A 54,752-nucleotide genomic window follows, 5' to 3' on the forward strand; every position below is an offset into this window, starting at 1 on the left:
TCCTGGCCGACGCGGTCGCCGACCGCCCCGAGCTGGCTGCGATCACCAAGCTGATCGACGACGCCGCCGAGCGCGGCGCGCAGCTGACCAAGCATCTGCTGGCCTTCGCCCGCAAGCAGCCGCTCCAGCCCCGCGAAATCGACGTCAACGCGCTGGCGCTCGAAGCCGCCAAGCTGTTGCACCCCACCCTGGGCGAGCAGATCACCATCGTGCCGCAGCTCACCGAGGATGCCTGGCCGACGCTGGTCGATCCCGGCCAGTTGTCCACCGCGATCCTCAATCTCGCGCTGAACGCCCGTGACGCCATGCCCGAGGGCGGCACGCTGGTGCTGGAGACCCGCAACATCTTCCTCGACGATGGCTATGCCAGCATGAACCCCGACGTCGTCGCCGGCAATTACGTGATGATCGCGGTCAGCGACACCGGCTCCGGAATCCCGCCGGAGCTGATCGACCGCGTGTTCGACCCGTTCTTCACCACCAAGGAGGTCGGCAAGGGCACCGGGCTGGGCTTGAGCATGGTGTTCGGCTTCGTCAAGCAATCCGGCGGCCACATCAAGATCTACAGCGAGCAGGGCCACGGCACGAGCGTGAAGATCTACCTGCCGCGCTCGAGCGGCGTGCAGGAGAGCGAGTTCGAGGCGCTGCAGAATGTGCCCGTCACCGGCGGCAACGAGAAGATCCTGATCGTCGAGGACGATGCGCTGGTGCGGCAATATGTGGTGACCCAGGTCAAGAGCCTCGGTTACACCGCGCTCGAGGCCGCCAACGGCGCCGAGGCCCTGACCATCCTCGACAAAGACAAGACCATCGACCTGCTCTTCACCGACATCATCATGCCGGGCAACATGAACGGCCGTCAGCTGGCCGACGAAGCCGTCCGCCGCCGCCCCGACCTGAAGACCCTGTTCACCTCGGGCTATACCGAGAATGCCATCGTCCATCACGGCCGGCTCGATTCCGGCGTGCTGCTGCTGGCAAAGCCCTACCGCAAGACCGAACTCGCCAAGATGCTCAGGACTGCACTAGCGAGTTGAGCCTGCGGCATCCCTGCGCTATCGCAAGGCGAGCTCCTTTCAGCGCGCGAGGCCATCTTGAAGAACCTGCTCACCGACATTGCCGGGGTCCGCGTCGGCCATGCCGAGGACGCCAAACTCGCCAGCGGCACCACCGCGATCATCTTCGATTCCCCCGCGGTCGCCGCGATCGACGTGCGCGGCGGCGGTCCCGGCACGCGCGAGGACGCCCTGCTCGATCTCGCCAACACCGTCGAGCGGGTCGATGCGATCGCGCTGTCCGGCGGCTCCGCTTTCGGCCTCGATGCCGGTGGCGGCGTCCAGGCCTGGCTCGCCGAGCAAAGGCGCGGCTTCAAGGTTCGCGAAGCCCTGATCCCGATCGTGCCGGGCGCGATCCTGTTCGATCTGCTCAACGGCGGCGACAAGGCCTGGGGCCGCTTCTCGCCCTATCGCGACCTCGGCTACGCCGCGGCCGCTGCCGCCGGCACCGACTTCGCGCTCGGCAGCGTCGGCGCGGGCTTAGGAGCCACCACCGCGACGTTCAAGGGCGGGCTCGGCTCGGCTTCGGCGGCGACTCCTGATGGCGTGAAGGTCGCGGCGATCGTCGCCGTCAACGCGGTGGGCACCGTTACCGTCGGCGACGGGCCGTGGTTCTGGGCGGCGCCGTTCGAGCTCGGCGGCGAATTCGGCGGCCGCGGCCTGCCTGACACGTTCACCGTCGACATGCTTCGCATGCGCATCAAGGGCGGTCCCGCGGCAAGCGCGCGCGAGAACACCACCATCGGTGCCGTCGTCACCGACGCGGTGCTGACCAAACCCCAGGCCAAGCGCCTGGCGATGATCGCGCACACCGGCTTTGCCCGCGCCATCTATCCGGTGCACGCACCGACCGATGGCGACGTGCTGTTTGCGGCGGCGACCGGCGAGAAGCCAATCGAGCCGCTGGTCGGCCTCACCGAGCTCGGCACCGTCGCCGCCAACGTGGTCGCGCGCGCGATCGGCCGCGCCGTGTACAGCGCGACCGCGCTGCCGTTCCCGGGGGCGCAGCCGGCGTGGAAGGACAGATTCGGCTGAAGCATGATCTGGAAAAGTGCGCAGCGGTTTTCCGGAAAGATCATGCGCAAACAACAACCTGAAGCGCGATGACGTTCATCCAAAGCTCATCGCGCTTTGGAAACGAAACGGCGGATACGGCGTTACCCTGGCGGCCTCAGGTGTGCTGCCATGCCGTCATCCGTGATCAGGTTGTTCCGCTATGCGCCCGACACGCGGGAGCTGAAGGTGACTTTCGTCAGCGGACGTCTCTATGTCTATGAGGACGTTCCGCCAGAGGTTGCCGCTGCGTTCCGGCAAGCGCGCTCAAAGGGCGCGTTCTTCAACCACGAAATCCGTGACCGCTACGTCTATCGTGACATCACGCACGAATATGCCGGCTGACCCCGGATACCGCTCAGACGCTCATCGACATCGACGAACCGGCCACCGCCGAAGAACCCTGGCCCTGGCCGCCTTGCTGCTGCATCAACTGCGCGAACAGATCATAGGCCGAATTGCGGGGGCTTGCGGCCCCCGGCACCGTCGTCGACATCTTGAAGCCGTCGGCATAGGTGACGGTGGTGGTGGTCGAGCCGTCGGCAGCAATCGTCGTCGTCGAGGTCGATCCGCCGACGGACTTCGATGAATCCGATCCATCGCCCGCGCCGCCGGCACTCTCCGCGTGATGGTGACCGTGGTGACCGCTCTTCAGGGCCTTCGACATCTCGTCGAGACTGACGTTGCCGTCGGAGTTCGCATCGAGCTTGGAGAACACCTTATCGGCCTGCGCGAGGTTGGTCCCGCCAGCCCCCAGTGCGTCCTCGAACTCGGACTTGGTGATGTTGCCGTCGCCATCCACATCGATCTGCGAGAACAGATCCTTGAGTGCAGCGTCCCGGCCTTTCGACGTCGCGTTCGTCGAGGTCGCCACGCCGCTGCCGTCGGACGATTGGCTTTGTGCCGCGATCAGCGCGCTCATCGTTTCCGGCGAAATCTGCGCGCAATTGCCCGAATTGACCGACGAAGTCGCGCCGCTGGTCGTATTGCTGCTGCCGCTGTCGATCGCGAATGGGTTGGTCGCGCCCTGCGCCGATCCCGTCTTGTGCGTCGAGGAGGACGATTTCGAGTTCGTCAGCGACTGAATCGCGTCGAGTGCGCTCGATACGGCCCCGACGGCCCCAAGGGCAAACAACATTGCACAACTCCAACCGATGCGGCATGCCGCGGCCAATGTTCTGCAGGTGTCGGCAGCAAGCGTCGTGCCAGCGCAAAAAGTTCAATGAAATCCAGCTACGCCGCGCCTGGGACGGCCGGGGAACACCGGCAATTCGTGCCGGCCGCGGCAGAATTTTCCGCCCACAGCAAGCACGCCTGCCCTGCATTGCCCGCCGCGGAGGCGCATGTTAGGCGAGGCCATCTTTCACGGCCGCACCGGGAAACCGCGCCATGACCCAAGCCTTTACCCCCCGCCCGCTGGCCATCGCGCCCTCGATTCTGGCCTCGGATTTCTCCAGGCTCGGCGAGGAGGTGCGCGCCGTCGACGCCGCCGGCGCCGACTGGATCCATCTCGACGTGATGGACGGTCACTTCGTTCCCAACATTTCCTACGGCCCCGACATCATCAAGGCGATGCGCCCGCACACCAAGAAGGTGTTCGACGCGCATCTGATGATCTCGCCATGTGACCCCTATCTCGAAGCCTTTGCGAAAGCAGGCTGCGACCACATCACCGTGCATGCGGAGGCCGGCCCCCATCTGCATCGCTCGCTGCAGGCGATCCGCGCGCTCGGCAAGAAGGCCGGCGTCTCGCTCAATCCAGGCACGCCGGTCAGCGCGCTCGAATATGTGCTCGATCTCGTCGACCTCGTGCTGGTGATGTCGGTCAATCCCGGCTTCGGCGGCCAGGCCTTCATTCCCTCGGCGATCGGAAAGATCCGCGATATCCGCGCGATGACGGCGGGGCGCCCGATCGACATCGAGGTCGATGGCGGGGTCGGCCCCGACGTCGCCGGCGCGCTCGCTGCGGCCGGTGCCAACGCCTTCGTCGCCGGCACATCCGTATTCCGGGGCGGCACGCAGGATGCCTACAAGGCCAACATCGCCGCGATCCGCAATGCGGCGCTGGGGGCCCGCGGCGAAGCCATCTGAGAACCATTCCCGGGACCCGAACCGGCGGCTCCGCCGCCGCGACCAAAGGCAATGAATGGAATTCGCGCCACCCCGTTTTCCGCAGGCTTGGAACGCCTGCGCGCCGAATCCCTGCAGGACGGAGAGCGGGTGATCTGGCAGGGCCAGCCCGACGGCGTCGCTCACATGATGATGTGGCGGTATCTTTGGTGGATCGGATTTCCCTGGCTGTTGCTGACCGCCATCGGCTTCGATTGGATCGGCGGCGCGGCCCAGCCTCTCGCGATGCTCGGCATTGCGATGGTTGCGGCCCCGCTGGTGATGCTGCTTCAGGACCTGCAGACGCTCTATCTCATCACCGATCGTCGCGCGCTCATCTTGCGAACGGCCTGGGGCAGACGGACGGTGAGCCAAACGCCATTCCAGGCGATGGACCCGGATTGCGAAATCCTCGACATCGGCCGCGGCGCCGGTCATCTCAATTTCGCGTCGGGAAGGTCGACCCGCTCGCCCGATACCGACTATACTGGACGCTACGGATTTCGCTGCCTTCGAGAAGCGCCGCGCATACGGGAGATCCTCGAAGGTGCACGCACGGGCGCGATGCGACAGCACGGAAAAAAAGTCGCGGCTTCTACGGGTGCTGCAATGCGCAATGCCTAAAATTGCAGTCTTGATCCGTACTCATCCGGACTTCACTGATTCGCGCAAATCACCGCAAGTGATTCCTGCCTGCTTTTGACGGGAGGACATCATGACGGCGATCCTGCTCTGGACTGGTGTAGCGTTGTGGTTGGCGTTCAATGCGGCGATTGCGGCTCGCAGCCTGTACGTGGCGCGACCGCTGAAGGCCGAGGCGTCTGCCCGCGTCCTCCACCTTCATCGTCGCCGGGGCTGAGCCCATGCAGATCACGCTCGTGAAGCGCCAGCCGAAGCGCAGGTGCCGGATCCCGCGCCGCCCGCATCCGGGCCTTGATTATTTCTTCGGCCGCCTCGATCGCACCGACGGCGCGATCGACGACGATGCCAGGCTCGACACGACCGACCTCGATCATTCGTTGGCGTCACAGCACTGATCCTTCCCTCTTTCGGACCACCCCATGAAACCGCACTGCCCGAACTGCCTGAAGGAAATGACCAAGGCATCCGCGTCGCGTAACCTGTTCAATTGCGAGCCCTGCCGCGAGATCATCCAGTTTTTCGGCGGCAGCGCGGATCACGGCGAGCCCGGCCCGCAATTCTCCTGGCCGATCCGCCGCAAGCGGGGCGCTCACGCCGTTCACGCGGCCTGATCCGCCCGTTCAAATCGGCAGCCAGCCTATCCAGGTGCTTCGCCAGCGTCGCCGGCCATCCGCGGCGGCCGTACCACGGTGACGGTGCAGGCCGCTTCCGCGGCCACCTTGGCCGAGACGCTGCCGAGCAGCGTGCGCCTGAACGAGTCCTGCCGCGCTCCGATGATGACGTGGTCGATCTGGTTGACCTCAGCGAATTCCAGGATCGCGGCGGCGGGATCAACCGCCTCCAGCACATGAGCCGTCAGCCGGCTCTCATCCAGTTTGAGCGGCGTCGCCCAGTGCCGGAGTGCGACAAGGCGGTCGATATGCTTGTTGGACCCCTGCTCGTCCAAGGTGCGGTCGACCGCGATCCGGCTCAGCTTGAGCACGTTGAGGCAGGCGAGCCGCGCTGACGGCAGGGTGGCGAGGATGCGCTCGGTGGTCACGCGCAGCGCTTCGTTGAGCTCCGGTGCGCCTTCCACCGTGTCGAGCGCGACCGCGAGGATCGGGCTCGATGCGATTTGGGCGGCGACATCCGATTTCGCGCGCGGCGCCATGACACCCAGATTGAACCGGCGCCGCCAGGCGACGCTGAGCGGGTCGCGTTTGACCCGCTCCGAGCGCGTGGTGAGCTTGACCTGGTCCGGATGGGCGAGATCGAAAGCAAGCTGGGACGCGGTCGGATAGCGCCACACCGGCTCGATCTCGAGACACCGCAGCACCACCTCCTGGAGCCAGGGCGGATAGTCGGCGCGCAAGCTTCGCGGCGGATGCGGATCGCGCCACAGCCGGCGCCGCATCGCGCGCAGCGTCTCGCCCTCGCCGAACGGCCGCTCGCCGGTGGTGAAGAAATACAGCAGCACGCCGAGCGAAAACAGATCGCTGCGCGGATCGTCGCGCACCCCCGACAGCCGCTCGGGCGCCATGTAGGGCGCAGTGCCGTAAGGTAGGCGGAACTCCTCCTGCAACAGATCCGGCAGGTGGTTGTGATGCGACAGGCCGAAGTCAATCAGCACTGCCTCGCCGCTCTCGCGGAACATGATGCTGCTCGGCTTGATGTCGTGATGGATCACGTTCTGCCGATGTAGGTCGGCCAGCGCGCTCGCGATCCTGGCGACGAGCTGCCGGGCTTCGTCATAAGGCAGTGGCAGGTCGGGCAGCCGCTTGTAGAGCGTGGCGCCACCAATGCGCTCGATCACGACATAGGCCTGGTGCGCGAAATCGCCGGTGCCGAAACAGGTCGGGACGTGCGGCCCCGCAAGCCGCGGCAGGATCATCATCTCCATCTCGAAGGAGACGATCGCGGCGGGATCCTCGCCCTCCGAGACCCGCGGTATCTTCATCAGCAGGGGCACGTCGATGCCGGGATGGGTGACGGTCCACAGCGTCGCCATGCCGCCGGCGTGAACGCATTCGCCGATGGTGTAGCCATCGATCACCGCGCCGGATTTGACCAGAGGCTTCGGCATTGCCTTCAGCGCCCCTGCGACAGCCGATCGGCGAGCCAATGCGGCAGACCATTGTCGCGAATTCTGCCCGCTGCGGTCGCGACGTCATAGGGCGCGCGGCAATAGGTGATCTGGCACGATTCGGTGTCGAACAAGACGAAGGCTGCCGACGGATCGCCGTCGCGGGGCTGGCCGACCGAGCCGAGCACGGCGAGCCATTGCCGTCCGCGCAGGAGCTGCACCGGGACGTCGGTCTTCGGCACGAAGCTCGTCATCTTCGCCGTCACCGACATCGAATAGAGCGCGGGACGATGGACATGGCCGCAGAAAGTGACATGGGCCGGTGTCGCGATCAGGCTCTTGGCGGCCTCCACCGTCGAGCGGACATAGTGCCAGCGCTGGGGGTGGGAGGCTTCCGAATGCACGAAGAGGCGATCGCCGTCCTCGACCAGCATCGGCAATTCGGTCAGGAACCGCCGCTGCGCCCCGTCAAGCCGGCCACGGGTCCATTCGATCGCGACCTGCGCCTCGGCGTTCATGGTCTCTGCGGAGGAATTGACCGCCTGGTCGTGATTGCCGCGCACGGCGACAGCACCTTGGGCAACGAGCTCCATCGCGGTATCCACCACCCATTCGGGATCGGCGCCATAGCCGACGAAATCGCCGAGCAGCACGAATTGCTCCGCGCCCTTCGCACGGGCGATCTTCAGGCAGGCCTCGAAGGCCTGCCGGTTGCCGTGGATATCCGAAAAGACAGCGAGAAGCACGCACCCTCCACCCTCGAATTCTTATTGAAAGCCGATAAGGCCAATTTGAGGGAGGTCAAGACCATGCGCCAGCGCGGCGGCCTTTGCCGGCGCCCGCCGACGATGGCGGAGAGCCTATTGCTCGTCTTTCGGGGGCATTCGGGGCGGCGGCAGCGGGGTGAACACGGCGCCTTGCGCGCCGGCCGGCGGGGCGATGAACTCGCCGGTCGAGGAGTCGCCGCCGGTCGTCTCCAAGATGGTCTTGGGCGTCACATATTCGCGGACCATGTCGATGATGCTGCCATCGCCGCCGCCGAAGTCGGCGGCGCGGCCGCCTTGCGGATTTCCGAGCGCGATCTCGTTCTCCGCGGCATGGGTCTTGTCGGCAAGCCTGTCGTTGTAGGGCACGCGGAAGGCACGCGGAATGCCGCTCGGGCGATTGTCCTCGTCGAGCTGCTCGACCCACAGATAGATCGAGCCGGGATCGCCCTGAAGCGAGTGCGGCTCGACGATGCGGGCCTTCAACAGCTTGAAGGACGCCGGCAGCCGGTCGGAACTGGCCCAGCCGAGCAGCCCGCGCATCTCGGTGAAGCTGACGACATAGAAGGCGCTGGTCACGATCACCGCGACCGCCTTCAGCGACCAGTGCAGCCGCGCATAGACCAGCACCACCAGCAGCAGCGCACCGATCACGGCATAGGCAACCGACAGCGTCAGGATGACCGTCTGCAGATCAGTCACGGCGTATCCTCGTGGGGTTCCTGCTCACGCCTGTCCTCGGGTCGAGATCGGCGCCATTGCGCCAGCCGCTGCGGAACGTCTCCAGCAGCGATTTCGGCCGCTGGTCGACGTTGACGACCTTGCCCTCGTCATCGATCCGGAACCGGACCGCGGTTTTCTCGTCGCCGGTATGGTCGAGCGTGAACTTGTTGTCGAACACCACCTGCGCCGTCGGATTGAGCTTCTGCACCTTCACGTTGGCCGTGACGGGCTCGCCGGTCGTCGCCACGAAATGCGAGATGTTGACGGTGTATTCGCCGGCCAGGATGCCGCGCACCGTGACGATCTCCTCGCGGATCGGCGAGGCGATCTTCTTGCCGGCGACGATGATGAAGTCGTTGGCCCCGCCGCGGTCGTCGCGGTCGAGGGTGAGGAATCCGGCCTCGCGGTGGCGATACCAGGCGATGTTGCCGGCGGGATCCTGCACGAACAGGTCGAGATCGTCGGGGTGATTGTCCGGCCAGTCCAAGGTGATCATGAACTCGGCCTTGGAGTCGATTTTGCCCTCCTTGGCGTCCGGAGAGACCGCTAGCAGCGCCAGAAAGAACAGGAACGCGATTACCTGGAGCGCCTTGAACAGCATCACGCCCAGGGGGTCGAACGCCTCCTCGCGCGGATAGAGACCGAAATCATCCATCATGACGAGGTGGCGCCCTTGACTGCGCCTTTGCGCTCGAGCACCGGCGTCACATGGGTCTCGGTCAGCACCACCGCATCCGAGAACACCCGCTGGGTCGCGGCATCCAGCATGTAATACTGGATGCGGACCAGGATGGAGCCGACAAGGCCGGCAAGCGTCGTGTACATGGCGACCGCCATGCCGTCGCTCATCAGGCCCATCGAGGAACGCATCGCGACCTTGTCGGCGGCATCCAGCCCCGCGATCGGCGCCAGCATGATGATGAAGCCGATGATGGTGCCGAGCAGGCCGAGCTTCATCAGCGTGTCCGAGACGAAAGCACCAAACCCGTTGGAGCCGCGCAGGCGATCGGCGAGCGTTCGCAGCAGCAGGGTCTGGTCGACCGGCCTATAATCCTGCGCCGCGGCCTTGGTCACCAGGCTTTCGATGTGGTCCCGTACCAGCCCGCGCGGCAACGCCGCCGCCCGCGCATCGAGAGCCTTGCCGCCGTCGGGGGCCGCGAGCACCGCGCGGCAGCGCCGCGCCGCCGCGCCCTCCCGCGCGATCGCCCGCGTGCGCAGGAAGCAATGGCCGCAGGTGAGGACATAGAGTACCGCGATCACGCTCGAAATGTAGGTGCGGTCAGAGGTCAGCATCAGATGGATCAGACCGAACCGCCACAGCAGCACGACGGCGAAGATCGAGAGTCCGGTGAAGATCATCCAGAACAGGAGCGCGCTGCGCTCGGACGGGTCGGTCGCTACAGGCGCGATCGGTCCAATCGTCATCGAACTCATGCTGCACCGCTCCTCGGGCCGCAACGATTGGCCCCATAAATTTCCACCCGATTAGATCAAAGCCGCCGTATCAGGTCCAAAGACCCATGCCCAATCCGGCTTGGGAAATTTGCCCGAGCTGCGATCCTGCCGAACCCCGCAATTGGCAAGGCGCGGCCGCGTTGTTAGGCTGACCTTATCAAACGTCGAGGGTGATCGCATGCGCCTCGTGCTTCAGCTTGTCGCCCGTCTGCTGCTCATCGTGACCCTGTGCCTGGGCGCGGCAACCATATGGGCCACGTTCGACGCCTATCGCAGTGTCGATCGGGCAACCGCAGCCTCGGCGCAGCGTGTCGCGCAGGCACTTCAGGGGCTGTATTGGCGCGAGCTTTTGTTGCGCAGCAGCAGGGCCCGCGAGCATATCCTGCCGGTTCCGGACTGGCGCACCCTGGAGACCATGAAGCTGATCGCGCCGGGCGTCTGCGTCGAGTTCCAGCCGGCCACCGCCTTCGAGAAGCCGCTGTGCGGCCAGAGCGAAGGGCTGGGCAAGACGCCGCCGCGCTGGTTCGCCGCCATCGTGCCGATGATCCTCGGCAGCCATGCCGAGGTGATACGGCCGGTCAGTCCCCGGGCCGCTTCCGCCGGCACGGTGGTCGCGACGCCGGATGCGGCCGCCGCGATCTCACTCGCCTGGGAGTACATCCTCAACGTGATCGACGTCGCACTGTTGATGGCGGCGGCGATCGCACTGCTGGCATCGCTCGCGATCGCGCATGCGCTGGCCCCGGCGCGCGCGATCGTGACGGCGCTGCAGCGCATGGCGCGCGGACAATATCGCACGCAATTGCCGCGTTTCCGCTCGATGGAGCTGGCGATGATCGGCCGCGCCGTCGAGGAGCTCGGCGGCCGCCTGGAGGAAGCCACCGAGCAGCGCGCCGCGCTGACGCGGCGCCTGATCGAGATCCGCGACGACGAGCGCCGCGCCCTCGCCCGCGAGCTGCACGACGAGTTCGGGCAGAACCTGTCCGCCATTCTCGCTTTCGCCAACACGATCGAGACGGCGAGCAAGAAGGGAAACCCCGACATCGGCATCGCGCAGGATGCGCGCATGATCTCGCAGGCCACCCACCATCTGATGTCTTCGCTGCGCGATGCGCTGAAGCGTCTGCGCAATCCGCTGCCCGAGGAGCTCGGGCTCGAGGCGAGCCTCGTCAATCTCGTCGACAGCTGGCGCTCGCAGAGCGCGGCGCGGCCGACCATCCGGCTCGACCTCAGGGGCGACCTGACGGACGTGCGGGGAGCGGCCGCCACCACCGCCTATCGCGTGGCGCAGGAATGCCTGACCAACGCGCTACGCCACAGCGCGGCGCGCGAGATTTCCCTGCGCATCGAACGCCGGACCGGCGACGACAACGCGCTGCTGATCCGCGTCGAGGACGACGGCGGCGGCGATGCCGCGCGTGTTGCACAGTCGGCCGGCTTCGGCCTGACCGGCATCCGCGAGCGCGTCAATGCGGCCGGCGGATCGCTCTCGATCCTGCCTGCCCGCGGCGGCCTCAGCGTCGCCGCCACCATCCCGCTTGCCGCGTGAGGCCGCCATGAGCGAGGTGGCAGCAACAGGCATCTCCGTGCTGCTGGTCGACGACCATCCGATCGTCCGGCAAGGCTACCGGCGTGTGCTGGAAAGCCAGGGCGATCTGCATGTCGTGGCGGAAGCGGACAACGCCGCGGATGCCTATGGCGCCTTCAAGGCGCACGACCCCGATGTCGTGGTGCTCGACATCTCGATGCCGGGCGCAAGCGGGCTGGAGGCGATCCGCAACATCCGCGCCCGCAGCCCGCGGGCGCGGATCCTGGTTTTCACCATGCACAACGAGGCCGTGCTGGTGAAAGCCGCTTTCGGCGCCGGCGCCAGCGGCTTCGTCACCAAGAGCAGCGAGCCGTCCTCGGTGGTCGGCGCCATCCGTGCCGTCGCCCGCGGCGAGCGCGCCATGAGCGACGACGTCGCGCATATCCTGGCCGAGGACAGCCTGTCGTCGGGTTCGGTGCTGGATCAGTTGGGGGAGCGCGAGATCGAGATTCTGCGCCAGTTCGCCGGCGGCGCCACTACCGAGCAGATCGCGGCGCATCTCAATCTCAGTGTGAAGACGGTGCAGAACTATCACTACCTGATCAAGACCAAGACCGGCGCACGCACGGATGCGCAGCTGGTACGGCTGGCCGCAACCTGCGGTCTGACGAGGATCTAGCAGCAGAGCTGCCGCACCACCGCGGTCCCTTGAGGCTCGTCAATCTGCCGGGCAGATTGGAACGGAGAGCATCCGGCGCCGGTTAACACGGCAAAGGAGTCCAGGGTCATGAGTAAGGGTCATCACAAGTCAGTCGACCATCCCTCCATTATTACAGTAGGTGAGCTGATCGACGAGCTCTGCCGCCTGCCGGACACGGCCGTCGTCCACTTCCGCTGCCCCATGCTCGGCCAAGAGCTGGCATTCGAGCGCCTTCGAAAGCGGTCAAAGGACGACGTCGAGATCGCGATCAATGCGTATCCGGAGAGCCGGGTCGTGCCATCGTCGGAGTCCGCCCTCCACGCCCGAAGGCACTCCGCTTCCTCGGCCTCGCTTCGCAACGGTGCCGTTCTCAACAAAGTGAGAAGTTGATCGGCCGCACCGCGAATTCAATGGTCCAGCGGCCTCAGACCGCCTTCAGACCGCGCAGCAGCAGCGCCAGCGTCGCGTCGACGCGCGCGGCAAGATCGGCATCCTTCCACTCCTCGGCATGAGCCGGATGGTGGAAACGGACAGTCGCATCGAAGATCGCGCGCGCGGTGATCTTCGCGTCGGCGACGTCAAACACGCCCTGCTTAACGCCGTCGCTCAGGATCGCCGCGATCTGGTCGATCATGGTGTCCTTGTGACACTTCACGGCCGCGCAGGCCTCGCGTGCCAGCGTCAGGTAGGTCTCGAACATCTCGGGATCGTCGAGCACGCGCGAACGCTTGGCAGCGAACAGGGTGCGCAGCCAACGCTCGAGCCTGGCCGGCGCCGGACCCTGCTCCTCGACGATCGCGCGCAACGGCGCGTCGATGCGGTCCAACCAGCGCTTGGCGACTGCCTCGCGCAGCGAGGCCTTGCTGGGGAAATGGCGGTAGACGCTGCCGTGGCTCACATCGAGCGCACGGGCCACGTCGACCACGGTGGCCTTGGCAAGTCCGAAGCGCCTGAGCACGTCCTCGGTGACGTCGAGGATCCGCTCCGGCGTCAAGACAACAGCTTCATTCATGCCAGCACCATGTTCCCGTTGAGGGCTCAGTTTCCCGGCAGTAGGGCTGCTTCCGAAGCGCCCTGGCCGGTCGTTTCGGAAAGCCTATGCCCTAATGAGGCAGTTTTGCAGCCTGCGCCGCGATCTGGCGCGCCACCAGCAGATTGAGCCAATGCCCAATCGCGCCGGTCAAATTGAGGATTTCGGTCGTCATCGTCTTAAGTCTCCATTCGTCCGCGGTCCCGTTCTTCAATTCGCCCGCCGATCCGCTTCGGATGTCGGGCTCCCCGGGGCTTGTCGCGGGACGCCCAACCAGAGCGTCCGGAAACGGATATACACGTCTCGATGACAGATTTCAATATCTGTCAGTCAATGATCCGTGATTGACAGCTCATTTTTGTCCCCCGCGAACCGGTCCGGTGGATAGTCCGGCGATCCCGCTCTTTGGCAGGTCAGACCGTTTGTTTCGCCCTGTCCGCTCTGTTAAATCACGGCGTAAAAAGCATTTTGGCCGGCGCCGCCTCCTCAGGATCGCCCGCCCACCTTCCTGGAGCCATCAGATGATCCCCCGCTACACTCGTCCCGAAATGGCCTCGATCTGGGAGCCGCAGACCCGGTTCAAGATCTGGTTCGAGATCGAGGCGCATGCGGCGGACGCCCTAGCCGAGCTTGGAACCATCCCCAAGGAGGCGGCCAAGACGGTCTGGGCCAAGGCCAGGAACGCCACCTTCGACGTCGCCCGCATCGACGAGATCGAGCGCGAGACCAAGCACGACGTCATCGCCTTCCTCACCCATCTCGCCGAGATCGTCGGCCCCGAGGCGCGCTTCGTGCACCAGGGCATGACCTCCTCCGACGTGCTCGACACCTGCCTCAACGTGCAGCTCACCCGTGCCGCCGACCTCCTGCTCGCCGACCTCGACAAGGTGCTGGCCGCGCTGAAGAAGCGCGCCTTCGAGCACAAGATGACGCCGACCATCGGCCGCAGCCACGGCATCCATGCCGAGCCGGTGACCTTCGGCCTCAAGCTCGCTTACGCCTATGCCGAGTTCACCCGCGCCAAGGAGCGCCTGATCGCGGCGCGCAAGGAAGTCGCGACCTGCGCCATCTCAGGCGCCGTCGGCACCTTCGCGCAGATCGATCCGCGGGTCGAAGAACACGTGGCGAAGGCCATGGGCCTCGTGCCCGAGCCGATCTCGACCCAGGTGATCCCGCGCGACCGCCATGCGATGTACTTCTCGACCCTCGGGGTGATCGCCTCTTCGATCGAGCGGATCGCGGTCGAGATCCGCCACATGCAGCGCACCGAGGTGCTGGAGGCCGAAGAGTTCTTCTCCGAGGGGCAGAAGGGCTCCTCCGCCATGCCGCACAAGCGCAACCCGGTGCTGTCGGAGAACCTCACCGGCCTCTCGCGCATGGTGCGCGCCTATGTGACGCCGGCGCTGGAGAACGTCGTGCTCTGGCACGAGCGCGACATCTCCCACTCCTCGGCCGAGCGCATGATGGGCCCGGATGCGACCGTCACGCTCGACTTCGCGCTGGTGCGCCTCGCCGGCCTGATCGACAAGCTGCTGGTGTACCCCGCCAACATGCAGAAGAACCTCGACCGCCTCGGCGGCCTCGTGCATTCGCAGCGCGTGCTCCTGGCGCTGACGCAAAAGGGCGCGAGCCGCGAGAATGCCTACAAGCTGGTGCAGCGCAACGCCATGCCGGTCTGGCGCGGCGAAGGCGATTTCCTCCAGCTCCTGAAGAAGGACGTGGAGGTGCGGAAGCATCTCTCGGACGCCGAGATCGAGGCGCAGTTCGACCTCGGCTATCACCTCAAGCACGTCGACACGATCTTCAAGCGCGTGTTCGGCGAGTCATAGAATCGTAGGGTGGGTTAGCCTTGCGGCCTGCGCGAAGCGCAGTCCGCGGGGCGTAACCCACCTCTTTCGCTCACGCGGAGACAAACAGTGGTGGGTTACGCTACGCTAACCCACCCTACAAACGACGACAAAGAAACGGATCCCCCATGCCCATCGTCAACCGCGTTGCCGCTCTCTCCGACGAAATGGCCGCCTGGCGCCATGACTTCCACGAGAACCCCGAGCTGCTCTACGAAGTCCACCGCACCGCCGGCATCGTCGCCGATCGCTTGCGCGAATTCGGCTGCGACGAGGTGGTGACCGGCATCGGCCGCACCGGCGTGGTCGGGGTGATCCGCGGCCGCAAGTCCGCCTCAGGCAAGACCATCGGCCTGCGCGCCGACATGGACGCGCTGCCGATCATGGAAACGTCGGGTGTGCCCTACGCCTCGAAAGTCCCTGGCAAGATGCACGCCTGCGGCCATGACGGCCACACCGCGATGCTGCTCGGCGCCGCAAAGTACCTGACCGAAACGCGCAATTTCGACGGCACGGCAATCATGATCTTCCAGCCCGCCGAGGAAGGCGGCGGCGGCGGCAAGGCCATGGTCGAGGACGGGCTGATGACGCGCTGGAACATCCAGGAAGTCTACGGCATGCACAACATGCCGGGCCTGCCGGAGGGCCATTTCGCCACCACGCCCGGTGCAATGCTCGCCTCCTCCGACAACATCCAGATCACGGTCCACGGCAAGGGCGGCCACGCCGGCGCCGGCCCGCACAAATCCGTCGACAGCGTGCTGATCGGCTCGCAGATCGTGAATGCGCTGCAATCGATCGTGGCGCGCAACGTCGATCCGCTCAAGTCCGCCGTCATCTCGATCACGCAATTCCACTCCGGCACGGCCTTCAACATCATTCCGGAGATCGCCGAGCTCGGCGGCACCGTGCGCACGCTCGACCCTGAAGTGCGCGATCTCGTCGAACGCCGCATCGGCGAAGTCGCCGAGAGCGTCGCCCGCGCCTATGGCGGCTCGGCCGAGACCAAATATACGCGGATGTACCCGGTGACCATGAACCATGCCCGCGAGGCCGGCCTTGCCGCCGACGTCGCCCGCGACATCGTCGGTGCCGACCGCGTCAACGACAAGTTCATTCCGATGATGGGCGCCGAGGACTTCTCCTTCATGCTGGAGGCGCGTCCCGGCGCGATGGTGCTGGTCGGCATGGGCGACGGCAACGAGTGCCACCACCCGGCGTATGTGTTCAACGACAACATCCTGGGCCACGGCGCCTCGTTCTGGGCGCGCCTGGTCGAGACGCGGATGCCGGCGTAGAAAATATCTGGGACGCAGATCTCGGAGAGTGGGCAAAGCGAAGCGTGCCCACCAGTTCTCTCAACCATACAGAGATCGTGGGCACGGCGCGTTGCGCCTTTGCCCACCCTACGAATGCGAAGCTTGTAGCCGGGTGAGCGAAGCGACTGCCGGGACAGCTGGCTTCCCGGATATCGCTTTCGCTCATCCGGGCGACAATCCAGCGCAAGCACCTACTTCTGCACCACCTCGTGCCGCATCACGAACGGCGCGAGCAGCGTGTGCACCTCGGCCGCAATCGTCTCGCGCTGATCCGGCGGCAGGCCGACAAGCGTGACGGTCGCGATCGAGCCGTGGCTGCCATGGGCGCCGACCTTGACCCTGCAATCGATGCCGCGCTCGACCAGCGGCGCTAGCACTTTGGCGAATACGCGCTCCGCCGCGTCCCAGCGCAGTTGCGGCTTGAACACCTTGCCGACGCCCGTCACGGGCATCGGATCGATCGGAATCACCTGCACCGGGACGGCGGCGCGCTCCGGCGTGCGCTCGCGCACCCACGATTCCAATTCGCCCGGCTCGACCTTGGCGCCCGGCTTCAGCTGCACATATCCCACGGGCAATTCGCCGGCATAGGCGTCGGGCTGGCCGACCACGGCGGCAAAGCCGACCGCGGGATGGCGGAACATGATCTCCTCGATCGGCGCCGGATCGATGTTGTGACCGCCCCGGATCACGAGGTCCTTGGCGCGGCCGGTGATCCAGAGATAGCCGTCGGCATCGAGGCGGCCGAGATCACCGGAATTGACCCAGACCTCGTCGACGAAGGCACCCTTGTTGTGCTCGTCGTTGAGATAGCCGCTGAACACGCCCGGCCCGGCCATGATGACCACGCCGATCTCGTCCGGCTTGCAGTCGCGGATCAGGCGGCCGTCGGCGTCCAGCTGCACGATGCGCACGCGCGAATAAGGCATCGGCAAGCCGACCGAGCCGAGCCGGATCGGTCGCGCCGGATAAGCCAGCGTGTGCACGCTCGAGGTCTCGGTCATGCCGTAGACCTCGACCACCGGCAACTTCAGCTTGTCCTGGATCGCCGAGCCGACGGCGACGGGGATCGCCGAGCCGCCGCCGGCCGCATATTTCAGGCTGGAAATATCCGCATTGCCGGGCGGCACCGCGAGCGTCGCAGCCAGCACCGTCGGCACGCTCGACAGCGCCTCGGGCTTGTAGCGCTCGACCAGTCCCCAGATATTCTTCACCGCATTCGGATTGCGCCAGCCGCCCGGCGACAGCACGACCAGCGAGCCCCCGCCCGACAGCGTCGTCAGCACCTGTGTCAGCGAGCCTCCGACGTGAAACAGCGGCATGCCGAACAGCAGATTGACGCCGGGCCTTCCCTTCAGCAGCAGATTGAGCGCCCAGGCCTGATAGACCTGGTTGGCATGGGTGTGCCGCACCAGCTTCGGCGTGCCGGTGGTGCCGCCGGTGTGAAAATAGGCTGCGATGTCACGGCCGAGAATCTTGCGCCCGCTGACGAGCCGGTCGGACGGCTGCTGCTTGATCAGGTCGCCAAAGGCGAAGATGCCCTTGTCAGGATCGCCGCCGCCGAACACCTGCACGATCGCCTTGAGGTGCTTGAGCTGCGGGCGGATCTGCTCGACCTTCTGCCAGATGTCGGTGCCCGGCATCGGCCCGAGCGCCACCAGGATCTTGGTGTTCGCAGCTTCCAGGATTTCCGCGATCTGGTGCGGCTCCAGCAGCGGATTGACGGGATTGGCGATGCCGGCGGCCTCCGCACCGAACAGCGTCACGAAAGCATCGGGCACCAGCGGCAGCATGAAGCTGATGACGTCGCCCTTTTCCGCGCCGAGCGCGTGAAACATGTTGGCAGCCTGCGTGACGCGCGCGATGAAATCGCGGTACGTGACCACGGCCGGCGTGTCGGCGGGATCGGCATTCTGCAGGAACTGAATCGCCGCGCCGTCGGGGTTACGCTCGGCACCCAGCTTGATGGCATCATAGGTGCTCTCGGCCGCAATGCGCTCTGCGTAAGGGACCTGCTCGAAAGCGCGGACGTCCGCGTCCGTCAAAAGTTCCGGATAGTCGTTGCCGATAAGCCGATCGAGCGCATGGATGCCCGCCATGGAATTCCGTCCTCCCTCAGATGCATGTCCCCCGCCCGCTGTCTTTTGACATCTTGTTCGGCGAGGCCTCGACCAATGGCCGGTCGAGCGAGCGCAGAATGATGGATGATTTGCCGTTCGTCCATGGCCTTACCCGCTGCGGCGGCGGGCCTCGATCGACACCGGAATTGAACCTTCACACCCAATCCCGGGACCAAGAACTGGCGTCGGATTCGCCGGCCAGCGTCCTGCCGCAAGACTTGAGGTGATCATGCCTAGGCATCGGAGCAAGTTCATCACCGCCCTCGGCTTAGCGCTCGCCATGGCAGCGGCGATCGCCATGCCGGGCGCGGCGTCGGCCGACGCCCAGCTCGACAAGATGCGAGTCAAGGTCGCGGCTTTCATTGCCGACAAGATGGAGAAGCTGGGCGGATCGCGCATCGTCTATCGGGTGGACGCCGACGGCTTGCGCGTGGCAGCCGTCGCGGATCTGCGCGACGACGTCTACAAGATCCTGCGCGAGGGCCGGATCGCCTTCTCCGGCCTCGTGATCCGCGACGGCGGCGTCGAGGTGAATATCCGCGAGGCGAAGGGCCGCGAACAGCTCACACGCAAGCTCGCCTCGGCAGCGGAGGGGTTGCCAACGCACGCGCTCACCGTCAGCGGCAGTGGCGACGGACCGGTCAGGCTGGCGCCGACCGAGGCCGCATCCGCCGCTCGGCTGCACGAATTGGTCGACGATTGCATCGCCATGATCGAGCAGCGCCTCAAGGACGCCGGCGTCACGCTCGCCAGCGTCCAGCCCGAGGGCGCAGATCGCATCCGTATCTTCCTGCCTGGTACGACCGAGCCCGAGCGCATCACCGCGATCTTCGCCAGGAAGGTCAAGGTCAGCTTCCGCCAGGTCGACCTCTCGATGCCTGCCGAGCAGGCGCAGCGGGGCGCGCCGCCGGACGGCACGGAAGTTCTGCTCGGCTTCAAGGACAACCAACCCTACCTCGTCGCCAAGCACAGCGCGCTCGACGGGGACGACATCAGCTCCGCAGGTCCGGGATTCGCAATCGGCACGAACGAGCCCATCGCCTCGTTCCGCTTCAACGGCCGCGGCACGCGGCGCTTCGCCCACATCACCAGCGAGAACGTCGGCAAGCCCTTCGCCATCGTGCTCGACGACAAGGTGATCTCCGCCCCCGTGATCCGCGAGCCGATCACCGGCGGCTCGGGCCAGATCTCCGGAAACCTGACGCTGGAAGAAGCCAACAGCGTCGCCATGATGCTCCGGGCCGCTTCGCTGCCGGGGCGCCTTGGCCTCGTCGAGCAGCAGGTCGTGCAGCCCGCCACGAAGCCGTAGGCCGAAGCTCGTCCGGCGCCCCCCGCCTGGGGTGCATTTACCCTCCGCGACGCCGCCTCCCGGTCCGAATCACGGCCGCCACGGCCTGATGGGCAACCGACGGGCAATTGCCGAAAGCCCCGATCGGGCTAGAATTTGCCTCTTGCGACATGGCGGCCGAAGGCTTCATTTCAGCCGGCCGTCATCCGATTTCGGCTATAGGTGTCGAGCACACCGACCAGGACTGAAGGCCTTACGCGGGGTTAGTACCATGCCGTCCGGCAGCGCAGACATTTCCTCGATCCTCGACCGCATTCTCGACGCGGCCACGGACAATCTCAGGATCGCGAAGATCCTGGTTCAGATGGGCCTCGATCCCAACGACGTCACCTACGACGCGATCTTCAACCGGCTGCTGGAAATCTTCGTCAGCAACATCACGCTGGCCAATATGTTCGCCGTGGTCGGGGCGGTCTTCTTTGTCGCCACGCTCTTGATGCGGACGATGGTGCCGCTGCGCGTCGCCAACATGGTCGGCTGCGCGTTCTTTGCCATCTTCGGCGCACTCTCTGCCAACGTCGCAACGTTCCTGCTCTACCTGCTGATGCTTCCGATCAACGCCCTGCGCCTCCGGCAGATGCTCAAGCTGGTCAAGAAGGCGCGCCATGCCGCCGAAGGCGACATGTCGATCGAATGGCTGAAGCCGTTCATGACCGAGCGCCGATATCGCCGTGGCGACACGCTGTTCAAGCTGGGCGATCCCGCGAAGGAGATGCTCCTTACGGTCACCGGCAAGTTCCTGGTCAAGGAGATCAACGTCGAGATTGGGCCCGGGGCGCTGATGGGCGAGCTCGGCTTCCTCACGCCCGACAACCGGCGCACCGGAACGATTCAATGCATCGAAGACGGCCAGGTGCTGACGATCACCTATGACCGGCTGCTCGAGATCTACTTCCAGGATCCGCAGTTCGGCTATTACTTCCTGGTGCTGACCAGCCAGCGCCTCCTGCAGAACATCGATCGCCTGCAGAAGCAGCTGGCCACGGAACGGGCCGCCACGACCAACAGGATCGCGTGAACGTGGGCAGCCCACGCCGGGCCGCATCATGTCGGTCCCGGAATTCTGCGGATGCCGCTGGTACCTGGCTCCCCTGCCATGACGCCGAGCGGCCCCGCCGCAAAACCGCCCCAAAAACCGAATGGTAACCATGGCGCCCTAAGGTGACGACGTGACCCATTCTCCGACCATCCTGGTGTTCGATTCCGGCCTTGGCGGGCTCACGGTGCTCCGTGAGGTCGTGGCCGCGCGCCCGGAAGCGGACTTTGTCTACGTCGCCGACGACGCCTTCTTCCCCTACGGCCACCACGGCGAGGACGAGATCATCGCCCGCGTCGTGCCGCTGATGGGGGAGCTGATCGGCACGCACGACCCTGATATCGTCGTCATCGCCTGCAACACCGCGTCCACCCTGGTCCTGTCGCACTTGCGCGCCGCTTATTCCGTGCCGTTCGTCGGCACCGTGCCGGCGATCAAGCCGGCCTGCGCGCGGTCGAGGACCCGCCGCGTCTCGGTGCTCGGCACCAAGGGCACGGTGAGGCGCGAATACACCAAAGCTCTGATCCGCGATTTCGCGCAAGGCTGCGAGGTGACGCTGGTCGGCTCGCCCGAACTCGCCTCGCTCGCCGAGGCCGCGCTCGGCGGCGCTTCCGTCAGCGACGGCGACATCCTGGCCGAGCTCGCGCCCTGCTTCGTCGGCGATACCGCGGATGCCGGCGCACGCACCGACACCGTCGTGCTCGCCTGCACGCATTATCCGCTGCTGCTCGACCGGCTGAAACGGCTGGCGCCCTGGCCGGTGGACTGGATCGATCCCGCGCCGGCGATCGCCCGGCGCGTCTCCGACTTGCTCGGTCCGCGCAGCGCAGACATCGCACAGGCCGGCGCCGAGATGATCTTCACCTCGAACCGCGTGCACGGCCTTTCGGCCACGCTGACGCCGTTCTTCGGCGGACGCGCGCTGGCCTGACTTTCCGCCTCGGCGCCGCGCTGCTACGTTTTGCCGTCGTCCCCAAGCTGCAGGTCTTTCGATGTCGGTCCCGTCCACGCCACTCAACCGTCTCCGCCAATTGTGGAGCGAGGGCCGCCCCGCCTTCGGTGCGATCGCGACCATCCCGAGCGTGCAGATGGTGCAGATCATGGCGCGCTCGCTCGATTGGATCATCGTCGATCTCGAGCACGGCCCGATCGGATTGACCGAAGCGCATGCGATGATCGCCGCCACCACGGGCACGCCGTGCACGCCCCTGGTGCGGATCGCGGCGAACGAACCGTGGCTTGCGAAGGCGCCGATGGACATCGGCGCCTTCGGCATCAACTTCCCGATGATCACCAGCCGCGCGGACGCCGAGAAGGCGGTGCGCAGCGTGCGCTATCCGCCGCGCGGCGACCGGCTCTGGGGCCCGTTCCACGCCCCGTTCCGGTGGGGCCAGTCGATGCCGGACTACATGGCCAGCGCCGACGACGAGATGATCTGCATGGTCACCATCGAGCATGTCGATGCCGTCACCCGCATCGACGAGATCATGGCGACGCCCGGCATCGACGTCGCGGTAATCGGCCCCGGCGATCTCGCCACGTCCATTAACAAGCGCGGCCAGATGGACGACCCGGAGCTGCTGGAGCTGATCGCGCGCGCCGAGGCCGGCATCCTCAGAAGCGGCGTGCCGATCGGCGGCGTCGCCCGCACCGCAGATCAGGCCAACGCCCTGATCGACCGCGGCTACCGTGCAATCGCGCTCGGCTTCGACTGGTCTCTATTCCAGCGCGGCATCATGGCGGCGTTCGAGGGAATCAAGCTCTGAATAGCGGCAACGAGGGTGATCGGCCTTGCCGGAACCGCGGGCGCTGCCGGGATGCGCAGTTCAGAAGAAACAGGCTCGAGCGACTTTGCGCGAATGACGCCAAGACTCAATGCAACAAGTCATTGAAAATGATATAGATTTTTGTCACTACCAAGCCGGCAGCGCCGCCAGCGCCGTGATGCGGCGAACCGGCCGCCCCCAAGCGGGTTGGTTCATGCTAGAGCGAGCGGGCGGGCCCCGCTCGCTGCACATATTTTGAGCTTTGATTTGGAAGCGAAAGACCAATGCGCGGGACGCCCAAAACCATATCGCTGCGGCGTCGCCTGATCTGCGACCTGATGCATGCCTCGATGGGCGTGCCTTTCGTTTCACTCTCCCGCTCGCTCAATATCCGTCCCCTGCTTGAGGCCCGCGCACGCGCAACGGCACCTGCCGGTTGGGCCGCGATGTTCGTCAAGGCTTTCGCCCTGGTTGCGCGGGACGAGCCGATCCTGCGCACTGTCTACGTCAAATGGCCTTGGCCGGGCCTCTACGAGCTGCCGAAAAGCGTCGCGACGGTCGCGATCGCGCGGGTGGACGATGGCGAGGAATGCGTGCTGCCCCAACGAATTGCGGCTCCCGAGGCCCTTTCACTGGCAGCGATCGACGCCGAGATCCGGCGCGGCAAGACGGCCCCGATCGAGGACGTCCCGATGTTCCGCAAGATCATGCGGGCGACCCGCCTGCCGCTGCCGCTGCGCCGCTTGTCCTGGGCGATCGGCCTGAATTTCGGCCGGCAGCGCGGCAATTGGTTCGGTAGCTTTGGGATCAGCTCGGTGGCCGCCTATGGCGGCGGTGAGCTTCATCCGATCACACCCGGCCCCTTTGTCGTCAGCTATGGGGTGGTCGAGCCCGACCAGACTATCCATGTCGTGATCCGCTGGGATCACCGGGTCACGGACGCTGCTCCGATCGCCCGGGTCCTGACCCGGCTGGAACAGGTGCTGAACACTGAAATCGCTGCTGAATTGGGGGCGGCCGGAGCCAAGCCGATCCGGGCGTTAAGAACCTGATTCTGGGTCCATTCGCATTGACAGCGAGCCCCAAACTCCCCTAAAAGCCGCCTGCTCGCGGGCCGATTTCGGCCCGCGAAGCGTTTCGCGACCCGTGGTCCACTCCCTTAAGCTTTGGGGATCGGGCCTGTCGGTGCCGGGCCTAGGTCCGTCACACAGGAGGGCGCGTTTCCTCAAACCATGACCTGAAGAGGACGCGATGACTAAGCGCAGTGAGGCGAAGTACAAGATTGATCGCCGTATGGGCCAGAACATCTGGGGCCGCCCGAAGAGCCCCGTGAACCGTCGTGAATACGGCCCCGGCCAGCACGGCCAGCGCCGCAAGGGCAAGCTCTCCGACTTCGGCGTGCAGCTGCGTGCCAAGCAGAAGCTGAAGGGCTACTACGCCAACATCAGCGAGCGCCAGTTCCACGGCATCTATGTCGAGGCGAGCCGCCTCAAGGGTGACACCGGCGAGAACCTGATCGGCCTCCTGGAGCGTCGTCTCGACGCGGTCGTGTACCGCGCCAAGTTCGTCTCCACGATCTTCGCCGCACGCCAGTTCATCAACCACGGCCACATCAAGGTGAATGGCCGCAAGGTCAACATCTCGAGCTACCAGCTCAAGGTCGGCGACGTCGTCGAGGTCAAGGAAGCTTCCAAGCAGCTCGCCCACGTGCTCGAAGCCAGCCAGCTCCCCGAGCGCGACACGCCCGACTATCTCGAAGTCGACCACGGCAAGATGACCGCCAAGTACATCCGGATTCCTGGCCTCTCCGACGTGCCGTTCCCGGTGCAGATGGAGCCCCATCTGGTCGTCGAATTCTATTCGCGCTGATATCTTCGCGATCCATTGCTCAAAGGCCCCGGTTTCCGGGGCCTTTTTATTGTGATAACCTGGTTTCGATGTCCCAGACGACCGACCAGCTCGCCAACATCACCCCATCGGCAACGCCTTCCGAGGCGGAGCTTGAAGCATGGGCCAAGCTGCCCCGTGACGAGCAAGTCCGCCGATATCAGGCACTGTTCGCCCAGCCTGATTGCAACAACTTCACCTCGGACACGCCGGACGACATCCTCGCTGCCGCGCGCCAACGTGTTGCTCAGCGCCGCCATGGCTGAGTATCGGCTATCGGAGCGCACCCGAGCCGACCTGATCGCCATCTACGACTTCACCGAGAGCCGGTTCGGCAAATATCAGGCTGAAGCTTATTACGCGGGTCTTGTCCGTTCCTTCGGACTTCTTGCCGACTTTCCCCTGAGCGGCCAGCAAGTGGATGAACTCGCGGCCAGCCCGACCACGTCGAAATCCGCGCCATTCTTCACGGCGCACAAGACATCAGACCGCAATTGTTCGACTAGATGAAATGACGAGATCAGCCATGCTCTACACCCCTCCCCCTGTTGACCCCAAGGCGCCGCCGGTGCGCATCAATCTGCTCTCGGACACGCAGACCAGGCCGACGCTCGGGATGCGCGAGGCCATGGCGCGCGCGGAGGTCGGGGACGAGCAGGTTGGCGATGATCCGACCGTGAACGCGCTGTGCGAGCGCGTGGCCGATCTGCTCGGCAAGGAGGCGGCGGTCTACATGCCGTCGGGCACCATGTGCAACGTCACCGCGACGCTGGTGCATTGCCGCCCCGGCGACGAGATCCTCGCCCACGAGACCGCGCATATCATCGCCCGCGAAGGCGGTGCGCATGCGGCGATCGGCGGCTTCCAGGTGACGCAGTTGAAGGGACCAGACGGCCAGTTCACGCCAGAGACCTTTCGCAAGGCGCTGCACCCGCGCACGCGCTACCAGCCGCCGCAGACCGTCGTCAGCGTCGAGCAGACCGCAAATATCGGCGGCGGCACGATCTGGAAGAAGGCCGCGCTCGACGAGATCGTGGCGATCGCCAGGCAGCACGGCCTCGTCACCCACATGGATGGCGCGCGCCTGCTCAACGCCACCGTCGCCAGCGGCATCTCCCCGCGCGACATGACGGCAGGCTGGGATTCGGCCTGGATCGATTTCTCCAAGGGCCTGGGCGCGCCGATCGGCGGCGTGCTCGCGGGCTCGCGCGCCTTCATCGATGCGGTCTGGCAGTGGAAGCAGCGCCTCGGCGGCTCGATGCGCCAGGCCGGCATTTGCGCCGCCGCCTGCATCTACGCGCTCGACCATCATGTCGAGCGCCTGGCCGACGACCATGCCAATGCGCGCGCGCTCGCCCGCGGTCTGTCGCAGATCGCAGGGATCGAGGTCCAGGAGCCCGAGACCAACCTCGTCTTCTTCAAGCCCGACGGCGCCGGCATTGCCGGCGACAAGATGGTCGCAGCGCTGCGCCTGCGCGGCGTCACGCTTGCGATGATGGACGGACGCATCCGCGCCTGCACCCATCTCGACGTCAATGCGGCCCAAATCGAGGAGACGATTGGATATGTCCGCGAGATCGTACGCGGCGCCTAAGCATGATCCGGAAAGCCGCGAAGCGGTTTTCCGGAAGGATCATGCGTAAACATCACCTAAAGCGCGATGACGGTTCATCCAAATCTCATCGCGCTTTGGTCAGCGTTCCATCGCCTCATAGACCAGCCGCTTCAGCTCGTCCTGGATCAGACCCCGCTGCGAAGGCGACTGCATCATGCAGATGACGAACATGTCGTCGGCAGGGTCGATGAAGAAGAAGGTGCCGCCGACGCCATCCCAGCGATATTCGCCTGCGGGCAGCAGCGGCTTCGCGTGCGTGCGAACGGCAAAGCCAAGACCAAAGCTGCTGTCGGAGCCCGGAAAATAGAATTCCGGATCTCTCGCGATCCCATTGGCTCCGTCGAGCTGGTCCGACGCCATCAGCGCCACGGTCTCGCGCTTGAGATAGCGGCGACCTTCGAGCTCGCCGCCATTGAGCAGCATCTGTGCAAAACGTGCATAGTCGCCGATGGTACCGACCATGCCCGCACCACCGGATTCCCAGCGACGCGGCGCGGTCGCCTCGATGATGCCGGCGACCGGACGGTCGAACCAGTCGCCGGGCAAGGGTTCGGCGATCAGCGGCCGCCTGGCATGGTCGGCGACGAAGAACGCCGTATCCCGCATGCCGAGGGGATCGAGCAGCCGCTCCTTCTCGAACTGATAGAGCGACCGGCCCGAGGCCGCCTCGATCACCCGGCCCAGCACGTCGGTGGAATGGCCATAGTCCCACAGCGTCCCCGGCTGCTCGGCCAAGGGCAATCGCGCGAGCCGCTCGGCGAATTGCGCATTGTCGGGATCGCCGTCGAACAGGCCGGCTTCCGTATAGAGCCTGCGGACGGGACTGCTGCCGTAGAAGCCATAGGTGATGCCGGACGTATGCCGGAGCAGATCGCGCACCGTGATCGGTCGCGCCAGCGGCTGGAGGGCCAGCTTGCCGTCTGCTTGCGGGACGCCGACCTGCACATCGGCGAAGGCCGGAACGTATCTCGCGACGGGGTCATCGAGAGCGAGCTTGCCGTCGTCGACCAGCATCATCGCCGCCACCGAGGTGATCGGCTTCGACATCGAATAGAGACGGAAGATGGTGTCGTCCGTCATTGGCTGCGCCGTCGCGACGTTGCGCTGGCCGAACTTGCGGTAGAGTACGGGCTTGCCGTGCTGCTGGATCAGAAGGATCGCGCCGGGAATCCTGCCGGCGGCGACCGCCTCGTCGAGCACCGCATTGACGCGCGCAAGTCCCGCCCTCGAGAAACTGGGGCCAGCCGGCGCTTCAGCACGAAGCTGGCTCGCCGCGCCGGCCAGCAGGACAAAGGCGGCGGCGAGGACGATCCGAACGAACGCCTCACTTCTCCATGGCTTCATAGACCAGCTGCTTCAGGGTTCGCTGCACGCGCTGGCGCTCGCTCGGGGTCTGCTCCAGCAGCAGGAAGAACATGTCCTGCTTGCGATCAACCACCAAATAGCAACCGCTGGCGCCGTCCCATTTCAATTCCCCGAGATCGCCGGGCGGCGGAGGTTTGGCATTACCCGGATCGGTGCGCACGGCAAACCCAAGTCCCATGCCAAAACCGTCACCGGGAAAATAGAAGTAGTCCCGCTCAACGCCGGAGTCCTTGCCGGCATGGTCCGATGCCATCAGCTCAAACGTCTGCGGGCTGAGATAGGTCTTGCCCTCGAACGTTCCTCCATTGACCAGCATCTGCGCAAAGCGGGAAAAGTCCGCCATGGTCGAAACCATGCCGCCGCTGGCGGATTCCCACTTCTGGCGAACCTCAGTCCTGTACTCGCGGCCGACCCGGAAATTGCTGTCGTTCGGTAGCGGCTGGGCGAGCCGTTTCAGCCTCTCCGGTTCGGTGACGAAGAAGCCTGTATCGGTCATACCGAGCGGATCGAGCAGCTTTTCCTTCTCGAGTTCGAACAATGTCTTCCCGGACACGATTTCCATGATCCGTGCCAGAATGTCAGTGGAATGGCCGTACTGCCAGAGTGCGCCGGGTTGATTGTGCAGCGGCAACTTGGCGATCCGCTCGGCGAACTCGGCGAGATCGAATTCGCCCGCGTAGATGTTAGCGTCGCGATAGGCCTTGCGAACCAGACTATCGCCGTAGAAACCGTAGGTTATCCCGGAGGTATGGCGCATCAGATCGAGAATGGTGATGGGCCGGGCCAGTGGTACCAGCTCAAGCGTCTTGGTGCCGTCCTCGGCCTTCTTCTCCTCACCGACCTTCACATTTGCAAAGGAGGGAATGTATTTCGAAACGGGATCGTCGAGCTTGATCTTTCCGTCCTGGATCAGTTGCATCGCCACAACGGAGGTGATCACCTTGGTTAGCGACGACAGGCGGAAGATGGTCTTGTCGGTGATCGGCGCCTTGCTGACGACGTCCTGCACGCCGAAGACCTCGTGATAGACCGGCTTGCCATGCTGCTGGATCAGCACGTTCGCACCGGCGATCTTGCCGGTCGCGACCTCGTTCTTGAAGAACTCGGTGATCTTGGCGAGCTTGTCCTGGTTGAAGCGCGCGCCGGCCGGTATCTCGTAGGTGCCCTCCGCCCGCGCCGGCGATATCGCGCCAAGCGACACCAGCACGCCGCAAGCCAGCGCATATAACCCAGATCGTGAAATCATATCCCCTCCCGGAACATGGTCCGGCGGAGTGTACCGGCGGCGCCATCAGGCACAAGGGCTGCCATGTCGCGCGAGCGCCCCGGCATGAAGCTTGGCGCTCGGCTCGGAGAAGCAACAGAACACCACGCGTGCAACGGAGGGAGATGCAGAGAGCCCTTCGATCACCGTGCGCACGGCGATATTTGCGGCTCGATCGGCAGGAAAGCGATAAATACCGGTCGAAATCGCCGGAAACGCCACCGAGGTCAGCTCGTGCGTCCCGCACAGCTCCATGGAGCACCGATAGCAGGAGGCGAGCAGATCGTCCTCGCCAAACCTGCCGCCATTCCAGACCGGCCCGACGGTGTGGATCACATGGGCGGCCTTGAGCCGGTAGCCGTTGGTGATCTTGGCATCGCCGGTCTTGCAGCCGTGGAGCAGGCGGCATTCGACGACCAGATCGGGCCCGGCAGCCCGATGGATGGCGCCGTCCACGCCGCCCCCCGCCAAGGAGCGACGTGTTGGCGGCGTTGACGATGGCGTCAACGCTCAAGGTGGTGATGTCGGCAACGATGACCTCGAGCTCGGCGCCGCCAATCCGGCGCGTCAGCCGGTCATTCATCAGGCCGCGACGACGACGCCCTTCTCGGAGAAGAGCTGCTGCAATTCGCCGGCCTGGAACATCTCGCGGACGATGTCGCAGCCCCCGACGAACTCACCCTTCACATAGAGCTGCGGAATGGTCGGCCAGTTCGAATATTCCTTGATTCCGTTGCGGAGCTCGGCGGATTCGAGGACGTTGAGGCCCTTATAGCCGACGCCGATATGGTCGAGGATCTGGACGACCTGGCCCGAGAAACCGCACTGCGGAAATTGCGGCGTACCCTTCATGAACAGAACCACGTCGTTCGACTTCACTTCGTTGTCGATGAATTCCGCGATGCTCATATCCGTGTCCTTCTGGGGCAGAGCCCTCACCAATATCCCTCGGGCCGGCTCAGCCGATCTAACCCGATACCTGTCTATATATGTAGCCCAAACCGTTGTGCATCCAAAGTAAAATGGCGGCCAAAGGTCCCCAGCGACCGGTTTGGCCGGGGCCGGGCCCATAGGCTGACGACATCAATATCATCGCCGAAGAGGACTTTCATACCGTAACGGAGCCCCTATCTAGGACGAACCTCGGTTGTGGAACCGGGCAACGCCAACAACGTTCTCTTGTCCTGTCTGGAGAAAAACGTGACGAAACCAGCCTCCGCCACGGCCGCCGCCCCGCTTTCGTCACTGTCCGGTCCGGGCGGCCTCGCCCAGACGCTGCAGGACGCGTTCGTTGCCGTCCGCAACGAGACTGAACGCCGGGCAGCGCCGCTCTCGCCGGAGGACCAGCAGATCCAGTCCATGCCCGATGCGAGCCCGGCGAAATGGCATCGGGCGCATACCACTTGGTTCTGGGAGCAGTTCCTGCTCGGCGAGCACGCCGCAGGTTATCGGCCCTTCCACCCCGATTTCGCGTTCCTGTTCAATTCCTATTACGTCAGCGCCGGCCCGCGTCATGCGCGCAATCATCGCGGCGACATCACCCGTCCCAGCGCCGATCAGGTCGGCGCCTATCGCAAATATGTCGATGCGGCCGTGGTCAAATTCTTCCGCGAGGCCGGCGCGGACAAGCTTCGCGAGATCGCGCCGCTGGTGGAGGTCGGCCTAAACCACGAGCAGCAGCATCAGGAATTGATGTTCACCGACATCCTGCACGCATTTGCGCAGAACCCGGTCTATCCGGCCTACGATCCGGACTGGCGCTTTCCCTCGGCGACGCGCACCGGCGATGAATGGCTGCAACTCAACGAGGGCATCCACACCGTCGGCCATGTCGACGGCGGTTTCCATTTCGACAATGAGAAGCCCGCCCATCGCGCCCTCGTGGGCCCGGTCAAGCTGGCACGCAATCTCGTCACCAACGGCGAGTGGCTCGCCTTCATGCGCGACGGCGGCTACCGGACCGCGACGTTGTGGCTGATGGACGGCTTTGCCGCGGCCAGCAAGGACGACTGGCAAGCTCCGGGCCATTGGCGCGAGGTCGATGGCGCATGGCAGGTCATGACGCTCGCCGGCCTCAAGCCGGTCAATCCCGACGCGCCGGTCTGCCACGTCAGCTATTACGAGGCCGACGCCTTCGCGCGCTGGGCCGGAAAGCATCTGCCGACCGAAATGGAATGGGAGGTCGCAGCGCGCACCGGCCAGCTCAACGACGCCTTCGGCATCGTCTGGCAATGGACGCGATCGTCCTACTCACCCTATCCCGGCTACCGCGCCATCGAAGGCGCGCTCGGCGAATACAATGGCAAGTTCATGGTCAACCAATTGGTGCTGCGCGGCTCCTCGCTCGCAACGCCGGAAGGCCATAGCCGTATCACTTATCGGAACTTCTTCTATCCGCACCACCGCTGGCAGTTCACGGGACTGCGGCTCGCCGACTACGAGTAGGCATTCTTATCCGACGACAAATGCGCGCCGGACAGCGCGTTCAGGAGAGTATCATGAATGTGCACGCCAGCGCTTTGGCCGAAGCCCATCTTCCCGACGAGCAGACCACCGCCTTCGCCCGCGAGGCCATCGCGGACCTGTCGCAGCAGCCGAAGAAACTGTCGCCGAAATATTTCTACGACGCGACCGGCTCGGAGCTGTTCGAGGCGATCACGAAGCTGCCGGAATATTATCCGACGCGCACCGAGCTTGCGATCCTGAGGGAGCGCGGCAGCGAGATCGCAAAGATCATCCCGGAGCACGCCGCCCTGGTCGAGTTCGGCGCCGGCGCGACCACCAAGGTCCGCCTGTTGCTGAACCATTGCAGGTTCGCGGCCTATGTCCCCGTCGACATCTCCGGCGACTTCCTGAAGGCGCAGGCGAACGGCCTGAAGCGGGATTTTCCCTCGCTCGGCATCTATCCGGTCGCGGCCGATTTCACCACGCCGTTCGAGCTGCCAAAGCAGGTCGCGTCCATGCCGAAGGTCGGCTTCTTCCCGGGCTCGACCATCGGCAATTTCGAGCCGCAGGAAGCCCAGGCCTTCCTGAACAGCGCCCGCAAGATTCTGGGCCGGGGTGCGCAGATGATCATCGGCGCCGATCTCGAGAAGGACGAGCGCGTGCTGTATGATGCCTACAACGATGCCGCCGGCGTCACCGCGCGCTTCAACCTCAACGTTCTCGTGCGCATCAACCGCGAGCTCGGGGGCAATTTCGATCTGTCCGCCTTCAGCCATCGCGCGATCTACAATCGCGAGCGGCACCGCATCGAGATGCACCTGATCAGCAAGAAGAGCCAGACCGTGCGCCTGCTCGGCACCAGCTTCTCGTTCCGCGCCGGCGAGAGCATCCACACCGAGAACAGCTACAAATACAGCATTGCGCGTTTTGCTGAGCTGGCGCAAGGCGCCGGCTGGCGCGTGCGCGAGAGCTGGACGGATGCGGCCGCGATGTTCTCGGTGCACGCGCTGGAGGTTGCGGAGTAACCTTCCACTTCCCGCTATCTCGGAGTGCTTTCCTGCGGCACATCCTTCGAGACGCCCGCTTTAGGCGGGCTCCTCAGGATGAGGCCGGAGTGCGCGGCAGCAGTGTCCACGCACTTCGGCGCTGATTAGCCTCATCCTGAGGAGACCGCGAAGCGGGCGTCTCGAAGGACGAGGCGTGCGCTCAGACGCTCCACAAGACTAACTACCATGCCGACGAGCGGCCGAGGGCTCAGTGCTCCCGGACCTCCTCCGGTGCCGCTCCCAACGATACCGACTCCCATACCGCGACCACGATCATGATCGCGGTCGTCGCGACCGATAGCCAGAGCGGCGAGAGGTCTGACGCGAACCAGCTCAGCACCAGCAGCAGCGCGATCCCGACGCCGTGCGAGAGCTGGAGGAAGCCGCGGATCGCGTGCTTGAACAGAATGGTGCCGACCAGGAATACCAGGGGCCCACCGATCGTGCTGACGATCGTGCGCATGTCGGAATGTCCGGCCGGGTGTTTCAGCACCAATTCGTCCGACACGGCCGTCAGGATGATGCCGGCGACGATCGGCGTGTGCAGGTAGGTGTAGGCGAGCCGCGCCAGCCGGCCGGATTCGGCGGATTTCGAGATCCGCTCGGAGCCGGCCTCGGCGCCCTTGTGAAAATAGACCCACCACATCGCGATGGCGCCGATCAGCGCCGAGACGAAAGCGAGGATGTTGCTCGCGGTCCATTCCAGCTCGGCGAATGTTGCGCCGTTGACGATGATGGCTTCGCCGAGCGCGATGATGACGAAGAGAGAGCAGCGCTCGGCCATGTGCGCGCCTTCGACGGCCCAGGCCTCGACCGACGAGAAGCCCAGCTTCGGCACCCAGAACCGTGCGGCCGGCGCGATATATTCCCAGCTCACCGCCGCGATCCACAGCCATAGCCGCGTGTCTCCACCGGACAGACCGCCGGCAATCCACAACACGGCGGAGACCGAGAACCAGGTCAGGATGCGGATCGCATTGTGTCGCACTGCGGACCGGTGATGCGGGGTCGCAAACATCCAGAACGCGGTCCGTCCGACCTGCAGGGTCACGTAGGCGATCGCAAACCACAGGCCGCGTCCCTCGAACGCAGTCGGGATCGTGGTCGACAGCACGAGGCCGCCCAGCATCATGGCAAAAAGCAGGATGCGGACCGGCGTCAGCTCCGGATTGAGCCAATTGGTGACCCAGGCGGTGAAGACCCACACCCACCACACCGCCAGGAACAGCACCATGACGTGCACCGCGCCTAGCGGCGTGAAATGGTGCAGCAGCGTGTGCGAAATCTGCGTGACGGCGAAGACAAAGACGAGGTCGAAGAACAGCTCGACAAAAGTGACGCGGCTGTGCTGGTTCGGTCCGGTGACGCGAAACATCGCGCCGCGAGGATTGTCCGCAGCCATCGTCATCCCCCGCTAAACTTGGATCAGGTGCCGGGTGCCCCGGGCCCGCCAGGCACCCCGGTCTGCAGCGCCAGCGCGTGCAGCACGCCGCCCATCTGGCCGCGCAGGGACTGATAGACGATCTGGTGCTGCTGGACGCGGGACTTGCCGCGGAAGGATTCCGAGATCACGGTCGCGGCGTAATGGTCGCCATCGCCGGCGAGGTCTCGGATGGTCACCTCGGCATCGGGGATTGCTGCCTTGATCATCGCCTCGATATCGTGGGCGTCCATGGGCATTCGGGTCGTGCTCCTTGTCTCGGCTGCGAATCAGCCTCGTCGTCGAATCGCTGCCGGGGTCCCCGGCCCGGCAGGGCCAAACTTAGCGTGAACGGCCTTCTAGGTCACGCTTTCCGGCACTATATCCCTGATCGCATCAGGATAAAGGCACGACAAAGTGCCGCGCGTGGCAGATCGATCGAAAAGGCGTGACATCATGAAGCTTCCAGGGCCCGACCACCCCATCACCATCACCGCAAATCCCCGGCGTGTCCGCGTCACGGCTGGCGACATCGTGATCGCCGAGACCGACAAGGCGCTGACCCTGAGGGAAGCCAAATATCCGGCGGTGCAATATGTGCCGCGCCAGGATGCCAACATGGCCCTGCTCGAGCGCACTGAGCGCACCACCCATTGCCCCTACAAGGGCGATGCCAATTATTACAGCGTCAAGGCCAACGGCAAGACGCTCGACAACGCGATCTGGACCTACGAGACGCCCTTCCCCGCCATGGCGGAGATCTCCGGCCATCTGGCGTTCTATCCCGACAAGGTGAAGATCGAGGAAGTGGGGTAGTTTGGGATGCCGTTCCGGGGCGATGCGAAGCATCGAACCCGGAATGACGAGGGAAGAGCTACGCCCTGAAAATCGTCAGCCCGAGGATCAGCAACACTAGGAAGATCACGACGAACACGTAGAACAGGAAGCGGGCGATATCGGCGGAGGCTGCTGAGATGCCGGTGAAGCCGAGCACGCCGGCCACGATCGAAACAAGTAGGAAGATCAGCGCCCATTTCAGGATCGTCATCGCCAGCTCCGCAATCGGTGGCCGCTCGTCTGCGGCCCTTCCACGCCCTCTTTCGCAGACGCTAACATCGCGGAGCGGAGCTGGTTCCTCATCCTGCTGAAACGAGCTTGCTGAAACCGGTTCCCGGCGGCACAGTCCCGCCGGGAGCAAGAGCGCGGGGCGACCATAATGACGATGTCACATTCAGCGACGATCGGCGCGGAGGTGCAGGCCGCGCCGAAGAGCAAGGTGCGCAATTTGGCGATTGATCGCGCCCGCACCTTCCTCACTTTGGTGGTGCTGCTGCATCACGCAGTGATTCCCTATACCTATTTCGGCCATACCGATCCGAGTTATTTCTTCGGCTTCGACATGGTCGTGCTCGCCACCGACAGCTTCTTCATGGCGATGTTCTTCTTCCTGTCGGGGCTGTTCGCCTGGTCCGGCATCGCCCGGAAGGGAATCCGGAGCTATCTGGCAGACCGCCTGCTTCGGCTTGGCCTACCCTTCGCGATCTGCGCCTTAACGGTCATTCCGGTCGCCTATTACGCGATCTCCCTGCGGCAAGATCCCGAGATCGGGTTTTCGGAATTCTGGTGGAATATGGTCACGAAGGGCCCGTGGCCGAGCGGGCCGATCTGGTTCCTGTGGGTCTTGTTCGCCTTCGACCTGGTTGCCTGCCTTTTGTACCGTTTGTCACCCAATCTGCTCGATCCGATCAATCGCCTCTCGCTGCATGGTCGCCGCCGGCCCGCCGTGTTCTTCGCGGTCATGCTGGCCGTCACCGCGGCGTTTTACATTCCCGGGCTGGTTCGCTACGGACACAGCAGCTGGTTCGAGTTCGGGCCATTCTCGGTCCAGCACGGGCGCGTGATGCTGTACGCGACCTATTTCTTTTTTGGTGCCGGCATCGGCGTTGCGCAAATGGATCGTGGGCTGCTCGCCGTCGATGGCCGCATGGCAAAGGTGAGCTGGGACTGGATGGTCCTGGCGATCGTTCCGTATTGCCTGTTGTGGGGACTGATCTTCATCAAGCGCGAAATACTGGGCAATCCGTCGCCGTTGCCGGACTGGTATGAAGCGCTCTATGCCATCTGCTTCACTGTCTTCAGCGTGGCCATCATGTTTCTGATCCTGGCCCTGTTCCAGAGATTCAAGCAATCAGGCTCAGCCATGCTGCTCGATCCGATGCAGGGCGACGCGTTCGGCATGTTTCTGGTGCACTATCCGATCGCACTGTGGCTGCAATATTGGCTGTTCGATTATGATCTGCCGGCGATCGTCAAGGCCGCGATCGGGTTTGTACTGACTGTCGCAGCGAGTTGGGCGCTGACGCGAGCCTTGCGGCAGATCCCGGGCGCGTCGAAGGTGTTGTGAGGCCAGGCCTCTCGTCACTGTGAAATCCGTAGTCCGGATGGAGCGCCGCGCAATCCGGGGTCTTGCCGCATGTGATAGCGGTCCCGGATTACGCTTACGCTCCATCCGGGCTACGAGTCTGGGTTCGCGGCAGCGCCTTACGCCGCCTTGCCGCCCATGTAGTCCGGCAGCCACCGCTCGAACGAGGCCCGCAGCGTGTCGATCGCCACCGGCGCCTCGCCCGCGATCGCGATCGCATCGCCGCCGGTGGTGCCGATACGCACGCAGGGCACCTCGCAGCCGCGCATCTTGGCGAGCACGCGGCCGGCTTCGGCCTCCGGCACGGTGACGAGATAGCGCGCCTGATCCTCGCCGAACCAATAGGCCTGCGGCACCAGCGCGGTCGGCGCCGCCAGCAGCTTGGCGCCGATGCCGCTCGCGATCGCCATCTCGGCCAGCGCGATCAGCAGGCCGCCATCGGAGAGGTCGTGCACTGCGGTCGCGGTGCCCGCATGGATCATGCCGCGCACGCAATCGCCATTCCGCTTCTCGGCGGCGAGATCGACCGGCGGGGGTGCGCCCTCCTCGCGGCCGCAGATGTCGCGCAAATAGACCGACTGGCCGAGCCAGCCATGGGTTTCGCCGACCAGGAGGATGGCTTCGCCCTCGGCTTTGAAGGCCAGCGAAGCGGATTTGGTGAAATCGTCGAGCAGGCCGACGCCGCCGATCGAGGGTGTCGGCAGGATCGCACGGCCATTGGTCTCGTTGTAGAGCGAGACGTTGCCGGAGACGACCGGGAAGTCCAGCGTGCGGCACGCTTCCGAGATGCCCTTCAGGCAGCCGACGAACTGGCCCATGATCTCGGGCCGCTCAGGGTTGCCGAAGTTGAGATTGTCGGTGATCGCGAGCGGCTTGCCGCCGACCGCGGTAATGTTGCGCCAGGCCTCGGCGACGGCCTGCTTGCCACCCTCGAACGGGTCGGCCTCGCAATAGCGCGGCGTGACGTCGACGGTGAGCGCGAGGCCCTTCGGCCCGTCCTCGACGCGCACCACGGCGGCATCGCCGCCGGGACGCTGCATGGTGTTGCCGAGAATGACGTGGTCGTATTGCTCCCAGACCCAGCGCTTAGAGCACATATCCGGCGTGCCGATCAGTTTCTCCAGCGCCGCGCCGAGGCCCATCGGCGTCGGCACGTCGCGGGCATGCACGACCGGCAGCGCGGCCGAGGGGACATGCGGGCGGTCATAGACCGGCGCCTCGTCGCCCAGCTCCTTGATCGGCAGGTCGGCCATGACGTCGCCGCCATGCTTGACCACGAAGCGCTTGCTCGGCGTGGTGTAGCCGACCACGGCGAAGTCGAGGCCCCACTTCTTGAAGATCGCCTCGGCTTCCTTTTCCTTCTCGGGCTTGAGCACCATCAGCATGCGCTCCTGGCTCTCCGAGAGCATCATCTCGTAGGCGCTCATCCCGGTCTCGCGGGTCGGCACCGCGTCGAGATCGAGGTCGACGCCGAGGTCGCCCTTGGCGCCCATCTCGACCGCCGAGCAGGTCAGCCCTGCCGCGCCCATGTCCTGGATCGCGATGACGCAGCCCTTCTCCATGATCTCGAGGCAGGCTTCGAGCAGCAGCTTTTCGGCGAAGGGATCGCCGACCTGCACGGTCGGACGCTTCTCCTCGGACTTGTCGTCGAACTCGGCCGAGGCCATCGAGGCGCCGTGGATGCCGTCGCGCCCGGTCTTGGAGCCCAGATAGACGATCGGCATGTTCACGCCGGAGGCCGCCGCATAGAAGATCTTGTCGGTATCGGCGAGGCCGACCGCCATCGCGTTGACGAGGATGTTGCCGTCATAGCGGGTGTGGAAGCGCACCTGGCCGCCGACCGTCGGCACGCCAAAGGAATTGCCGTAGCCGCCGACGCCCGCGACGACGCCGGAGACCAGATGCCGGGTCTTGGCATGCTCTGGCGCGCCGAAGCTCAGCGCGTTGAGGCAGGCGATCGGGCGCGCGCCCATGGTGAAGACGTCGCGCAGGATGCCGCCGACGCCGGTGGTCGCGCCCTGATAGGGCTCGATATAGCTCGGGTGGTTGTGGCTCTCCATCTTGAACACCACGGCCTGGCCGTCGCCGATGTCGATCACGCCGGCATTCTCGCCGGGGCCCTGGATCACCCAGGGTGCCTTGGTCGGCAGGCCGCGCAGATGGATGCGGGAGGACTTGTACGAGCAGTGCTCGTTCCACATCGCCGAGAAGATGCCGAGCTCCGTGAAGGTCGGCTCCCGCCCGATCAGCTTCAGGATGCGCTCGTACTCGTCGGGCTTGAGCCCGTGGGCGGCAACCAGCTCGGGGGTGATCTTGGGTTCGTTCTTCATGGCTTCAAAGGCTTTCGGCGGCGTTTGGCCGTTCTTAGGAAGATCGGAGGGCCGGGAAAAGCCCTTTGTGGCGCATTTTCCCGCTGTCCCACGTTTTGCAGGCAGGGACGGCGGGAACAGGAATTGCACGGCGCGGACGGATCGGATTTAAGGGCTGAAGACCCGCAATTGAAGGCCCATTTCCTTGCACGAATTGACCAAAGCGCCCCCGCCCCGCCGCCCCGACCTCCATATCGCCACCGAAGGCGAGTTTGTGGGCTGGCGGACCTGGATTCGCGACAGTTTCGAGGCCCATGTCGGCCCCTTCTGGCATCAGATCGAGGCGGACGGCAGCGTCCGCTGCGCCTTCCGCGTCGAGAAGAAGCACCTCAACGGCTCCGGGAACGTCCATGGCGGCTGCTACATGGCCTTCGCCGACTATTCCCTGTTTGCGATCGCCACCCATGTCCTGGACAGCCGGGCGGTGACGACCAACTTCGCCTGCGAATTCCTCGACGCGGCACGGGAGGGCGAGCTGATCGAATGCACCGGCGAGGTCACCCGCGCCGGCGGCTCGCTGATCTTCCTGCGCGGTAAGATGATGTCCGGGGGGCGGGTGCTGCTGACCTTTTCCGGCACGATCAAGCGGATGAAGCGGAAGGCGCTCCCTCAGCCAAACGCATAGCTCCGCGCCTTCCCTTTTCGCACGCCCTCGCCCACAGTCGGAGCGAGCGCTTGTGCGCCGGGGAGCAGGAACAAGGTGCCGCAGAGCACACCGTCGAGGGGTCGCACAGCGGCCTCCGCAGCATCGCCGTTGCCGTCCATGCCCGCCACCGGCGCGCGTAATTGGCGCGACTATGCGCTGCTGCTCGCACTCGCCTGCTGCTGGAGCTCGACCTATCCGCTGACCAAGCTGGCGCTTCCCACCATCCCGCCCATCACCTTCATCTCGGCGCGCTCGCTGATCGCGGCCGCCTTCCTGTTCGCGATCCTGTGGATGCGCGGCATCAAGGTTCCGACCGACGCCAAGGCGTGGAAGCTGTTCGCGACCCAGCAATTGATCAACTCGACCTTCCCGTTCCTGATCATCACCTGGTCGCAGCAATATGTGCCGGCCTCGAACACGGTGGTGCTGGCCTCGACGACGCCGATCTTCGCCTTCCTGATCACCTCGCTGATCACGCGGCACGAGCCGGCGACGCTGCTCAAGCTCGCGGGCGCGGTTTTGGGACTCGCCGGCACTGTCGCCATCGTCGGGCTCGATGCTCTGCATGGCCTCGGCAGCGAGATCGTGGCGGAGATCGCGATCCTGCTCGCCACCATCTCGTTTGCCTGCGCGACCATCTTCGGCCTTCGGCTGTCCGACTACGACCCGATGGTGGTGGCGGCCGGCTCGCTGCTGTTCGGCGGCCTCATCCTGCTGCCGCCCTCGCTGATCATCGACCAGCCCTGGACGCTGCACCCGACGCCGACCGCGATCGTCGCCACCATCGTCATGGGCATCGTCTCCAGCGCGCTGGGATTGATGCTGTTCTACGTCTGCCTCGGCCGCCTCGGCACGCTGACCACGAACGCGCAAGGCTATCTGCGCATCCCGATCGGCGTCGGCCTCTCCGTGCTGCTGCTCGGCGAGAGCGTGCCGTCGAACCTCGCGCTGGGGCTGCTACTGGTGATGGCCGGCGTCGCGGCCATGACGGTGCCGGCGGAGCGGCTGAAGCTGCGCTAGCTTTTACTTGGCGTCGTCCGCCAGCATCTTCCGGTATTTCTCGACGTCGCGCGTCACGAGCTTTTGCAGCACGTCCGGCGCATGCTCGTCGGGGTCGGGCGCCACGGTCGAGAGGTCGGCGAAGCGCTTCTTCACCGCGTCCGTCTCCACCGCCGTGCGCGCGGCGGCGTTCAGCTTGGCGATGACGGCCGGCGGCGTGCCCTTGGGCGCGAACAGGCCGTTCCAGCCCTGCGCCTCGAATCCTGGCAGGCCGGCTTCCGCCGACGTCGGCAGGTCTGGAAGCGTGGCGAGCCGCACGGTCGAGCCGACCACGAGGCCCTTCACCAGCTTATCGTTGATCGACTGCGACACCGAGGCGGCCGCGTCGCAGACGCCGTCGATCTGGCCGCCGACCGCGTCGGTCAGCGCCGGCGCGGCGCCGCGATAACCGATCAGCGTCGCGTCGATCCCGGCTGATGTGACGAAGCTTTTGCAGATCAGATAGTTCGAGGAGCCGACGCCGGCATGGCCGAGATTGATCTTGCCGGGATTGGCCTTGGCGTAGGCGATGAACTCTTTCAGGTCCTTGGCCGGAAAGTCCTTGCGCAGCGCGATGATGCCGAACGTCTTCGCCACCATGGCGATCGGTACGAAGGAATCCGGCGTGAACGGCAGCTTCGGATAGATCGTGTAGCTCGCGGCATTGGTGCCGGCGTTGCCGATCGCGATGGTGTAGCCGTCGGGATCGGCGCGCGAGGCGCGCGCCAGCGCGGTCGAGCCGCCGGCCCCCGCAACGTTCTCGATCACGATGGTCTGGCCGAGCGCGATGCCCATCTGCTCTGCCACCGCGCGCGCGATCACGTCCGAGGTGCCGCCGGCCGCGAACGGCACGATCATGGTGATCGGACGCTTGGGATAGTCCTGGGCGAACGCGGCCATCGCAAAAGCTGCGGCGGCGACAGCGACCGAGAGCCGCTTCAGCGCGAACGCAATCACGCGGCCTTTTCCAGATGCTGGACCAGGCCCGCGAACAGGCCGCGGCCGTCGGTGCAGCCCATGATGTCTTCGACGTGATTTTCCGGATGCGGCATCATGCCGAGCACGTTGCCCTTGTCGTTGACGATGCCGGCGATCGATTGCGCCGCGCCGTTGATGTTGCTGAGGTCACCGACGGTGCCGTCCGCCGCGCAGTAGCGATAGAGCACCCGCCCCTCGCCTTCGAGGCGCTTGATGGTCTCTTCATCCGCAGCGTAATTGCCCTCGCCATGGGCCACGGGCACACGGATCACCTGGCCGGCGTTGTAGCCGCGGGTGAACGGGGTATCGGAGCGCTCGACGCGCAGATGGACGTCGCGGCAGATGAATTTCAGCCGCGCGTTGCGCATCAGGATGCCCGGCAGCAGGCCGGATTCACAGAGGATCTGAAAACCGTTGCAGACGCCCAGCACGAGGCCGCCCTTGGCCGCATAGTCGCGCACCGCGTCCATCACCGGCGCGCGGGCGGCGATGGCGCCGCAGCGCAGATAATCGCCGTAGGAGAAGCCGCCCGGCACCACCACGAGATCGGTGCCCGCAGGCAGCGAGGTCTCGGCGTGCCAGACCATCGCCGGCTCGCTGCCAGAGATCAGCCTCAGCGCACGCGCCATGTCGCGCTCGCGGTTGATTCCGGGAAAGACGAGGATGGCGGCTTTCATGGCAGAGGTTCCGACGAGGCTGGGAATCGGGCTGGCCAACAGGCCATTTCCTGAAGAGACATAACCATTTGACGGGGATTTTACCAGTGCTAGCCTCCGCAGAGGGCCTTGTACACAGGCCATGCACATCGGTCGGCGACGCGCCGCTCGGCCCATCGATTGCCCGGGATTGAGGCCATGAACGTCCCGTCGCTGCCCACTTCCCCCTCAGAGCCGGTCTCCGCCGAGGGCGTCGTCGCGGCCGGCGCCTATGTCGATGGCCGACGCGTTGCCAATATCGCGATCAGCGAAGCCTCGAGCTGGCGGGCCAAGCCCGGGCATGTGGTCTGGATCGGGCTGCACGAGCCCGACATGGCGCTGCTCGGCGCGGTGCAGAAGCAGTTCGACCTGCACGACCTCGCGATCGAGGACGCCAACCACGCCCATCAGCGGCCGAAGATCGAGCAATATGGCGAGGCCCTGTTCATTGTCGCCCGCACCGCGCAACTGATCGAGGGACGCATTGCCTTCGGCGAGACCCACATCTTCGTCGGCGAAGGCTATCTGGTCTCGGTGCGCCACGGCGCTTCGACCTCCTATACGCCGGTGCGCGAGCGCTGCGAGAGCTGCCCGCGGGCGCTGGCCCGCGGCGAGGACTACATCCTCTACGCCATCCTCGATTTTATCGTCGACAATTACTCGCCCGTGCTCGAGAGCATTCACGACGAGGTCGAGGGCATTGAGGACGACGTGCTCTCCAAGCAGATCAGCAAGGCGCAGATCGAGCGGCTCTACATGCTGCGCCGCGACCTGCTGCGGCTCAGGACTGCGATCGGCCCGCTGGTGGAGGTCTGCCGCCGGCTGGAGCATGACGAGCTGTCGATGGTGCGCAAGGCCATGCAGCCGCTGTTCCGCGACGTCACCGACCATGTCCGCAACATCCAGGAGCGCATCGATTCCATGCGCGAAGTGCTGGCGTTCGCCTTCGAGGCGAGCCTGCTCGTCGGTCAGGCCCAGGAAACCGCGGTGTCCAAGAAGCTCGCGTCCTGGCTCGCCATCATCGCGGTCCCGACCGCGCTCGCCGGCATCTACGGCATGAACTTCAAGCACATGCCGGAGCTGGAATGGGAGTACGGATATTTCATGCTGCTCGGCGTGATGCTGACCGCGTGCGGCTCGCTGTATTGGCGGTTTCGCAGAGCGGGCTGGCTGTGAGCAAAGCGTTCAGCCAACAGCAGCTCAGCTAGTAGACCCTCATGGTGAGGAGGTGCGCAAGCGCCGTCTCGAACCATGCAGGCCCAACTCTTACAGCTCGGCCTTCATCCTTGAGACGCGCGCGAACAGCGCGCTCCTCAGGATGAGGAGTGGCAGCTCAGCCGATCAACTCCACCCGATAATTCTCGATCACGGTGTTCGCCAGCAGCTTGTCGGCGGCTTCCTTCAGCGCGGCTTCCGCCTTGGCCTTGTCGGCGCCCGCGAGCTCGATGTCGAACACCTTGCCCTGGCGGACGCTGGCGACGCCGTCGACGCCGAGTGACTTCAGTGCGCCTTCGATGGCCTTGCCCTGCGGATCGAGGATGCCCGTCTTAAGGGTAACGGTGACACGTGCCTTCACGTCAGGATCCTCTTTCAGCTCTTCACCAGCACTGGGCCGGAGCCCTGCGGGCGCTCGTTCTCCATGAGGATGCCGAGGCGCTTTGCAACTTCCGTATAGGCTTCCAGCAGACCGCCGAGGTCACGGCGGAAGCGGTCCTTGTCGAGCTTCTCGTTCGACTTGATGTCCCAGAGCCGGCAGCTGTCTGGCGAGATCTCGTCGGCGACGATGATGCGCATCATCTCGTTCTCGAACAGGCGGCCGCACTCCATCTTGAAGTCGACGAGCCGGATGCCGATACCGAGGAAGAGACCGGTGAGGAAGTCGTTGACGCGGATGGCGAGCGCCATGATGTCGTCGATCTCCTGCGGCGTCGCCCAGCCGAAGGCGGTGATGTGCTCTTCCGATACCATGGGGTCGTTGAGCTGGTCGTTCTTGTAATAGAATTCGATGATCGAGCGGGGCAGCTGCGTACCCTCCTCAATGCCGAGGCGCTGCGACAGCGAGCCGGCGGCGACGTTCCGCACCACCACCTCGAGCGGCACGATCTCGACCTCGCGAATCAACTGCTCGCGCATGTTGAGGCGGCGGATGAAATGGGTCGGCACCCCGATGTCGTTGAGGTGCTGAAACAGGTACTCCGAGATCCGGTTGTTGAGGACACCCTTGCCCTCGATCACCTGATGCTTTTTCGCATTGAACGCGGTGGCGTCGTCCTTGAAGTGCTGGATCAGGGTACCGGGCTCCGGGCCTTCATAGAGAACCTTTGCCTTGCCTTCATAAATGCGACGCCGACGGCTCATGGGGATGTACCGTGTTTTGTTGAAATCCATGTATTTGGTGTGCTCCGATTACCAGGATTTACGACCCACAGCGGAGCTGCCGTGAACAGCCCGGAACCCATCCATAAACCCTTGGAAACAGAACGGGAACCAAGCCTTCAGGCAACCTATCCGATTGGCTGTCCGAGCACAATCGATCCGGCCGTCCGGCGCCAACTTATACCGTCTTGCCTGCGGCTTAACGGCCCGTTGTTTTGCCGATTCGTGCTATCTATGTAGGCATGCAGCCGGGGCGCCGCAACGGAAGGCTCCCGCGCCATTCAGCAGGGATTTGGAACAAGGCATGAGCGAGTTCGACAAGCGCCAGGAAGGCTTCGAGAAGAAATACGCCCTCGACGAGGAGCAGAAGTTCAAGGCGGAGGCCCGCCGCAACCGGCTGCTCGGGCTGTGGGCGGCCGAAAAGCTCGGCATGTCCGGCGATGCCGCCACCGCCTATGCCAAGGAAGTGGTCGCGGCCGACTTCGAGGAGGCCGGCGATGCCGACGTCGTGCGCAAGCTGGCGGCCGATTTCTCCGCCAAGAACGTCGCCGTCACCGAGCAGGCGATTCGCGCCAAGATGAGCGAGCTGCTCGCGGTCGCCGCCGCCGAGGTGAAGGCGGGGAAATAACCGAGTCAGACCAAGCGCCGGCGCGAAACACCCTTGCGCGCCGGCGATCGCTTTCCGCCGTCCCGCCTTGCCAACACGTCCAGCGCGGCGTAGTTGCGGCGAATGCTCTCCAGCAGGCGCTCGGCGGCAGCGCTTAGAAATCCACCGCGGCGCGTGACAAGAACGATGTCCTGCTCCGCGGCAAGATCGCCCACGGCGATCGTCGCGATCGAGCCCGCGCGCAGCTCCTCCGCCAAATGGCTTCGCGCCAGCAGTGATAGGCCAAAGCCGGACTCCACCAGCCGTTTCTGCGCGGTGAGACTGTCCACGGCCGTCCACTCCACTTCGCCAAGCCCGCGCGCCAGAAACAATGCGAACACATGAGCCGCGGCAATCTCGCGGCGCCCGCGAATCTCCGGGAACGCGATCCAGCGCTCGCCACCGAGTTCAGCGAGGCGCTTCACGCGCTGTCCGGCCAGAGGATGGTCAGGCGCGCAGGCGACCTGCAACGCCTCGCTCAGCACCCGCTCGCAGGCGAGATCGCCGGAGCGATCGGTATTATAGCGCAGGCCGATCGTGGCCTCGCCGCGCCGGATGAGATCGCTGACCTCCGCGCTGGTCGCCGTCCGCAAGCTCAGCGTGACGGCCGGATGCTCCTTGGCGAACCGCTTCATGATGCTCGACAGCCGTCCGTCGGCAAGCGTGCCGGTCACGGCCAGCGGTACCGGCCCCGCATTCTGCTTGGTCAACGCGCGCACCGCCTGTTCGGCGTCCTGCGCCGCGGCAACCGCGCGCTCGGCATAGGGGATCAGCACGCGCCCGGCATCGCTGAGCCGCGTGCGACCTGCCACCCGCTCGAACAGCGGCACGCCGAGTTCCTGCTCGAGAAGCGCGATACGGCGCGAAATCGCCGGCTGCGAGCGGTGCAGAAATTTCGCGGCGCTGGAGATCCCGCCTTTGCGATGAACCACCAGGAAGGTGTTGAGGGCGTCACTGTCCATCGGCATCCATGCAAAAAACTGATGAGATCCGACAAGATAACAAATTTGGTGGATGATGGAAACGAGCCTAAGGCTGGTCGGAACGGACAACGGAGACGATCCATGACGAGCCAGCTGGACAAAGCGACGGCGTTTCGCGCACTGCACGAGCGGCGTGATGCCTTCATCATTCCCAATCCGTGGGATGCCGGGACGGCCAAGCTGCTCGCGGCGATGGGCTTCGAAGCGCTCGCAACCACGAGCCTCGGCGTCGCGAACATGGTCGGCAGCAGCGGCGTCAATCTCGATGTCATCCTCGCCAATGCGCGCGACATCGTGGAGGCCACCGACCTGCCGGTGAGCGTCGATCTCGAGAATTGCGGCGCGGACGAGCCGAAGCGCGCCGCCGAAGCAATTCGGCGCGCCGCCGAGGTTGGCGCGGTCGGCGGGTCGATCGAGGATTTCAGCGGCGATCGCGACCGCCCGATCTATGACTTCTCCCTAGCCGTCGAGCGCGTCCAGGCCGCCGTGGAAGCCGCGCGCGCGCTGCCCTTTCCGTTCATGCTGACGGCGCGAGCCGAGAACTTCCTGCACGGCCGCAAAGACATCGACGATACGATTCGCCGCCTGCAGGCCTTCGAGTCCGCCGGCGCCGGTGTTCTTTATGCGCCCGGCCTGTACGATCTCGCCACGATCCGGACGGTCGTCTCCTCGATCAGCAAGCCGTTCAACCACGTGATGGGCTTCGCCGACCCGACGCTGACGACCGCGCAATTGTCCGCCGTCGGCGTCAAGCGCATCAGCGTCGGCGGCGCCATGTCCCGCTACGCGCTCGCCGCGTTCCTGAGCTGCGCGCGTGAGATGAAGGACAACGGGTCCTTCACCTACGTCCGCGAGATGGCGCCGGTCGGCGAGCTGCGCGCCGCCTTCGCCGCCGCTACTCCTCCTTGAAGCCGTATTCCGGCACGTTGCCGCTGGCACCGTAATATTTGTACGGCAGGAACTTGCCGCTCATGGTGATCTTGACGCGGTCGCCCTTGGGGTTGGCGACGCGCTCGATCCCCATGTCGAAGTCGATCGCGGACATGATGCCGTCGCCGAACTCCTCCTCGATCAGCGCCTTCCAGGCCGGACCGTTAACCATCACCATCTCGTAGAAGCGGTAGATCAGCGGGTCGGTCGGCGGCATCGGCGTGCCGGTGCCGCGCATCGGCACCTCGTTGAGCATCGCAACTTCCGCCTTCGACAGGCCGAACAGCTCGCCGGCATTGGCGGCCTGCGGCTTGGTCAGCTTCATCTGGCCCATGATCGCGCCGACGATCAGCACCTCGGAATAGCCGCCGATCTTCTCGCAGATGTGCTTCCAGCTCCAACCCTTCTCGCGCTTGATGTCGAGCAGCTTCTCGGTGAGGTCTTCGCGTTTCATGTCAGGGTCTCCTCTTCAGGCAGTGAGTCCGGGACTGGGCCCGGGTATCCAGGTCTGTCTTTGCTCCTCGCCGTTCGAGGCGATCGTCAGCCCGGGCTTGCCGATGTGAATTACCGGCACGTTGCGCGGATCGTGACCGGGTGTCTCGGCCGTAAAGGTCTTGCTGCGTGTCACCAGGAAGTCGATGATGTGGTTGCGCAGCGCGTAGTAGAGCGGATGGCGGTGCAGATCGGTGCGGCCGCGGTCCCGCGGCAGCGGGTTCACGACCACCTCGGCGAGCACCGCGCCGGGCCCATTGGTCATCAGGAAAATCTTGTCGGCGAGGTAGATCGCCTCGTCGACGTCATGGGTGATCATGAACGCGGTCTGCCCGGTCTCCAGGCAGATGCGCCGCACCTCGTCCTGCAGCGTGCCGCGCGTCAGCGCATCCAGCGCCGAGAACGGCTCGTCCATCAGCATCATCTTTGGCGTGATCGACAATGCCCGCGCGATGCCGACGCGCTGCTTCATGCCGCCCGAGAGCTCGGAGGGGCGTTTGTGCTCGGAGCCCGAAAGGCCGACGAGATCGATGAATTTCTGCGCATGTGCCTTGACCTGGGCACGGTCCCAGCTCCGCCATTTCGAGCTGACGGCATAGGCGACGTTGCCGAGCACGGTGCGCCAGGGCAGCAGCGCATGGCTCTGGAAGATCACGGCGCGGTCGAGGCTGGTGCCGGAGATCGCCTGACCGTCGACGATGACGGCGCCCTCGCTCGGCGCATCGAGGCCGGCGAGGATGTTGAGCACCGTGGTCTTGCCGCAGCCGGAATGGCCGATCACGCAAGCAAACTCGCCGCGCGCCATCGACAGCCACAGATTTTCGAACACGGTGGTCGTGGTGCCGCCCGCGCCGGGATAGCGCTTGGCGATCGCTTCGATGGAGATGAACTTGTCGGTCATGTGTAAATCTCGTGTCCCGGGCGCGGTGCGCCACGCAGTGGTGCACCGCAGAACCGGGACCCATGTTGCCGCAGTGGGTCCCGGCTCTGCACAGCGGCACTTCGCGCCGCAGTGCGTCCGGGACACGGCCGAGTCTGTGTCGTCGCCATCACCCTACTCCGGAAACGTGACCATGCGCGTGAACCGCGCCAGGATCTGGTCGAGCAGCATGCCGACGACCCCGATCAGCAGGATCGCGATGATGACGTTGGTGATCGAGAGGTTATTCCACTCGTTCCAGACAAAATAGCCGATGCCGGTGCCGCCGACGAGCATCTCGGCGGCGACGATGACGAGCCAGGCGATGCCGATCGAGATGCGCATGCCGGTCAGGATCGTCGGCGCCGCTGCGGGCAGGATCACGGTGAAGGCGCGCCTGACGGTGCCGACCTCCAGCGTCCGCGCGACGTTGATCCATTCCTTGCGCACGCTGGCGACGCCGAACACGGTGTTGAGCAGCATCGGCCAGATCGAGCAGATGAAGATGACGAAGATCGCCGAGACCGAGGAATCCTTGATGGTGTAGAGCGCGAGCGGCATCCAGGCCAGCGGCGAGATCGGCTTCAGCACCTGGATGAAGGGATCGAGCGCCTTGCTGAGCAGCGGCGACATGCCGATCAGGAAGCCGAGCGGGATCGCGACCAGCACCGCCAGCAGATAGCCGGTGCCGACGCGCGCGATGGAATAGCCGAGCTGGATGCCCAGCCCCTTGTCGTTCGGTCCGTTGTCGTAGAACGGACGCTTCAGATGGTCCCAGAGCTTGGCGCCGACATCGAGCGGCCCGGGCATGGCGGATTTGCCTTGCGTCGCAGTCAGCCCCATCAGCTTGGCATATTCGGGGCTCATCGTCGCCGCGGTGCCGGTCGAGCGCGTGGCGAGATGCCAGATTCCGAGAAACGCGGCGAGCAGCACGATCGAGACGAGACCGGCACGGAGACGGAGGGAGGATGTCATCGCGTATATCCCAGGTATCGTGTCCCGGGCGCGGCGCAGCGCGAAGCGGTGCGACGCAGAACCGGGACCCATGCGGCCCGACTGGGTCCCGGCTCTGCGAAGCAGCACTGCGTGCTGCATCGCGTCCGGGACACAAGGGCGGCGCCCATCATCACGACGACTTCCTGATCTTGAAGCTCGCCACGTAATCCTCCGGCTTGGCCGGATCGAAGTTCTTGCCCATCACCGCGAACGATTTGTAGGCGCTCGCGGGCGGCGACAGGCCCATCTCGGTCATCAGCTTCTTCGTGTCGGTGGCGAGATAAACCTGCTCGGCCACCGCCTTGTAGTCGACGTCGCCCTTGATCTGGCCCCAGCGCTTCATCTGCGTCAGCATCCAGACCGCGAAGGACTGCCAGGGGAACGGATCGAAGTCGACGCGCTTGGCGTCGGTCTTCACCCCCCCGAGGCCGTCGGCATAAGTGCCGGTCAGGACCTGCTCCAGCACAGTCACCGGCGCGTTGATGTAATTGGCCGGCGCGATCGCCTCCGCGATCTGCTTGCGGTTCTCCGCCTTCGACGCATAGGCAGTGGCATCGACGATGGCCCGCGTCAGCGCCGCAAAGCTGTTCGGCGCCGTCGTGATGAATTCGCGGCTGGCGGCGAAGCTGCAGCAAGGATGGCCGTCCCAGATCTCCTTGGACAGGATGTGCATGAAGCCGACGCCGTCATAGATCGCGCGCTGGCAGATGTTGTCGGGCGCGAGGAAGCCGTCGATATTGTCGGCGCGCAAATTCGCCACCATCTCCGGCGGCGGCACCGAGCGCAGCTGCACGTCGGTATCGGGGTCGAGACCGTGCTCGGCGAGATAATAGCGCAAGAGGTAATTGTGCATGGAGTAGTCGAAGGGGATGGCGAACTTCATGCCCTTCCAGTCCTTCGGATCGCGCTTGTCCTTGTGCTTCATGGCAAGCGTGATGCCCTGCCCGTTGATGTTCTCGATCGCAGGCACCGCGAACGGAATGGCATTGGCACCGAGGCCGAGCGAGATCGCGATCGGCATCGGCGCCAGCATGTGGGCGGCGTCGTATTCCTTGTTGATGGTCTTGTCGCGGATCACGGCCCAGCCCGCGGTCTTGACCACCTCGACGTTGAGACCGTGCTTCGAATAGAACCCGAGCGGCGCCGCCATGATGATCGGCGTGGCGCAGGTGATCGGGATGAAGCCGACCTTGAGATCCTTCTTCTCGGGCGCGCCTGCTTGCGCAAACACCTCGGTCGCCGTCTTGAGCGGGAAGAACTGCGACAGTGCCGCGAGCGCAGTCGATGCGCCCACGGACTTCAGGAAAGCACGCCGCGCCACGTCCTGCGGAAACATTGCGCGCATCACCGCGGAGGCGACCACGCCCTCGTAGCGCTTCTCTTCACTCTCGACAGGGTCGCAGCGCAAGGCCGAAGCCGCCTGCTCGTGCTCTGCGGCAGAACGATGCTGGCCGCACACGCAACCGGCCTGGAGATTGCGGTCGGAGTCAAACGGATCGTCGAACGTGGACATGCTGCTGCGCCCCTTTGTCACATCGCGCGGCGAACGCCGTTGTCCGCCGCGTCGGCTCAAACTCCATCGTGGTCCGGCCAAGCCTTGCCAGCCGGACCACGAAAAACATGCAGGTTCTATGCCGCCTTGCCTGTTACCTGGGCAGCCACCGGCAAGCCCTGCTCGATCGGCAGCGACGGATCGCGCGACCATTCGTTCCAGGAGCCGAAATACATCCGCACGTCCTTCACGCCGGCGTTCTTCAGCGCCAGGAAGGTGTTCGAGGCGCGCGCCCCCTTGAAGCAGTACAGGTACACCGGTGTGCTCGGCGTGATGCCGACCGTGGCGCATTCCGCGAGAATCTCGTCCTTGGACTTGAAGCGCGGGCCCTCGGCGGTCGGCTTCATCATGCGGTACCATTCCAGCCACACCGCACCGGGGATGCGGCCCTTGCGCGGGCAGAAATCCTTGCCGTACGGAGACGAGCTGTCGCCGATCCACTCGTCGACGTCGCGCACGTCGAGGATGGCGATGCCGGGCTTGCCGACGGCTGAAAGCATGGTCTTGGCGTCGATCAGGATGTCGCCGGCCTCGGGCACGATCGCGAACGAGGCCTTCGCCGGCGCCGGCACGTCCTTCGTGACCGGAAGGCCCGCGGCCGCCCAGGCATCGAAGCCGCCATGCAGCACCTTGACCTTGGGATAGCCGAGCATGGTGAGCAAATAATAGCCGCGGCAGGACTGGCCGAAGCCGGAATTCATCGACTGCTCGTAGATCACGGCCGTCTCCTTGCCGGAGAGGCCGGCGGCACCGAAGGCGTCGGCGAATTTGGTCTTCAGCTCGCTGATGCCCTCGGGCGTCGAGGTCGCAAGAAACGTGAAGATCTCGTGCACGTTCACGGCGCCCGGCAGGTGCCCGGCGGCATAGGCATCGGGATTGCGGGTGTCGATCACGACACACGGCTCCGTCTTCAAGAGATCGGCAAGTTCGCTGGCAGAGATCAGAACGTCCGTCATTGGCAGCCTCTCCGTTGAGGTTAAGTGGTCTTCTGGGGTGGACTCGTGAGCTCAGGAATCGGCGAGCATCTTGCGCAGCTGCTTGGTGGCCGGGGTGACGATCGCGATGAAATAGGCCTCGCGCAGCCGCCGCTGCGCGCGATGGCCCTTCAAATAGCCACGCGCGCCACAATGCAGCATCGCCGCATGCGCCGCCGCGACGCTGGCTTCGCCGGCGCGCAAGCGCAGCGCGATCACCTTGCGCCAGTAGGTCTCCTCCTCGTTGTAGGGGTCGCGCGCCAGCGCCATGGTCTCGGCCTCGATCTCGGCGGCGAGATCGCCGAAATGCACCGGCTGCTGCGGCAGATAACGGTTGATATGACCGAGGGGGCCATCAACCTCGCCCATGATGTTGATGCAGTCCTTGATGAGGCCGAGCGCCATGCCGGCCTGCAGCAGGATGAAACCGGCGCGGATCTTCTTGACGAAGGGCCCGGCGGGATCGGCAAGGATCAGCTCGTCCGGCACGAAGACGTCGCGAAACTGCACGCCATAAGTGCCGGTGCCATCCATGGCGAGGAACGGTTTGCACGGCGTCAGCGTGATCGCTGGGTCCGAGCAATCGGCCAGGAACATCACGGTGCCGGGCTCGCCGCCTGCGCCGCCAGCGTCGTCCTCACGCTCGAAGATGGTGCCGAAATAATGGTCCGGGCCGAGATTGGAGACCCAGGGCAGCGCGCCGCGCACGATATAGCCGCCCTCGACCTTGCGCCCCTTCAGCTTGAGCTTCTCGATGCCGAAGAAGCTCTTCATCGGGTTGGAAAGCCCGGTGCCGCCGAGCACCCGGCCGGTCGAGAACGCATCGCCGAAGCGTTTCGCCAGTTTCATATTGGTCGAGTTGGCGGCGTACCAGACCAGCGTATCCTGGCACCAGGCCATGAAGGCGGTGGCGCCGCAGACCTCGCCGATCGCCGCCATCGTCTGGATGGCGCAGCGCAGATCGGCGGGACCTTCGTGGGGCACGTGAGTGCCCCAGGCGCCGACCTCGCCGAACTTGCGCAGCACGTCGGCCGGATAAACCGAACCGTCGTCGATGCCGGCGGCGAGCGGAGCGAGCTGATCCCGCGCGATCCGCGCCACCTCGCCTGCAATGGACGGTGCGGGCTGATCCAGAACGTCGACCCGCGATAAAGCCAGTGAACCCATGATCGTCTCCCGCACCTTGTCCTGGTTGCCGCCTGCTAGATGCCGACCTCGAGATTGACCGGCCGGGTGAAGGTGTTGGCGACCGGCGACCATTTCTTCACATGCGCGACCAGCGCGTTGATCTCATCCTTCGCGATGCCCTCGCATTCCATGTCGACCTTGACGCGCACGTCGGTGAAGCCGACCGGCTTGTCCGAGGTGTCGCCGGTGCCCCAGACCGCGGTGATGTTGAGGTCGCCTTCGAGCTCGAGCTCGAGCTTGTTGACGATCCAGCCGCGGTGCACGGCGTTGGCGTGCAGGCCGACGGCGAGGCAGGAGCCGAGCGCGGCGAGCGAGGCTTCCGACGGATTGGGCGCGGTGTCGTCGCCGAGCAGCCCCGGCGGCTCGTCGACGATGTAGGGCGGCAGATTGCGGATGTAGTTGGCGTGACGGAATTTTCCTTCCGCGACCGTCTTGCACTTCAAGGTCTTGACCACCTTCGGATTCGCCTTGCCGTTGGCGATCAGCTGCTCGAGCCCATTCTTGTCGATGGGCGCGAGGCACCCCGTCAGCACTGTCTTCTGAACGACCGCAGTCATCGTCTTCTCCCTGGCAGAAGTGGAAATCGGCAGGATACCGAACGGTCTGTTTTCTTGCATGGAGCGTGCCAGAACCGGCCCAAAAGCGAAAAGCGAAGCATTGGAGCCGCTTAGCGTCGCTGCCGGTGGATCGATCGGCCCCCTCCTGCTCAAAGGCGGAGCAGATGCGCGAGCGGATGCGAATCTTTTCAGCGCCAACCAGATGCGGCTTGCTGATGTGATGCAGCTGCGATTAAGTTGCAGCTTATGGCAAAGACGTCATCGAAGAAGACCTCGCCCCACGCCGCCACCGGCGACGACGAATCCGCACGCGGGCGCCTGCTCAGCGCCGCGTCACATCTGTTCTGCAAGAACGGAATCAACGCCACCGGCATCGATGCGATCATCGAGGAGGCCGGCACCGCGAAGACCACGCTCTACAAATTGTTCGGCTCCAAGACCAATCTCGTCAACGCGGTGCTGGAAAGCGAAGGCAAGCAATGGCGCGAATGGTTCATCGCCGCCATGGAGCAAGGCGGCGGCGACGCGCAGGCCAAGCTGACGCGCATCTTCCCGGCGCTGAAGAGCTGGTTCGCCGAAGAGCGCTTCTACGGCTGCCCCTTCATCAACGCAGTCGGCGAACACGACAAGGACGCCAAACAGTTTCGCAACATCGCGCTGAAGCACAAGAAGATCGTGCTCGGCCACATCGAGAAGCTCGCTGGCGAGCTCGGCTCGAGCGAGCCCGCCGTGCTCGCGCACCAGCTCGGCCTCCTGATCGACGGCGCCATCGTCGCGGCGATGATCTCGCGCGACCCGGGCGTCGCCGATACGGCGGCACTGACGGCAGGTCCCCTGCTCGGGCAGACGAAAGCGAAGAAGAAGCGCGCGGCGGATCAGCTGGAAACGGTTTGATCTCGCCGTTATTTCGTAGGGTGGGCAAAGGCGCAAAGCGCCGTGCCCACCATCTCTCTCCCTTTGTTAACGAACCTGGGCACGCCTACGCTTTGCCCACCCAGGAGGCTGACACAAAGCGCGACCCACTTTGCCCATCATGTGGACGCTGTGCGGCCTGAGAAGCGTTGAACCGCTCTTCGATCAAAGATACCGTTGAAAATCTTCGTCCAGCAACAACAAGATTCAAAGGGGGACGTCATGGTTCGCAAGTTCACGGCATCTGCGATCGCTGCCACGAGCATGTGGATCGCTAGCATCGCAAATGTCGTGGCGCAGCAGCCGGAGCTTAACGCACCTGACCTCGTCCTCATCAATGGAAAGGTTCTGACGCTCGACGCCCAATCGACGATCACCGAGGCCGTGACCGTCGCAGATGGGAAGATCCTCGCAACGGGAAGCAGCGCCGCGATGAAGGCGCTAGCGGGCTCCCGGACCCGCGTGCTCGATCTAGCCGGC

General features: G+C 64.9%; 60 protein-coding genes and 1 pseudogene (2 of these 61 running past the window's edge). 33 read left to right on the forward strand and 28 right to left on the reverse strand.

The features are described 5' to 3' along the window. The 3 genes from DCM80_RS05805 to DCM80_RS05815 form a co-directional block, all read left to right on the forward strand. Positions 1-1,037: the end of a PAS domain S-box protein gene (locus DCM80_RS05805; protein ID WP_257196129.1), read on the forward strand. The gene continues 1,771 nt to the left of window position 1, outside the view; the window shows 1,037 of its 2,808 coding nt (coding positions 1,772-2,808); its start codon lies off the left edge, out of view; it ends in the stop codon at positions 1,035-1,037. Positions 1,038-1,094: 57 nt separating this feature from the next. Continuing rightward, the gene (locus tag DCM80_RS05810) at positions 1,095-2,090 is read left to right on the forward strand and encodes a P1 family peptidase (protein WP_257196130.1); all 996 of its coding nucleotides are present in this window, start codon (positions 1,095-1,097) and stop codon (positions 2,088-2,090) included. Between the two features lie 150 nt (positions 2,091-2,240). Further along, on the forward strand, positions 2,241-2,453 hold the full coding sequence (locus tag DCM80_RS05815; RefSeq protein WP_257196131.1) for a KTSC domain-containing protein: 213 nt from the start codon (positions 2,241-2,243) through the stop codon (positions 2,451-2,453). Positions 2,454-2,466: 13 nt separating this feature from the next. Here DCM80_RS05815 and DCM80_RS05820 read toward each other — a convergent pair whose 3' ends face one another. Beyond that, positions 2,467-3,246: an EF-hand domain-containing protein gene (locus tag DCM80_RS05820; RefSeq protein ID WP_257196132.1), complete on the reverse strand. Its 780-nt coding sequence runs from the start codon at positions 3,244-3,246 to the stop codon at positions 2,467-2,469. A 251-nt stretch (positions 3,247-3,497) separates the two neighbouring features. Here DCM80_RS05820 and rpe point away from each other — a divergent pair, with 251 nt between their 5' ends. From rpe to DCM80_RS05845, 5 genes are all read left to right on the forward strand, one after another. Beyond that, a complete protein-coding gene (rpe, locus tag DCM80_RS05825; RefSeq protein WP_028137335.1) occupies positions 3,498-4,199 on the forward strand; it encodes a ribulose-phosphate 3-epimerase in 702 nt (233 codons plus the stop codon). Between the two features lie 51 nt (positions 4,200-4,250). After that, a complete protein-coding gene (locus DCM80_RS05830; protein ID WP_257196133.1) occupies positions 4,251-4,841 on the forward strand; it encodes a hypothetical protein in 591 nt (196 codons plus the stop codon). 91 nt (positions 4,842-4,932) lie between these two features. Then, the gene (locus DCM80_RS05835) at positions 4,933-5,076 is read left to right on the forward strand and encodes a hypothetical protein (RefSeq protein ID WP_257196134.1); all 144 of its coding nucleotides are present in this window, start codon (positions 4,933-4,935) and stop codon (positions 5,074-5,076) included. Between the two features lie 4 nt (positions 5,077-5,080). Further along, positions 5,081-5,254 carry a hypothetical protein gene (locus DCM80_RS05840; protein ID WP_257196135.1) on the forward strand — a complete coding sequence of 58 codons (174 nt, stop codon included), beginning with the start codon at positions 5,081-5,083 and terminating at the stop codon, positions 5,252-5,254. A gap of 24 nt (positions 5,255-5,278) precedes the next feature. Then, positions 5,279-5,470, forward strand: coding sequence for a hypothetical protein (locus DCM80_RS05845; RefSeq protein WP_257196136.1), 192 nt, complete (start codon positions 5,279-5,281; stop codon positions 5,468-5,470). 26 nt (positions 5,471-5,496) lie between these two features. Here DCM80_RS05845 and DCM80_RS05850 read toward each other — a convergent pair whose 3' ends face one another. The 5 genes from DCM80_RS05850 to DCM80_RS05870 form a co-directional block, all read right to left on the reverse strand. Continuing rightward, on the reverse strand, positions 5,497-6,921 hold the full coding sequence (locus DCM80_RS05850; RefSeq protein WP_257196137.1) for a bifunctional serine/threonine-protein kinase/universal stress protein: 1,425 nt from the start codon (positions 6,919-6,921) through the stop codon (positions 5,497-5,499). A gap of 5 nt (positions 6,922-6,926) precedes the next feature. Then, positions 6,927-7,667 (reverse strand): metallophosphoesterase, encoded by a 741-nt coding sequence (locus DCM80_RS05855; protein WP_257196138.1) that lies wholly within the window; start codon positions 7,665-7,667, stop codon positions 6,927-6,929. A gap of 114 nt (positions 7,668-7,781) precedes the next feature. Next, positions 7,782-8,387 carry a hypothetical protein gene (locus tag DCM80_RS05860; RefSeq protein ID WP_257196139.1) on the reverse strand — a complete coding sequence of 202 codons (606 nt, stop codon included), beginning with the start codon at positions 8,385-8,387 and terminating at the stop codon, positions 7,782-7,784. Continuing rightward, entirely contained in the window at positions 8,380-9,066 is a 687-nt protein-coding gene (locus tag DCM80_RS05865; RefSeq protein ID WP_028137341.1) for a hypothetical protein, read from the reverse strand. Before DCM80_RS05865 ends, DCM80_RS05860 begins: the two co-directional genes overlap by 8 nt. Then, entirely contained in the window at positions 9,063-9,842 is a 780-nt protein-coding gene (locus DCM80_RS05870; protein ID WP_257196140.1) for a MotA/TolQ/ExbB proton channel family protein, read from the reverse strand. The genes DCM80_RS05865 and DCM80_RS05870 overlap by 4 nt, the downstream gene beginning before the upstream one ends. A 199-nt stretch (positions 9,843-10,041) precedes the next feature. Between DCM80_RS05870 and DCM80_RS05875 the strand changes: the two genes are divergently transcribed. The 3 genes from DCM80_RS05875 to DCM80_RS05885 all read left to right on the forward strand — a co-directional run bounded on the left by DCM80_RS05875 (position 10,042) and on the right by DCM80_RS05885 (position 12,481). Then, positions 10,042-11,412, forward strand: coding sequence for a sensor histidine kinase (locus tag DCM80_RS05875; protein WP_257196141.1), 1,371 nt, complete (start codon positions 10,042-10,044; stop codon positions 11,410-11,412). 7 nt (positions 11,413-11,419) lie between these two features. Then, positions 11,420-12,070, forward strand: coding sequence for a response regulator transcription factor (locus tag DCM80_RS05880; protein WP_257196143.1), 651 nt, complete (start codon positions 11,420-11,422; stop codon positions 12,068-12,070). 108 nt (positions 12,071-12,178) lie between these two features. After that, complete coding sequence (locus DCM80_RS05885) at positions 12,179-12,481, forward strand: hypothetical protein (RefSeq protein WP_257196144.1); 303 nt, start codon at positions 12,179-12,181, stop codon at positions 12,479-12,481. A 34-nt stretch (positions 12,482-12,515) separates the two neighbouring features. Here the strand turns inward: DCM80_RS05885 and DCM80_RS05890 are convergent, their stop codons facing one another. Then, positions 12,516-13,103 (reverse strand): TetR family transcriptional regulator, encoded by a 588-nt coding sequence (locus tag DCM80_RS05890; RefSeq protein WP_257196145.1) that lies wholly within the window; start codon positions 13,101-13,103, stop codon positions 12,516-12,518. A gap of 539 nt (positions 13,104-13,642) precedes the next feature. Between DCM80_RS05890 and purB the strand changes: the two genes are divergently transcribed. Continuing rightward, the gene (gene purB, locus DCM80_RS05895) at positions 13,643-14,950 is read left to right on the forward strand and encodes an adenylosuccinate lyase (protein WP_257196146.1); all 1,308 of its coding nucleotides are present in this window, start codon (positions 13,643-13,645) and stop codon (positions 14,948-14,950) included. 146 nt (positions 14,951-15,096) lie between these two features. Beyond that, positions 15,097-16,266, forward strand: coding sequence for a M20 aminoacylase family protein (locus DCM80_RS05900; protein WP_257196148.1), 1,170 nt, complete (start codon positions 15,097-15,099; stop codon positions 16,264-16,266). Positions 16,267-16,478: 212 nt separating this feature from the next. Here DCM80_RS05900 and DCM80_RS05905 read toward each other — a convergent pair whose 3' ends face one another. Then, the gene (locus tag DCM80_RS05905; RefSeq protein WP_257196149.1) at positions 16,479-18,386 is read right to left on the reverse strand and encodes an acyl-CoA synthetase; all 1,908 of its coding nucleotides are present in this window, start codon (positions 18,384-18,386) and stop codon (positions 16,479-16,481) included. A gap of 250 nt (positions 18,387-18,636) precedes the next feature. Here DCM80_RS05905 and DCM80_RS05910 point away from each other — a divergent pair, with 250 nt between their 5' ends. The 9 genes from DCM80_RS05910 (at position 18,637) to DCM80_RS05950 (ending at position 26,038) form a co-directional block, all read left to right on the forward strand. Continuing rightward, complete coding sequence (locus tag DCM80_RS05910) at positions 18,637-19,716, forward strand: preprotein translocase subunit SecD (RefSeq protein WP_257196150.1); 1,080 nt, start codon at positions 18,637-18,639, stop codon at positions 19,714-19,716. A gap of 250 nt (positions 19,717-19,966) precedes the next feature. Further along, a complete protein-coding gene (locus tag DCM80_RS05915; protein WP_028137350.1) occupies positions 19,967-20,773 on the forward strand; it encodes a Crp/Fnr family transcriptional regulator in 807 nt (268 codons plus the stop codon). Positions 20,774-20,924: 151 nt separating this feature from the next. Beyond that, complete coding sequence (gene murI / locus DCM80_RS05920) at positions 20,925-21,722, forward strand: glutamate racemase (protein WP_257196151.1); 798 nt, start codon at positions 20,925-20,927, stop codon at positions 21,720-21,722. 61 nt (positions 21,723-21,783) lie between these two features. Then, positions 21,784-22,557: an HpcH/HpaI aldolase/citrate lyase family protein gene (locus DCM80_RS05925; RefSeq protein WP_257196152.1), complete on the forward strand. Its 774-nt coding sequence runs from the start codon at positions 21,784-21,786 to the stop codon at positions 22,555-22,557. Positions 22,558-22,841: 284 nt separating this feature from the next. Further along, positions 22,842-23,609, forward strand: a complete 768-nt coding sequence (locus tag DCM80_RS05930; protein ID WP_257196153.1) for an acyltransferase — start codon at positions 22,842-22,844, stop codon at positions 23,607-23,609. A gap of 199 nt (positions 23,610-23,808) precedes the next feature. Then, on the forward strand, positions 23,809-24,426 hold the full coding sequence (gene rpsD / locus DCM80_RS05935; RefSeq protein ID WP_028137354.1) for a 30S ribosomal protein S4: 618 nt from the start codon (positions 23,809-23,811) through the stop codon (positions 24,424-24,426). A 68-nt stretch (positions 24,427-24,494) separates the two neighbouring features. Next, a complete protein-coding gene (locus DCM80_RS05940; protein WP_049820196.1) occupies positions 24,495-24,710 on the forward strand; it encodes a hypothetical protein in 216 nt (71 codons plus the stop codon). Next, positions 24,703-24,954, forward strand: a complete 252-nt coding sequence (locus tag DCM80_RS05945; RefSeq protein WP_257196154.1) for a type II toxin-antitoxin system RelE/ParE family toxin — start codon at positions 24,703-24,705, stop codon at positions 24,952-24,954. Before DCM80_RS05940 ends, DCM80_RS05945 begins: the two co-directional genes overlap by 8 nt. Positions 24,955-24,970: 16 nt before the next feature. Next, a complete protein-coding gene (locus DCM80_RS05950) occupies positions 24,971-26,038 on the forward strand; it encodes a low specificity L-threonine aldolase (protein WP_257196155.1) in 1,068 nt (355 codons plus the stop codon). A gap of 99 nt (positions 26,039-26,137) precedes the next feature. Here DCM80_RS05950 and DCM80_RS05955 read toward each other — a convergent pair whose 3' ends face one another. The 4 genes and pseudogenes from DCM80_RS05955 to grxD form a co-directional block, all read right to left on the reverse strand. Then, positions 26,138-27,403: a serine hydrolase gene (locus DCM80_RS05955; protein WP_257196156.1), complete on the reverse strand. Its 1,266-nt coding sequence runs from the start codon at positions 27,401-27,403 to the stop codon at positions 26,138-26,140. Further along, positions 27,384-28,670, reverse strand: a complete 1,287-nt coding sequence (locus DCM80_RS05960; protein WP_257196157.1) for a serine hydrolase — start codon at positions 28,668-28,670, stop codon at positions 27,384-27,386. The genes DCM80_RS05955 and DCM80_RS05960 overlap by 20 nt, the downstream gene beginning before the upstream one ends. A gap of 45 nt (positions 28,671-28,715) precedes the next feature. After that, positions 28,716-29,271: pseudogene (locus DCM80_RS05965) on the reverse strand (O-acetyl-ADP-ribose deacetylase). Next, positions 29,271-29,597 (reverse strand): Grx4 family monothiol glutaredoxin, encoded by a 327-nt coding sequence (grxD, locus tag DCM80_RS05970; protein ID WP_080140390.1) that lies wholly within the window; start codon positions 29,595-29,597, stop codon positions 29,271-29,273. Before grxD ends, DCM80_RS05965 begins: the two are co-directional and overlap by 1 nt. Before the next feature lie 240 nt (positions 29,598-29,837). On the opposite strand from grxD, the gene egtB reads away from it, so the two are divergent. Further along, a complete protein-coding gene (gene egtB / locus DCM80_RS05975; RefSeq protein WP_257196158.1) occupies positions 29,838-31,133 on the forward strand; it encodes an ergothioneine biosynthesis protein EgtB in 1,296 nt (431 codons plus the stop codon). Positions 31,134-31,186: 53 nt separating this feature from the next. Further along, positions 31,187-32,158: an L-histidine N(alpha)-methyltransferase gene (gene egtD / locus DCM80_RS05980; protein ID WP_257196159.1), complete on the forward strand. Its 972-nt coding sequence runs from the start codon at positions 31,187-31,189 to the stop codon at positions 32,156-32,158. Between the two features lie 229 nt (positions 32,159-32,387). Here the strand turns inward: egtD and DCM80_RS05985 are convergent, their stop codons facing one another. Next, positions 32,388-33,581, reverse strand: coding sequence for a low temperature requirement protein A (locus tag DCM80_RS05985; protein ID WP_257196160.1), 1,194 nt, complete (start codon positions 33,579-33,581; stop codon positions 32,388-32,390). A gap of 23 nt (positions 33,582-33,604) precedes the next feature. Then, on the reverse strand, positions 33,605-33,859 hold the full coding sequence (locus tag DCM80_RS05990; protein WP_028137365.1) for a BolA/IbaG family iron-sulfur metabolism protein: 255 nt from the start codon (positions 33,857-33,859) through the stop codon (positions 33,605-33,607). A gap of 196 nt (positions 33,860-34,055) precedes the next feature. Between DCM80_RS05990 and DCM80_RS05995 the strand changes: the two genes are divergently transcribed. Next, on the forward strand, positions 34,056-34,415 hold the full coding sequence (locus DCM80_RS05995; protein WP_257196161.1) for a DUF427 domain-containing protein: 360 nt from the start codon (positions 34,056-34,058) through the stop codon (positions 34,413-34,415). Between the two features lie 58 nt (positions 34,416-34,473). On the opposite strand, the gene DCM80_RS06000 is transcribed toward DCM80_RS05995, so the two are convergent. Then, positions 34,474-34,647, reverse strand: coding sequence for a DUF1328 domain-containing protein (locus tag DCM80_RS06000; RefSeq protein WP_007612121.1), 174 nt, complete (start codon positions 34,645-34,647; stop codon positions 34,474-34,476). A 168-nt stretch (positions 34,648-34,815) separates the two neighbouring features. On the opposite strand from DCM80_RS06000, the gene DCM80_RS06005 reads away from it, so the two are divergent. Further along, positions 34,816-36,003: an acyltransferase gene (locus tag DCM80_RS06005; protein WP_257196162.1), complete on the forward strand. Its 1,188-nt coding sequence runs from the start codon at positions 34,816-34,818 to the stop codon at positions 36,001-36,003. Between the two features lie 137 nt (positions 36,004-36,140). Here DCM80_RS06005 and purL read toward each other — a convergent pair whose 3' ends face one another. After that, positions 36,141-38,351, reverse strand: a complete 2,211-nt coding sequence (gene purL / locus DCM80_RS06010; RefSeq protein ID WP_257196163.1) for a phosphoribosylformylglycinamidine synthase subunit PurL — start codon at positions 38,349-38,351, stop codon at positions 36,141-36,143. A gap of 184 nt (positions 38,352-38,535) precedes the next feature. On the opposite strand from purL, the gene DCM80_RS06015 reads away from it, so the two are divergent. Further along, positions 38,536-39,015, forward strand: coding sequence for a PaaI family thioesterase (locus DCM80_RS06015; RefSeq protein WP_257196164.1), 480 nt, complete (start codon positions 38,536-38,538; stop codon positions 39,013-39,015). Positions 39,016-39,090: 75 nt separating this feature from the next. Beyond that, positions 39,091-40,056 carry a DMT family transporter gene (locus DCM80_RS06020; protein ID WP_257196165.1) on the forward strand — a complete coding sequence of 322 codons (966 nt, stop codon included), beginning with the start codon at positions 39,091-39,093 and terminating at the stop codon, positions 40,054-40,056. A gap of 3 nt (positions 40,057-40,059) precedes the next feature. Here the strand turns inward: DCM80_RS06020 and DCM80_RS06025 are convergent, their stop codons facing one another. Further along, on the reverse strand, positions 40,060-41,031 hold the full coding sequence (locus tag DCM80_RS06025; protein WP_257196166.1) for a tripartite tricarboxylate transporter substrate binding protein BugD: 972 nt from the start codon (positions 41,029-41,031) through the stop codon (positions 40,060-40,062). Then, the gene (purQ, locus tag DCM80_RS06030; protein ID WP_257196167.1) at positions 41,028-41,729 is read right to left on the reverse strand and encodes a phosphoribosylformylglycinamidine synthase subunit PurQ; all 702 of its coding nucleotides are present in this window, start codon (positions 41,727-41,729) and stop codon (positions 41,028-41,030) included. Before purQ ends, DCM80_RS06025 begins: the two co-directional genes overlap by 4 nt. A 177-nt stretch (positions 41,730-41,906) precedes the next feature. Here purQ and DCM80_RS06035 point away from each other — a divergent pair, with 177 nt between their 5' ends. Beyond that, complete coding sequence (locus DCM80_RS06035) at positions 41,907-42,923, forward strand: magnesium and cobalt transport protein CorA (RefSeq protein WP_257196168.1); 1,017 nt, start codon at positions 41,907-41,909, stop codon at positions 42,921-42,923. Positions 42,924-43,080: 157 nt separating this feature from the next. Here DCM80_RS06035 and purS read toward each other — a convergent pair whose 3' ends face one another. Both purS and purC read right to left on the reverse strand, forming a co-directional pair. Beyond that, the gene (purS, locus tag DCM80_RS06040; RefSeq protein WP_063682443.1) at positions 43,081-43,323 is read right to left on the reverse strand and encodes a phosphoribosylformylglycinamidine synthase subunit PurS; all 243 of its coding nucleotides are present in this window, start codon (positions 43,321-43,323) and stop codon (positions 43,081-43,083) included. Positions 43,324-43,337: 14 nt separating this feature from the next. Further along, positions 43,338-44,105, reverse strand: a complete 768-nt coding sequence (purC, locus tag DCM80_RS06045; protein ID WP_173015815.1) for a phosphoribosylaminoimidazolesuccinocarboxamide synthase — start codon at positions 44,103-44,105, stop codon at positions 43,338-43,340. Positions 44,106-44,427: 322 nt separating this feature from the next. Between purC and DCM80_RS06050 the strand changes: the two genes are divergently transcribed. Further along, positions 44,428-44,751, forward strand: a complete 324-nt coding sequence (locus tag DCM80_RS06050; RefSeq protein ID WP_257196169.1) for a DUF1476 domain-containing protein — start codon at positions 44,428-44,430, stop codon at positions 44,749-44,751. A gap of 5 nt (positions 44,752-44,756) precedes the next feature. Here the strand turns inward: DCM80_RS06050 and DCM80_RS06055 are convergent, their stop codons facing one another. Continuing rightward, complete coding sequence (locus DCM80_RS06055; protein WP_257196170.1) at positions 44,757-45,821, reverse strand: LysR family transcriptional regulator; 1,065 nt, start codon at positions 45,819-45,821, stop codon at positions 44,757-44,759. A gap of 12 nt (positions 45,822-45,833) precedes the next feature. Here DCM80_RS06055 and DCM80_RS06060 point away from each other — a divergent pair, with 12 nt between their 5' ends. Then, on the forward strand, positions 45,834-46,661 hold the full coding sequence (locus DCM80_RS06060) for an oxaloacetate decarboxylase (RefSeq protein ID WP_257196171.1): 828 nt from the start codon (positions 45,834-45,836) through the stop codon (positions 46,659-46,661). On the opposite strand, the gene cynS is transcribed toward DCM80_RS06060, so the two are convergent. The 7 genes from cynS to DCM80_RS06095 all read right to left on the reverse strand — a co-directional run bounded on the left by cynS (position 46,648) and on the right by DCM80_RS06095 (position 53,360). Next, entirely contained in the window at positions 46,648-47,136 is a 489-nt protein-coding gene (gene cynS / locus DCM80_RS06065; protein ID WP_025037304.1) for a cyanase, read from the reverse strand. The genes DCM80_RS06060 and cynS overlap by 14 nt on opposite strands. Positions 47,137-47,151: 15 nt before the next feature. Beyond that, positions 47,152-48,075 carry an ABC transporter ATP-binding protein gene (locus DCM80_RS06070; RefSeq protein ID WP_257196172.1) on the reverse strand — a complete coding sequence of 308 codons (924 nt, stop codon included), beginning with the start codon at positions 48,073-48,075 and terminating at the stop codon, positions 47,152-47,154. Positions 48,076-48,228: 153 nt separating this feature from the next. Continuing rightward, the gene (gene ntrB, locus DCM80_RS06075; RefSeq protein WP_257196173.1) at positions 48,229-49,068 is read right to left on the reverse strand and encodes a nitrate ABC transporter permease; all 840 of its coding nucleotides are present in this window, start codon (positions 49,066-49,068) and stop codon (positions 48,229-48,231) included. Positions 49,069-49,219: 151 nt separating this feature from the next. Continuing rightward, a complete protein-coding gene (locus DCM80_RS06080) occupies positions 49,220-50,602 on the reverse strand; it encodes a CmpA/NrtA family ABC transporter substrate-binding protein (protein ID WP_257196174.1) in 1,383 nt (460 codons plus the stop codon). Positions 50,603-50,718: 116 nt separating this feature from the next. Continuing rightward, on the reverse strand, positions 50,719-51,597 hold the full coding sequence (locus tag DCM80_RS06085; RefSeq protein ID WP_257196175.1) for a sulfurtransferase: 879 nt from the start codon (positions 51,595-51,597) through the stop codon (positions 50,719-50,721). 51 nt (positions 51,598-51,648) lie between these two features. Next, entirely contained in the window at positions 51,649-52,782 is a 1,134-nt protein-coding gene (locus DCM80_RS06090) for an acyl-CoA dehydrogenase family protein (protein WP_257196176.1), read from the reverse strand. Positions 52,783-52,817: 35 nt separating this feature from the next. Beyond that, positions 52,818-53,360: an OsmC family protein gene (locus DCM80_RS06095; RefSeq protein ID WP_257196177.1), complete on the reverse strand. Its 543-nt coding sequence runs from the start codon at positions 53,358-53,360 to the stop codon at positions 52,818-52,820. Between the two features lie 246 nt (positions 53,361-53,606). Between DCM80_RS06095 and DCM80_RS06100 the strand changes: the two genes are divergently transcribed. Together DCM80_RS06100 and DCM80_RS06105 are read left to right on the forward strand one after the other, a co-directional pair. After that, on the forward strand, positions 53,607-54,254 hold the full coding sequence (locus DCM80_RS06100; protein ID WP_257196178.1) for a TetR/AcrR family transcriptional regulator: 648 nt from the start codon (positions 53,607-53,609) through the stop codon (positions 54,252-54,254). A 240-nt stretch (positions 54,255-54,494) separates the two neighbouring features. Beyond that, a protein-coding gene (locus DCM80_RS06105) for an amidohydrolase (protein ID WP_257197876.1) crosses the window boundary here: on the forward strand, positions 54,495-54,752 show its start. It continues 1,446 nt past the right edge of the window; only the first 258 of its 1,704 coding nucleotides appear in the window; the start codon lies at positions 54,495-54,497; its stop codon lies beyond the right edge, outside the window.

The sequence above is a fragment of the Bradyrhizobium sp. WBOS08 genome, from assembly GCF_024585125.1.
Lineage (GTDB): Bacteria > Pseudomonadota > Alphaproteobacteria > Rhizobiales > Xanthobacteraceae > Bradyrhizobium > Bradyrhizobium japonicum_B.

What these genes read in the sequence shown, in the direction of transcription:
- DCM80_RS05950 (WP_257196155.1), top strand. Translation starts at nt 24,971, where the DNA reads ATGCTCTACACCCCTCCCCCTGTTGACCCCAAGGCGCCGCCGGTGCGC.
- egtD (WP_257196159.1), top strand. Translation starts at nt 31,187, where the DNA reads ATGAATGTGCACGCCAGCGCTTTGGCCGAAGCCCATCTTCCCGACGAG.
- DCM80_RS06060 (WP_257196171.1), top strand. Translation starts at nt 45,834, where the DNA reads ATGACGAGCCAGCTGGACAAAGCGACGGCGTTTCGCGCACTGCACGAG.
- DCM80_RS05850 (WP_257196137.1), bottom strand. Translation starts at nt 6,921, where the DNA reads ATGCCGAAGCCTCTGGTCAAATCCGGCGCGGTGATCGATGGCTACACC.
- DCM80_RS05890 (WP_257196145.1), bottom strand. Translation starts at nt 13,103, where the DNA reads ATGAATGAAGCTGTTGTCTTGACGCCGGAGCGGATCCTCGACGTCACC.
- DCM80_RS05960 (WP_257196157.1), bottom strand. Translation starts at nt 28,670, where the DNA reads ATGATTTCACGATCTGGGTTATATGCGCTGGCTTGCGGCGTGCTGGTG.
- DCM80_RS06090 (WP_257196176.1), bottom strand. Translation starts at nt 52,782, where the DNA reads ATGGGTTCACTGGCTTTATCGCGGGTCGACGTTCTGGATCAGCCCGCA.
- purC (WP_173015815.1), bottom strand. Translation starts at nt 44,105, where the DNA reads ATGAGCCGTCGGCGTCGCATTTATGAAGGCAAGGCAAAGGTTCTCTAT.
- DCM80_RS05905 (WP_257196149.1), bottom strand. Translation starts at nt 18,386, where the DNA reads ATGGCGGGCATCCATGCGCTCGATCGGCTTATCGGCAACGACTATCCG.
- DCM80_RS06100 (WP_257196178.1), top strand. Translation starts at nt 53,607, where the DNA reads ATGGCAAAGACGTCATCGAAGAAGACCTCGCCCCACGCCGCCACCGGC.
- rpsD (WP_028137354.1), top strand. Translation starts at nt 23,809, where the DNA reads ATGACTAAGCGCAGTGAGGCGAAGTACAAGATTGATCGCCGTATGGGC.
- DCM80_RS05820 (WP_257196132.1), bottom strand. Translation starts at nt 3,246, where the DNA reads ATGTTGTTTGCCCTTGGGGCCGTCGGGGCCGTATCGAGCGCACTCGAC.
- purQ (WP_257196167.1), bottom strand. Translation starts at nt 41,729, where the DNA reads ATGAAAGCCGCCATCCTCGTCTTTCCCGGAATCAACCGCGAGCGCGAC.
- DCM80_RS06070 (WP_257196172.1), bottom strand. Translation starts at nt 48,075, where the DNA reads ATGACCGACAAGTTCATCTCCATCGAAGCGATCGCCAAGCGCTATCCC.
- DCM80_RS05845 (WP_257196136.1), top strand. Translation starts at nt 5,279, where the DNA reads ATGAAACCGCACTGCCCGAACTGCCTGAAGGAAATGACCAAGGCATCC.
- DCM80_RS05940 (WP_049820196.1), top strand. Translation starts at nt 24,495, where the DNA reads ATGTCCCAGACGACCGACCAGCTCGCCAACATCACCCCATCGGCAACG.
- DCM80_RS05955 (WP_257196156.1), bottom strand. Translation starts at nt 27,403, where the DNA reads ATGAAGCCATGGAGAAGTGAGGCGTTCGTTCGGATCGTCCTCGCCGCC.
- DCM80_RS05885 (WP_257196144.1), top strand. Translation starts at nt 12,179, where the DNA reads ATGAGTAAGGGTCATCACAAGTCAGTCGACCATCCCTCCATTATTACA.
- grxD (WP_080140390.1), bottom strand. Translation starts at nt 29,597, where the DNA reads ATGAGCATCGCGGAATTCATCGACAACGAAGTGAAGTCGAACGACGTG.
- DCM80_RS06095 (WP_257196177.1), bottom strand. Translation starts at nt 53,360, where the DNA reads ATGACTGCGGTCGTTCAGAAGACAGTGCTGACGGGGTGCCTCGCGCCC.
- DCM80_RS05815 (WP_257196131.1), top strand. Translation starts at nt 2,241, where the DNA reads ATGCCGTCATCCGTGATCAGGTTGTTCCGCTATGCGCCCGACACGCGG.
- DCM80_RS06035 (WP_257196168.1), top strand. Translation starts at nt 41,907, where the DNA reads ATGAACGTCCCGTCGCTGCCCACTTCCCCCTCAGAGCCGGTCTCCGCC.
- DCM80_RS05995 (WP_257196161.1), top strand. Translation starts at nt 34,056, where the DNA reads ATGAAGCTTCCAGGGCCCGACCACCCCATCACCATCACCGCAAATCCC.
- DCM80_RS05985 (WP_257196160.1), bottom strand. Translation starts at nt 33,581, where the DNA reads ATGGCTGCGGACAATCCTCGCGGCGCGATGTTTCGCGTCACCGGACCG.
- DCM80_RS05865 (WP_028137341.1), bottom strand. Translation starts at nt 9,066, where the DNA reads ATGATGGATGATTTCGGTCTCTATCCGCGCGAGGAGGCGTTCGACCCC.
- DCM80_RS06080 (WP_257196174.1), bottom strand. Translation starts at nt 50,602, where the DNA reads ATGTCCACGTTCGACGATCCGTTTGACTCCGACCGCAATCTCCAGGCC.
- DCM80_RS05835 (WP_257196134.1), top strand. Translation starts at nt 4,933, where the DNA reads ATGACGGCGATCCTGCTCTGGACTGGTGTAGCGTTGTGGTTGGCGTTC.
- rpe (WP_028137335.1), top strand. Translation starts at nt 3,498, where the DNA reads ATGACCCAAGCCTTTACCCCCCGCCCGCTGGCCATCGCGCCCTCGATT.
- DCM80_RS05880 (WP_257196143.1), top strand. Translation starts at nt 11,420, where the DNA reads ATGAGCGAGGTGGCAGCAACAGGCATCTCCGTGCTGCTGGTCGACGAC.
- DCM80_RS05925 (WP_257196152.1), top strand. Translation starts at nt 21,784, where the DNA reads ATGTCGGTCCCGTCCACGCCACTCAACCGTCTCCGCCAATTGTGGAGC.
- DCM80_RS05915 (WP_028137350.1), top strand. Translation starts at nt 19,967, where the DNA reads ATGCCGTCCGGCAGCGCAGACATTTCCTCGATCCTCGACCGCATTCTC.
- cynS (WP_025037304.1), bottom strand. Translation starts at nt 47,136, where the DNA reads ATGAAACGCGAAGACCTCACCGAGAAGCTGCTCGACATCAAGCGCGAG.
- purL (WP_257196163.1), bottom strand. Translation starts at nt 38,351, where the DNA reads ATGAAGAACGAACCCAAGATCACCCCCGAGCTGGTTGCCGCCCACGGG.
- DCM80_RS05870 (WP_257196140.1), bottom strand. Translation starts at nt 9,842, where the DNA reads ATGAGTTCGATGACGATTGGACCGATCGCGCCTGTAGCGACCGACCCG.
- DCM80_RS05930 (WP_257196153.1), top strand. Translation starts at nt 22,842, where the DNA reads ATGCGCGGGACGCCCAAAACCATATCGCTGCGGCGTCGCCTGATCTGC.
- purB (WP_257196146.1), top strand. Translation starts at nt 13,643, where the DNA reads ATGATCCCCCGCTACACTCGTCCCGAAATGGCCTCGATCTGGGAGCCG.
- DCM80_RS05875 (WP_257196141.1), top strand. Translation starts at nt 10,042, where the DNA reads ATGCGCCTCGTGCTTCAGCTTGTCGCCCGTCTGCTGCTCATCGTGACC.
- DCM80_RS06005 (WP_257196162.1), top strand. Translation starts at nt 34,816, where the DNA reads ATGACGATGTCACATTCAGCGACGATCGGCGCGGAGGTGCAGGCCGCG.
- DCM80_RS05900 (WP_257196148.1), top strand. Translation starts at nt 15,097, where the DNA reads ATGCCCATCGTCAACCGCGTTGCCGCTCTCTCCGACGAAATGGCCGCC.
- DCM80_RS05840 (WP_257196135.1), top strand. Translation starts at nt 5,081, where the DNA reads ATGCAGATCACGCTCGTGAAGCGCCAGCCGAAGCGCAGGTGCCGGATC.
- ntrB (WP_257196173.1), bottom strand. Translation starts at nt 49,068, where the DNA reads ATGACATCCTCCCTCCGTCTCCGTGCCGGTCTCGTCTCGATCGTGCTG.
- DCM80_RS05990 (WP_028137365.1), bottom strand. Translation starts at nt 33,859, where the DNA reads ATGCCCATGGACGCCCACGATATCGAGGCGATGATCAAGGCAGCAATC.
- DCM80_RS06085 (WP_257196175.1), bottom strand. Translation starts at nt 51,597, where the DNA reads ATGACGGACGTTCTGATCTCTGCCAGCGAACTTGCCGATCTCTTGAAG.
- DCM80_RS06050 (WP_257196169.1), top strand. Translation starts at nt 44,428, where the DNA reads ATGAGCGAGTTCGACAAGCGCCAGGAAGGCTTCGAGAAGAAATACGCC.
- DCM80_RS05910 (WP_257196150.1), top strand. Translation starts at nt 18,637, where the DNA reads ATGCCTAGGCATCGGAGCAAGTTCATCACCGCCCTCGGCTTAGCGCTC.
- DCM80_RS05830 (WP_257196133.1), top strand. Translation starts at nt 4,251, where the DNA reads ATGAATGGAATTCGCGCCACCCCGTTTTCCGCAGGCTTGGAACGCCTG.
- DCM80_RS06000 (WP_007612121.1), bottom strand. Translation starts at nt 34,647, where the DNA reads ATGACGATCCTGAAATGGGCGCTGATCTTCCTACTTGTTTCGATCGTG.
- DCM80_RS05945 (WP_257196154.1), top strand. Translation starts at nt 24,703, where the DNA reads ATGGCTGAGTATCGGCTATCGGAGCGCACCCGAGCCGACCTGATCGCC.